The sequence below is a fragment of the Achromobacter sp. 413638 genome (assembly GCF_043119405.1).
Classification (GTDB): Bacteria; Pseudomonadota; Gammaproteobacteria; order Burkholderiales; family Burkholderiaceae_B; genus Achromobacter.
Map to the genome: position 1 here is coordinate 1 of NZ_JBICCO010000029.1, position 57,671 is coordinate 57,671.

The 57,671-nt window shown below is 67.5% G+C and carries 48 protein-coding genes (1 of these 48 running past the window's edge); 23 read left to right on the top strand and 25 right to left on the bottom strand.

The annotated features are described in order from the left end of the window. Nucleotides 1-68: 68 nt before the first annotated feature. Nucleotides 69-2,936 carry a 2-oxoglutarate dehydrogenase E1 component gene (locus ACEU5R_RS13855; RefSeq protein ID WP_103273228.1) on the bottom strand — a complete coding sequence of 956 codons (2,868 nt, stop codon included), beginning with the start codon at nt 2,934-2,936 and terminating at the stop codon, nt 69-71. Nucleotides 2,937-3,282: 346 nt separating this feature from the next. Continuing rightward, entirely contained in the window at nt 3,283-3,753 is a 471-nt protein-coding gene (locus ACEU5R_RS13860) for an Lrp/AsnC family transcriptional regulator (protein WP_103273227.1), read from the bottom strand. A gap of 195 nt (nt 3,754-3,948) precedes the next feature. Here ACEU5R_RS13860 and ACEU5R_RS13865 point away from each other — a divergent pair, with 195 nt between their 5' ends. Continuing rightward, a complete protein-coding gene (locus tag ACEU5R_RS13865; RefSeq protein WP_103273226.1) occupies nt 3,949-4,965 on the top strand; it encodes a 1-aminocyclopropane-1-carboxylate deaminase in 1,017 nt (338 codons plus the stop codon). Between the two features lie 154 nt (nt 4,966-5,119). Continuing rightward, nucleotides 5,120-6,835 (top strand): hydantoinase/carbamoylase family amidase, encoded by a 1,716-nt coding sequence (locus tag ACEU5R_RS13870; protein ID WP_392410574.1) that lies wholly within the window; start codon nt 5,120-5,122, stop codon nt 6,833-6,835. Nucleotides 6,836-6,922: 87 nt separating this feature from the next. Here the strand turns inward: ACEU5R_RS13870 and ACEU5R_RS13875 are convergent, their stop codons facing one another. Further along, on the bottom strand, nt 6,923-8,977 hold the full coding sequence (locus ACEU5R_RS13875; RefSeq protein ID WP_392410575.1) for an OPT family oligopeptide transporter: 2,055 nt from the start codon (nt 8,975-8,977) through the stop codon (nt 6,923-6,925). A gap of 308 nt (nt 8,978-9,285) precedes the next feature. Here ACEU5R_RS13875 and mdeB point away from each other — a divergent pair, with 308 nt between their 5' ends. The 3 genes from mdeB (at nt 9,286) to ACEU5R_RS13890 (ending at nt 15,317) form a co-directional block, all read left to right on the top strand. Beyond that, nucleotides 9,286-11,985 (top strand): alpha-ketoglutarate dehydrogenase, encoded by a 2,700-nt coding sequence (mdeB, locus tag ACEU5R_RS13880; protein ID WP_103273223.1) that lies wholly within the window; start codon nt 9,286-9,288, stop codon nt 11,983-11,985. A 374-nt stretch (nt 11,986-12,359) separates the two neighbouring features. Then, on the top strand, nt 12,360-14,654 hold the full coding sequence (locus ACEU5R_RS13885; protein WP_103273222.1) for an NADP-dependent malic enzyme: 2,295 nt from the start codon (nt 12,360-12,362) through the stop codon (nt 14,652-14,654). A gap of 210 nt (nt 14,655-14,864) precedes the next feature. Beyond that, nucleotides 14,865-15,317, top strand: coding sequence for a DUF2214 family protein (locus ACEU5R_RS13890; protein WP_103273221.1), 453 nt, complete (start codon nt 14,865-14,867; stop codon nt 15,315-15,317). A gap of 13 nt (nt 15,318-15,330) precedes the next feature. Here the strand turns inward: ACEU5R_RS13890 and ACEU5R_RS13895 are convergent, their stop codons facing one another. Both ACEU5R_RS13895 and ACEU5R_RS13900 read right to left on the bottom strand, forming a co-directional pair. Beyond that, the gene (locus ACEU5R_RS13895) at nt 15,331-16,215 is read right to left on the bottom strand and encodes a LysR substrate-binding domain-containing protein (RefSeq protein ID WP_233772758.1); all 885 of its coding nucleotides are present in this window, start codon (nt 16,213-16,215) and stop codon (nt 15,331-15,333) included. 9 nt (nt 16,216-16,224) lie between these two features. Beyond that, nucleotides 16,225-16,992 carry a MipA/OmpV family protein gene (locus tag ACEU5R_RS13900; RefSeq protein ID WP_392410576.1) on the bottom strand — a complete coding sequence of 256 codons (768 nt, stop codon included), beginning with the start codon at nt 16,990-16,992 and terminating at the stop codon, nt 16,225-16,227. Between the two features lie 165 nt (nt 16,993-17,157). Between ACEU5R_RS13900 and ACEU5R_RS13905 the strand changes: the two genes are divergently transcribed. Both ACEU5R_RS13905 and ACEU5R_RS13910 read left to right on the top strand, forming a co-directional pair. Beyond that, the gene (locus tag ACEU5R_RS13905) at nt 17,158-17,826 is read left to right on the top strand and encodes a response regulator (protein WP_392410577.1); all 669 of its coding nucleotides are present in this window, start codon (nt 17,158-17,160) and stop codon (nt 17,824-17,826) included. Beyond that, nucleotides 17,823-19,172, top strand: a complete 1,350-nt coding sequence (locus ACEU5R_RS13910; protein WP_392410578.1) for a sensor histidine kinase — start codon at nt 17,823-17,825, stop codon at nt 19,170-19,172. The genes ACEU5R_RS13905 and ACEU5R_RS13910 overlap by 4 nt, the downstream gene beginning before the upstream one ends. Before the next feature lie 18 nt (nt 19,173-19,190). On the opposite strand, the gene ACEU5R_RS13915 is transcribed toward ACEU5R_RS13910, so the two are convergent. The 15 genes from ACEU5R_RS13915 to ACEU5R_RS13985 form a co-directional block, all read right to left on the bottom strand. After that, entirely contained in the window at nt 19,191-20,306 is a 1,116-nt protein-coding gene (locus tag ACEU5R_RS13915; protein WP_392410579.1) for a hypothetical protein, read from the bottom strand. Nucleotides 20,307-20,398: 92 nt separating this feature from the next. Then, nucleotides 20,399-21,094 carry an ABC transporter ATP-binding protein gene (locus ACEU5R_RS13920; protein ID WP_392410580.1) on the bottom strand — a complete coding sequence of 232 codons (696 nt, stop codon included), beginning with the start codon at nt 21,092-21,094 and terminating at the stop codon, nt 20,399-20,401. Further along, nucleotides 21,091-21,819 carry an ATP-binding cassette domain-containing protein gene (locus tag ACEU5R_RS13925; RefSeq protein WP_392410581.1) on the bottom strand — a complete coding sequence of 243 codons (729 nt, stop codon included), beginning with the start codon at nt 21,817-21,819 and terminating at the stop codon, nt 21,091-21,093. Before ACEU5R_RS13925 ends, ACEU5R_RS13920 begins: the two co-directional genes overlap by 4 nt. Then, on the bottom strand, nt 21,819-22,862 hold the full coding sequence (locus tag ACEU5R_RS13930; protein ID WP_103273215.1) for a branched-chain amino acid ABC transporter permease: 1,044 nt from the start codon (nt 22,860-22,862) through the stop codon (nt 21,819-21,821). The genes ACEU5R_RS13925 and ACEU5R_RS13930 overlap by 1 nt, the downstream gene beginning before the upstream one ends. Before the next feature lies 1 nt (nt 22,863). Beyond that, a complete protein-coding gene (locus ACEU5R_RS13935; RefSeq protein WP_392410582.1) occupies nt 22,864-23,724 on the bottom strand; it encodes a branched-chain amino acid ABC transporter permease in 861 nt (286 codons plus the stop codon). 70 nt (nt 23,725-23,794) lie between these two features. Next, nucleotides 23,795-25,033: an ABC transporter substrate-binding protein gene (locus tag ACEU5R_RS13940; protein ID WP_392410583.1), complete on the bottom strand. Its 1,239-nt coding sequence runs from the start codon at nt 25,031-25,033 to the stop codon at nt 23,795-23,797. A gap of 40 nt (nt 25,034-25,073) precedes the next feature. Next, nucleotides 25,074-26,489, bottom strand: a complete 1,416-nt coding sequence (locus tag ACEU5R_RS13945; RefSeq protein WP_392410584.1) for an amidase — start codon at nt 26,487-26,489, stop codon at nt 25,074-25,076. 305 nt (nt 26,490-26,794) lie between these two features. Next, nucleotides 26,795-27,742: a helix-turn-helix domain-containing protein gene (locus ACEU5R_RS13950; protein WP_392410585.1), complete on the bottom strand. Its 948-nt coding sequence runs from the start codon at nt 27,740-27,742 to the stop codon at nt 26,795-26,797. Nucleotides 27,743-28,081: 339 nt separating this feature from the next. After that, nucleotides 28,082-29,392 (bottom strand): citrate synthase, encoded by a 1,311-nt coding sequence (locus ACEU5R_RS13955; RefSeq protein ID WP_103273211.1) that lies wholly within the window; start codon nt 29,390-29,392, stop codon nt 28,082-28,084. A gap of 19 nt (nt 29,393-29,411) precedes the next feature. Then, the gene (locus tag ACEU5R_RS13960) at nt 29,412-29,672 is read right to left on the bottom strand and encodes a succinate dehydrogenase assembly factor 2 (RefSeq protein ID WP_103273210.1); all 261 of its coding nucleotides are present in this window, start codon (nt 29,670-29,672) and stop codon (nt 29,412-29,414) included. Nucleotides 29,673-29,836: 164 nt separating this feature from the next. Next, entirely contained in the window at nt 29,837-30,553 is a 717-nt protein-coding gene (locus tag ACEU5R_RS13965) for a succinate dehydrogenase iron-sulfur subunit (RefSeq protein WP_024068140.1), read from the bottom strand. Nucleotides 30,554-30,571: 18 nt separating this feature from the next. Then, entirely contained in the window at nt 30,572-32,338 is a 1,767-nt protein-coding gene (gene sdhA, locus ACEU5R_RS13970) for a succinate dehydrogenase flavoprotein subunit (protein WP_249205179.1), read from the bottom strand. A 15-nt stretch (nt 32,339-32,353) separates the two neighbouring features. Continuing rightward, complete coding sequence (sdhD, locus tag ACEU5R_RS13975) at nt 32,354-32,737, bottom strand: succinate dehydrogenase, hydrophobic membrane anchor protein (protein ID WP_103273208.1); 384 nt, start codon at nt 32,735-32,737, stop codon at nt 32,354-32,356. Continuing rightward, nucleotides 32,737-33,153, bottom strand: a complete 417-nt coding sequence (sdhC, locus tag ACEU5R_RS13980) for a succinate dehydrogenase, cytochrome b556 subunit (protein WP_103273207.1) — start codon at nt 33,151-33,153, stop codon at nt 32,737-32,739. Before sdhC ends, sdhD begins: the two co-directional genes overlap by 1 nt. A 135-nt stretch (nt 33,154-33,288) precedes the next feature. Then, nucleotides 33,289-34,074, bottom strand: coding sequence for a GntR family transcriptional regulator (locus ACEU5R_RS13985; RefSeq protein WP_392410586.1), 786 nt, complete (start codon nt 34,072-34,074; stop codon nt 33,289-33,291). 341 nt (nt 34,075-34,415) lie between these two features. On the opposite strand from ACEU5R_RS13985, the gene ACEU5R_RS13990 reads away from it, so the two are divergent. From ACEU5R_RS13990 to ACEU5R_RS14060, 15 genes are all read left to right on the top strand, one after another. After that, nucleotides 34,416-35,405 (top strand): malate dehydrogenase, encoded by a 990-nt coding sequence (locus tag ACEU5R_RS13990; protein ID WP_103273205.1) that lies wholly within the window; start codon nt 34,416-34,418, stop codon nt 35,403-35,405. Between the two features lie 316 nt (nt 35,406-35,721). Then, complete coding sequence (gene prpB, locus ACEU5R_RS13995) at nt 35,722-36,612, top strand: methylisocitrate lyase (RefSeq protein ID WP_103273204.1); 891 nt, start codon at nt 35,722-35,724, stop codon at nt 36,610-36,612. A gap of 95 nt (nt 36,613-36,707) precedes the next feature. Then, nucleotides 36,708-37,913 (top strand): 2-methylcitrate synthase, encoded by a 1,206-nt coding sequence (prpC, locus tag ACEU5R_RS14000; RefSeq protein ID WP_212318179.1) that lies wholly within the window; start codon nt 36,708-36,710, stop codon nt 37,911-37,913. 89 nt (nt 37,914-38,002) lie between these two features. Further along, nucleotides 38,003-39,454, top strand: a complete 1,452-nt coding sequence (locus ACEU5R_RS14005) for a bifunctional 2-methylcitrate dehydratase/aconitate hydratase (RefSeq protein ID WP_103273202.1) — start codon at nt 38,003-38,005, stop codon at nt 39,452-39,454. 141 nt (nt 39,455-39,595) lie between these two features. Continuing rightward, nucleotides 39,596-40,024 (top strand): CopD family protein, encoded by a 429-nt coding sequence (locus tag ACEU5R_RS14010; RefSeq protein WP_392410587.1) that lies wholly within the window; start codon nt 39,596-39,598, stop codon nt 40,022-40,024. Nucleotides 40,025-40,060: 36 nt separating this feature from the next. Further along, the gene (locus ACEU5R_RS14015; protein WP_103273201.1) at nt 40,061-41,734 is read left to right on the top strand and encodes a THUMP domain-containing protein; all 1,674 of its coding nucleotides are present in this window, start codon (nt 40,061-40,063) and stop codon (nt 41,732-41,734) included. 219 nt (nt 41,735-41,953) lie between these two features. Beyond that, complete coding sequence (locus tag ACEU5R_RS14020) at nt 41,954-42,166, top strand: hypothetical protein (protein ID WP_392410588.1); 213 nt, start codon at nt 41,954-41,956, stop codon at nt 42,164-42,166. A 235-nt stretch (nt 42,167-42,401) separates the two neighbouring features. Further along, nucleotides 42,402-42,953 carry an RDD family protein gene (locus tag ACEU5R_RS14025; RefSeq protein WP_103273200.1) on the top strand — a complete coding sequence of 184 codons (552 nt, stop codon included), beginning with the start codon at nt 42,402-42,404 and terminating at the stop codon, nt 42,951-42,953. 109 nt (nt 42,954-43,062) lie between these two features. Continuing rightward, entirely contained in the window at nt 43,063-43,974 is a 912-nt protein-coding gene (locus ACEU5R_RS14030) for a DUF2167 domain-containing protein (RefSeq protein WP_103273199.1), read from the top strand. Nucleotides 43,975-43,984: 10 nt separating this feature from the next. Next, a complete protein-coding gene (locus ACEU5R_RS14035; RefSeq protein WP_212320361.1) occupies nt 43,985-44,707 on the top strand; it encodes a site-2 protease family protein in 723 nt (240 codons plus the stop codon). Between the two features lie 266 nt (nt 44,708-44,973). Beyond that, complete coding sequence (locus ACEU5R_RS14040) at nt 44,974-45,858, top strand: UDP-2,3-diacylglucosamine diphosphatase (RefSeq protein ID WP_103273197.1); 885 nt, start codon at nt 44,974-44,976, stop codon at nt 45,856-45,858. Between the two features lie 124 nt (nt 45,859-45,982). Then, the gene (locus ACEU5R_RS14045; protein ID WP_392410589.1) at nt 45,983-47,656 is read left to right on the top strand and encodes an acyl-CoA synthetase; all 1,674 of its coding nucleotides are present in this window, start codon (nt 45,983-45,985) and stop codon (nt 47,654-47,656) included. A gap of 50 nt (nt 47,657-47,706) precedes the next feature. Continuing rightward, on the top strand, nt 47,707-48,228 hold the full coding sequence (locus ACEU5R_RS14050) for a gamma carbonic anhydrase family protein (RefSeq protein WP_103273195.1): 522 nt from the start codon (nt 47,707-47,709) through the stop codon (nt 48,226-48,228). Between the two features lie 124 nt (nt 48,229-48,352). Then, a complete protein-coding gene (gene hslO, locus ACEU5R_RS14055) occupies nt 48,353-49,282 on the top strand; it encodes an Hsp33 family molecular chaperone HslO (RefSeq protein WP_392410590.1) in 930 nt (309 codons plus the stop codon). Between the two features lie 286 nt (nt 49,283-49,568). Next, nucleotides 49,569-50,267 (top strand): pilus assembly protein, encoded by a 699-nt coding sequence (locus ACEU5R_RS14060; RefSeq protein WP_392410591.1) that lies wholly within the window; start codon nt 49,569-49,571, stop codon nt 50,265-50,267. A 53-nt stretch (nt 50,268-50,320) separates the two neighbouring features. Here the strand turns inward: ACEU5R_RS14060 and ftsB are convergent, their stop codons facing one another. The 5 genes from ftsB to ACEU5R_RS14085 all read right to left on the bottom strand — a co-directional run bounded on the left by ftsB (nt 50,321) and on the right by ACEU5R_RS14085 (nt 56,648). Next, nucleotides 50,321-50,761: a cell division protein FtsB gene (gene ftsB / locus ACEU5R_RS14065; protein WP_103273193.1), complete on the bottom strand. Its 441-nt coding sequence runs from the start codon at nt 50,759-50,761 to the stop codon at nt 50,321-50,323. 69 nt (nt 50,762-50,830) lie between these two features. Next, nucleotides 50,831-52,117, bottom strand: coding sequence for a phosphopyruvate hydratase (gene eno / locus ACEU5R_RS14070; RefSeq protein WP_006393534.1), 1,287 nt, complete (start codon nt 52,115-52,117; stop codon nt 50,831-50,833). A gap of 4 nt (nt 52,118-52,121) precedes the next feature. After that, on the bottom strand, nt 52,122-52,406 hold the full coding sequence (locus tag ACEU5R_RS14075; RefSeq protein ID WP_212320373.1) for a DUF1330 domain-containing protein: 285 nt from the start codon (nt 52,404-52,406) through the stop codon (nt 52,122-52,124). Between the two features lie 97 nt (nt 52,407-52,503). Further along, nucleotides 52,504-54,159 (bottom strand): CTP synthase, encoded by a 1,656-nt coding sequence (locus ACEU5R_RS14080; protein WP_392410592.1) that lies wholly within the window; start codon nt 54,157-54,159, stop codon nt 52,504-52,506. A gap of 182 nt (nt 54,160-54,341) precedes the next feature. Continuing rightward, entirely contained in the window at nt 54,342-56,648 is a 2,307-nt protein-coding gene (locus tag ACEU5R_RS14085; RefSeq protein WP_392410593.1) for a molybdopterin-dependent oxidoreductase, read from the bottom strand. Between the two features lie 232 nt (nt 56,649-56,880). On the opposite strand from ACEU5R_RS14085, the gene ACEU5R_RS14090 reads away from it, so the two are divergent. Next, nucleotides 56,881-57,671, top strand: the 5' portion of a protein-coding gene (locus tag ACEU5R_RS14090; protein ID WP_392410594.1) for a 4-hydroxy-tetrahydrodipicolinate synthase family protein. It continues 145 nt past the right edge of the window; the window shows 791 of its 936 coding nt (coding positions 1-791); its start codon is at nt 56,881-56,883; its stop codon lies beyond the right edge, outside the window.

Sequence of the window (57,671 nt, forward strand, 5' to 3'; positions counted from 1 at the left end):
TTTTTTGTGTGGGGGCGGCGGGGCGGGCGCGGTTTCTGATACCGGCGCCCCCCCGCGCGCTTTGGTGCTTACTTCGTCAGCATGACCTTGAACTTGGGCGCGAAGGCGGTCTCGATCAGGGCCTTCTGCTGTTCCTGGTGCTTGGCCAGGTAGCCGACGGCCGGCGAAGCCGACGCGGCACGACCGGCGTAGCCCAGCTTCTGGCCTTCGGTCATGTTCTCGTACACGTGATGCTGGATGTAGAACCACGGGCCCTGGTTCTGCGGCTCGTCCTGCACCCAGATCACTTCCGTGGCCTTGGGGTACTTGCGCAGTTCGGCTTCGAAGGCCTTGTGAGCGAACGGATACAGCTGCTCGACACGGACGATGGCGACGTTGTCGGCGCCACGCTCGCGGCGGGCGTTGACCAGGTCATAGTAGACCTTGCCCGAGCAGGCCAGCACGCGCTTGACCTTGGCGGCGTCGATCGTGTCGTCCACTTCGCCGATCACGGGGCGGAAGCTGCCGCCGGCCAGATCGGTCAGCGGCGAGCCGGCGTCCTTGTTGCGCAGCAGCGACTTGGGCGTGAACAGCACCAGCGGCTTGCGGAACGGGCGGATCATCTGGCGACGCAGAACGTGGAAGATCTGCGAGGCCGAGGTCGGCTGAACCACTTGCATGTTGTTGTCGGCGCACAGCTGCAGGAAGCGCTCGATGCGGCCCGACGAGTGCTCGGGACCCTGGCCTTCGTAGCCGTGCGGCAGCATCAGGGTCAGGCCCGACTGGCGGCCCCACTTGGCTTCGCCGGAGCTGATGAACTGGTCGATCACGACCTGGGCGCCGTTGACGAAGTCGCCGAACTGGCCTTCCCAGATGGTCAGCGTGTTGGGCTCGGCGCTGGAGTAGCCGTATTCAAAGCCCAGCACCGCCTCTTCGGACAGCACGGAGTCGATCACGGTGAAAGGCGCCTGGCCTTCCGAGACGTTCTGCAGCGGGATGTAGGTGCCGTCGTTCCAGCGCTCGCGGTTCTGGTCGTGCAGCACGGCGTGGCGGTGCGTGAACGTGCCACGGCCCGAGTCCTGGCCGGTGATGCGGATGGCGTAGCCCGAGGACACCAGGGTCGCGAAGGCGAGGTGCTCGCCCATGCCCCAGTCCAGGTTCATCTCGCCCTTGGCCATGGTGCGACGGTCGTTCAGCAGCTTGGCGACCAGCGGGTGCACGGTGAAGCCTTCCGGCACCGTGGTGATGCGCTCGCCGATGCGCTTCAGTTCAGCCAGCGGCACGGCGGTGTCGGCCTGGTCGGTCCACTTGGCGCCCAGGAAGGGCGACCAGTCGATGGCGTACTTGCTCTTGTAGTCGGTCAGCACCGGCTCGATGGTGCGCTGGCCGTCTTCCATCAGCTGGCGGTAGTCCTTGACCAGCTGGTCGGCTTCGCCTTCGGCCAGCACGCCCTGCGTGGTCAGCTTGTCGGCGTACAGCTTGCGCGTGCCGGGGTGATGGCCGATGCGCTTGTACATCAGCGGCTGCGTCAGCGAGGGGGTGTCCTGCTCGTTGTGGCCCAGCTTGCGGAAGCAGACGATGTCGACCACGACGTCGTGGCGGAACTGCAGGCGGTAGTCCAGCGCCAGCTTGGTGACGAACACCACGGCTTCGGGATCGTCGCCGTTGACGTGGAACACCGGGGCTTCGATCATCTTGACCACGTCGGTGCAATACAGCGTCGAACGCGAGTCGCGCGGGTCGGACGTGGTGAAGCCGATCTGGTTGTTGATGACGATGTGCAGCGTGCCGCCCGTGCCGTAGCCGCGGGTCTGGGCCAGGTTCAGGGTTTCCATGACCACGCCCTGGCCGGCGAAGGCCGCGTCGCCGTGCACCAGCACCGGCAGCACCTGCTTGCCTTCGGCGTCGCCGCGGCGTTCCTGGCGAGCGCGCGCGCTGCCTTCGACCACGGGGTTGACGATTTCCAGGTGGGACGGGTTGAACGCCAGCGACAGGTGCACCGGACCGCCACGGGTGGACAGGTCGCTCGAGAAGCCGTTGTGGTACTTCACGTCGCCGTCGGTCAGGCCTTCGGCGTGCTTGCCTTCGAACTCGGCGAACAGGTCGCCGGGCATCTTGCCCATGATGTTCACGAGCAGGTTCAGGCGGCCGCGGTGGGCCATGCCGACCACGATTTCCTGCACGCCGTTCTCACCGGCGTGGTTCACCACTTCGTCCATCGAGGCGATGAAGCTCTCGCCGCCTTCCAGCGAGAAGCGCTTCTGGCCGACGTACTTGGTGTGCAGGAAGCGCTCGAGGCCTTCGGACTCGGTCAGCTGCTGCAGGATGTGGCGCTTTTCCTCGACCGTGTAGGTCGGCGCGCCTAGCGTGGTTTCCAGGCGTTCCTGGATCCAGCGCTTGGCGGCGGGGTCGGAGATATGCGTGAATTCGGCACCGATGCTGCGGCAGTACGTGTCGCGCAGCGCCTTCAGGATGTCGCGCAGCGTCATGGTGCTGGCGGTCGTGAAGTAGGTGTTGGTGGCCGAGTAGGTCTGGTCCAGGTCGGCTTCGGTCAGGCCGTAGAAGGCGGGATCGAGCTCGGGGATCGGCGGACGTTCCTGGCGCTTGAGCGGATCGAGGTCGGCCCAGCGCGAACCCAGCGAACGGTAGGCGGCGATCAGGGACTGCACCGAGACTTGCTTGCTGGCGACGCTCAGGTCGGGTTCGGCGGCGCGTTGCACGAAGGCATTGGCCTTGGCGCGCTGAGCGAACGATTCGACGATGGGAGCGTGGGCCTGGTCGCGGGTGGATTCCTGGCCGTCGGTGGCGGGAGCGTGCTGCAGCTGGTCGAAGTATTCGCGCCAGTTGTCCGGCACCGAACCGGGGTTGTCGAGGTAGGCTTCGTAAAGCTCCTCAACGTAGGGGGCGTTCCCCCCAAACAGATAAGACGTGGATAGGGATTCTATTTCCGAAGACATAATCGCTTCACCTTTACGAGTGCTTCACTCGACACGATGCAGGAAAAAACCTTCCGCGACACGGGCTTCCCGGTTAGCGGATAGCAGGGGCAGAAGGCGCGTACAAGCCCTTAAAAGCCGTATGGATTAAGAGTATAACCCTTTGAGTTTATGGGCGTCTTGCTGCGATTGCGTGACGCAAAACGGCCGTCCATCGCCGTTTCCCGGCCTGCGGGAATGTCCTGGCAACCCCTTCTATCGAGCCGTCTACGCGCATTCAAAATGCCGTCTGCGAAAAATGCGGCGGCGCATCATGAAAGACCTCGCAGCAGCGCAGTGTTGCGCTTTTGCGTCGGATCAGGCGCGCTCAGAGCGGCAATTCGGTGGTCGACATGATCTCCTTCAATACGAAGAAGGTGCGGATCTGCCGTACCCCGGGCAGCTTGATGATCTCGCCCGCGTGCAGCTTGTTGAAGCGCTCCAGGTCGCGGATGCGCAGCATCAGGAAGTAGTCGAACTCCCCCGCCACCAGATGACACTCCAGGCAGCCGCTGATGCCGCGCGCGGCCTCCTCGAAGTCGGTGAAAGCCTCCGGCGTGGAACGGTCCAGCACCACGCCCACGATCACCAGCGTGGCCATGTCCGCCGCGGCCGGCTCCAGCAGCGCCACCGTCTTGCGGATCACGCCCTCGGTGCGCAGCTTTTCCACCCGCCGCAGGCAGGCCGCCGGGCTGAGATTCACCCGCGCGCTCAAATCCAGGTTGGTGATCTGCGCGTCCTTTTGCAGCACCCGCAGGATCTGGCGGTCGATCCGGTCCAGGCTGGAGAGGGTGGCCATCTTATCTGTCCCTGTAAATTTAATTTTGATGAGTCATCGTTTTTATAAATTCAAAGGACTATCAAGTCCATCAACCTAAATGAAACATCAATAAATCACAAAAATACGCAATTGACCACATAACCCCATGATTCCTATGATTTTTTTCAGCCACGGCCGCTTCCGGCCCGGCTCGAAAACGCCAAAGGAGCTTCCATGGACCTGCAACGCTTCCCCCGCCACCGCCTGACCTTCGGCGACACGCCCATCGAACGGCTGGACCGGCTGTCGGCCCACCTGGGCGGCAAGGTCGAGCTCTACGCCAAGCGCGAGGACTGCAATAGCGGCCTGGCCTTCGGCGGCAACAAGCTGCGCAAGCTGGAATACCTGATCCCGCAAGCGCTGGAACAAGGCTGCGACACACTCGTCACCATCGGCGGCATCCAGTCCAACCACACGCGCATGGTCGCGGCGGTGGCGGCCAAGCTGGGCCTGAAGTGCGTGCTGGTGCAGGAAAACTGGGTGGACTATTCGGACGCCGTCTACGACCGGGTCGGCAACATCATGATGAGCCGGCTGATGGGCGCCGACGTGCGGCTGGTGGACCAGGGCTTCGACATCGGCTTCCGACGCAGCTGGGAAGAGGCGCTGGAGGACGTGCGCCGCCGTGGCGGCAAGCCCTACGCCATTCCGGCCGGCGCGTCGGACCATGAACTGGGCGGACTGGGCTATGTGGGCTTCGCCGAGGAAGTGCGGCGCCAGGAAGCCGGACTGGGCTTCAAGTTCGACTACATCGTGGTCTGCGCCGTCACCGGCAGCACGCAGGCCGGCATGGTGGTGGGCTTCGCCGACGACGGTCGCGCCGACCGCGTGATCGGCATCGACGCCTCGGCCACGCCGGACCAGACGCGGGCGCAGATCCTGCGCATCGCGCGCCGCACCGCCGACATGGTCGGGCTGGGCCGCGCCATCGAGGACGCCGACGTGACCCTGGACACGCGCTACGCCTATCCGGCCTACGGCCTGCCCTCGGCCGAGACCAACGAGGCCATCCGCCTGTGCGCGCGGCTGGAGGGCATGATGACGGACCCGGTCTACGAGGGCAAATCCATGCAGGGCATGGTGGACAAGGTCCGGCGCGGCGAATTTCCCGCCGGCTCGCGGGTGCTGTACGCACATCTCGGGGGGGTGCCGGCGATCAACGCCTACAGCTTTCTCTACCGCAACGGCTGAGCCCGGCGGCTACGGCGCGCTGGGCTGGCCTTGCGGCGACCTGCGCTGAGCAGGCTCGGCGGTGCAATCCATGCATTCATGTATATGACCGCGACGGGATTCGGGCTATGGTGTCTGGCCCTCTCCCGCCCCTGCCCTCTCACGGATCCGCGCCATGCCCCATACGCTAGCCCGACTCAACGCCGCGACCGCCGACGACGCCGCCAGCATGCTGGCCGGACTGTACCCGGGCGCGCCCGGGATCGCGGCCCGGGCGCTGGACGAACGCCCCTTCGCCACGCTGGCCCAGCTCAAGCAGGCCCTGCGCCGCGCTGTCGACGGCGCGGGCGGCGAGGTGCTGGCGGCGCTGATCGACGCCGGCGCCAGCACGCTCCCCAAGGGCGACACGTCCGCCGAACGAGACGAGCTGGCCAGACTGGCCGGCGCCTATCGCGAGCGCCATGGCCACGATCCCGTGCTGGCGACGCACGACGCACGGGGCCGCGAACTGGACGCGGGCCAGGCCATCGCCAGCCTCGCGCGCCGCCTGGACCATCCGGCCGACATCGAACGGCAAGAGACGCTGATCGCGCTCCATCGCAACGCCGAACTGCGACTGCGCGACGCCTTCGGCGACCGCCCCGCGCTGGGCGAGGACATCTGGGACTGGCATGAGCAACTGAGCGCGCACAGCGACCCCGGCTACGCCGAGCGCGGCCTGCTCACCGTCACCTACCTGACCGATGCCCACCGGGCCTGCGCCCGCCAGATCGAAACCTGGATGCGCGACGGCGGCTTCGACGAGGTCGGCATCGACGCGGTCGGCAACGTGGTCGGCCGCTATCGCGCCGCCACGGCGGACGCCCCCATCCTGTTGACCGGCAGCCACTACGACACGGTGCGCAACGCCGGCAAGTACGACGGCCGCCTGGGCATCTTCGTGCCCATGGCCTGCGTGCGCGAGCTGAGCCGCCAGGGCCGGCGGCTGCCGTTCCAGATCGAGGTGGTCGCCTTCGCGGAAGAAGAAGGTCAGCGTTATCCCGCCACCTTTCTGGGATCCGGCGCGCTGACGGGCGACTTCCAACCCGCCTGGCTGGACCAGGTGGACGCCGACGGCATCAGCATGCGCGAGGCGCTGCGCCGCGCCGGCCTGCGGGCCGAGGACATTCCCCGGCTGCGCCGCGATCCGGCGCGCTACCTGGGCTTCATCGAGGTGCATATCGAGCAGGGCCCGGTGCTGTACGAGCTGGGCCTGCCGCTGGCCGCCGTGACCTCGATCAATGGCTGCGTGCGCTACCGCGTGCGCATCCAGGGCATGGCCAGCCACGCCGGCACCACGCCCATGGGCAGCCGACGCGACGCGGCCACGGCCGCGGCGGAACTGTTGCTGTACGTGGAGCGGCGCGCCGCCGCCGACGCGGGCTCGGTCGGCACGGTGGGCATGCTGGAGGTGCCGAACGGCTCGATCAATGTGGTGCCCGGGGAATGCCGGTTCAGCCTGGACCTGCGCGCGCCCAGCGATGCGCAGCGCGACGCGCTGGCCCGCGACGTGCTGGCCGAGCTGGCCGCCATCTGCGCGCGCCGTGGCCTGCGCCAGACGACGGAGCAAACCATGCGCGCCTCGGCCGCGCCCAGCCATCCGCGATGGCAACAGCGCTGGGAGCGCGCCATCGCCGCGCAGGGCCTGCCGCCGCATTGCATGGCCAGCGGCGCCGGCCACGACGCCATGAAGCTGCATGAAATCATGCCGCAGGCCATGCTGTTCGTGCGCGGTCAGAACCACGGCATCAGCCACAATCCGCTGGAAACCACCACCAGCGACGACATCCAGCTGGCCGTGCAGGCCTATGGCAGCCTGCTGGACGAGCTGGCCCGCGAATCGGGGAATTGAACAAGAAAATCGGCCCGCGATCGCGGGCCGGCATCAGGATGGCCGCCCGCCGCCGGTCTGCCGACGGCGGGCCGATCCGGGAATCGCTCAGGCCAGGCGCATCACCCGGCGCCAGAACAACACGGCCACGAACGCGAACACGGCCAGCCCCAGGTACGAGGCGGTGACGCCGAAGTCCGCGCCGACCAGGGCCAGCGGCGCTTCGCTGCCCGAGGCGCCGATGATGGCGGCCATCAGCACACCCACCAAGCTCTCGCCCACGATCAGGCCGGAGGCGATCAGCACGCCGCGCCGGTTGGCGGCGTCGGCGTAGTCGTCATAGCGCTGGCCGGCGGCCGCGGCGCGGCGGCGCAGCGCGCGCTCCAGCGCCCAGGCCAGCAAGGCGCCCGCCACCAGCGGCGCGGCGACGGTGGGCGGCAGATAGATGCCGATGCCCACGGCCAGCACCGGCATGCGCGCCACGCGGCAGGTGCGCTGCATGATGGCGTCGACCGCGATCAGGCCCACGCCCACCGCCATGCCGATCAGGATCATGGTCCAGTTCAGCTGGTGCGAGAAGATGCCGCGCGCGATCGCCAGCATCAGCGTCGCCTGCGGCGCGGACAGGGCCTGGCCCGGATCCATGCCTTCGCGCGGCATGGCGTCGGCGAAGCCGTAGGCGTTATACAGCAGTTCCAGCACCGGCGAGATCACGGCGGCGCCGAGCACGCAGCCGATCAGCAGCGCCACCTGCTGGCGCCAGGGTGTCGCGCCCACCAGCCAGCCGGTCTTCAGGTCCTGCAGGTTGTCGTTGGCGATCGAGGCCACCGCCACCACCGCCGAGGTGCTGAAGATCGCCAGCGCGATGGTCATCTGCACGCCGTTCTTCGCTTCCAGCAGCTCGCCGCCCAGGACCAGCATCAGCAGCGAGACCAGCACGATGGCGACGATGCCCACGCCCGAGATCGGGCTGGACGACGTGCCCACCAGGCCGGCCATGTACCCGCAGGCCGCCGCCACCAGGAAGCCGAAGACGAAGGCGAACAGCACGGCGTAGGCGACCAGCTTCCAGACGGCAGCCGCCGACAGCGGCGCGTCGGCCAGGAAGACCTGGAACGTGACGACCAGGATGGCCACCAGCACCAGCGTGACGATGGAGATCCAGCCCGCCGACAGGTCGCGCTCGGTGCGCGGCGCCTGGCCGGCGCGGGCCTTGCCCGCCTTGCTCAGGGCCGAGAACGAGGCCTTGACGCCGCGCGCCATCGGCATGAACAGCGTGGCCAGGGTCCAGATCGCGCCCACGCCGATCACGCCGGCGCCGATGAAGCGCACCTGCGAAGACCAGATGCCGGTGGCGTACTGCGCCAGCGTCTTGCCGGTCGGCAGGTCGCCCATGGAGGTCAACACCGGCACGGCGATGCCCCAGGCGATCACCAGACCGGTCAGCATGGCCAGGCCGGCCACGATGCCGATCAGGTAGCCGGCGCCCAGCAGCGCCAGCGAAAAGCCCATGGGCAGGCGGAACACCGCCCCGCCCAGCGCGAACCAGCCGCTCACGCTCTCGCCCAGCACCCGCAGGCCGCTGGCGGCGAAGCTCACCGCCGCGGCGACCACGCCGCCGGCCGCGATATCGGCCATGCCGGTGGCGGCGGGCTTGGCCGCCTTGCCCGGCGCGGCGTCGGCCTGCGCTTCCTGAGCGCGCTCGGCGCTGCCCACCCGGAGAATCTCGGCCGCGGCCACGCCCTCGGGATAGGGCAGCTCGCTCTGCACCACCATGACGTGGCGCAGCGGAATCGAGAACATCACGCCCAGCATGCCGCCGGCGGCGCAGATGCCCAGGGTCTGCCAGAACGGAAAGCCCTGCCAGTAGCCCATCATGACCAGGGCGGGCAGGATGAAGATGATGGACGACAGCGTGCCCGCCGCCGAAGCCTGCGTCTGCACCATGTTGTTTTCAAGGATGTTGGCGTCCTTGAACAGGCGCAGCACGGACATGGAGATCACGGCCGCCGGGATGGCGGACGAGAAGGTCAGGCCGACCTTCAGCCCGAGGAACACGTTCGAAGCCGTGAAGATGACGGTGATCAGTGCGCCCAGCAGGACGCCGCGGAACGTCAGTTCCGGCAGCGTCACGTCTGCCGGGACGCTGATGGGTTGAGCCATTGAAGTCTCCTTTTCACTGGCCGGGCGGCTGCGTGTCGGACTTCTGGTCCGCGCCGCGGCGCCCGGCCTTAGGGGCATGTCGCCCTGTAGGTTTGCCGGTTGGTTTTTTTGCCAAACCGCGAATTCTAGCCTGCCCGCGTCCGCCCAGTGGTCGCGCGACATCAAACGCATTGCACGGCAGAAACTGCCGCCAGCGAAAAAGATCGCGGAAGATTATGCTGAATCCCTACGATACCGCACGGGAATTTGGACACTCATACCGGAGGCCAGGGTCTAGCATGAGCGCTATAACAGGAGACGATTTCACCATGTGCGACGCCAGCCATCCGAACGCCGGGCAAGACCTCCGGCAAGCCGCCACCGAGGACGCCGATCCCGCCGAAACCGCCGAATGGCGCGAGGCCCTGCAGGCGCTGGCGCAGAGCGCCGGCCCTGGCCGCGCCGGTTACGTGCTGGAGAATCTGCTGGCCCACGCCGCGTCGCTGGGGCTGCGCGCCAACGGCCAGACCCGCAGCGCCTATCTGAATACCATCCCGGCCGACCAGGAGCCGCCCTTCCCCGGCAACCTGGCGGTGGAAGAGCGCATCGCCCGCATCAATCGCTGGAACGCGCTGGCCATGGTGGTGCGGGCCAACCAGGCGCACGGCGAGCTGGGCGGCCACATCGCCAGCTATGCCTCGGCCGCCGACCTGTTCGAGGTGGGCTTCAATCATTTCTTTCGCGCGCAGGGTCCGGACGGTCCCGGCGACCTGGTCTACATGCAACCGCACTCCGCGCCGGGCGTCTATGCGCGCGCCTACCTGGAAGGCTTCCTGAACGACGAGGACCTGGCGCATTTCCGCCAGGAGATCACGGCGCGGGCGCGCGGCCTGCGCGGCCTGTCGTCCTATCCGCACCCGTGGCTGATGCCGGACTTCTGGCAGTTTCCCACCGGCTCGATGGGAATCGGCCCGATCAACGCCATCTATCAGGCCCGCTTCATGCGCTACCTGGAACACCGCTCGCTGGCCCCTGCCAGCGAGCGCAAGGTCTGGGGCATCTTCGGCGACGGCGAGATGGACGAGCCCGAATCGATCGCCGCGCTGACGCTGGCCGCGCGCGAGAAGCTCGACAACCTGGTGTTCGTGGTCAACTGCAACCTGCAACGGCTGGACGGCCCGGTGCGCGGCAACGGCCGCATCATCGATGAGCTGGAAACGCTGTACGCCGGCGCCGGCTGGAACGTCATCAAGCTGGTCTGGGGCAGCGACTGGGACGCGCTCCTGCGGCGCGACGCCACCGGCGCGCTGGCGCGCGCCTTCGCCAACACGGTGGACGGCCAGTTCCAGACCTTCGCCGCCAATGACGGCGCCTTCAACCGCGCGCATTTCTTCAACCAGAATCCCGAGCTGGCGGCGCTGGTGGCCGACTGGACCGACGACGCCATCGACCGCCTGCACCGCGGCGGCCACGACATGGTGAAGATCCACGCCGCCTACCATCGCGCGGCGCGCCACCGGGGCCAGCCCACCGTCATCCTGGCGCAGACCAAGAAGGGCTTCGGCATGGGCACGGCCGGCCAGGGCAAGATGACCACGCACCAGCAGAAGAAGCTGGACGACGAGGCACTGCTGGCCTTCCGCGACCGCTTCGCGCTGCCGATCTCGGACGCCGACTGCCTGGCGCTGAAGTTCTACCGCCCGGCGCCCGACAGCGCCGAGATCCGCCACCTGCAGGCGCGCCGCGCGGCGCTGGGCGGCCACATTCCCCGCCGCAACACGCAGTCGCCGCGCCTGCCCGCGCCCGAGGTCGCGCAGTGGGGCCGCTTCGCGCTGGAGGCCGACGGCAAGGAAATGTCGTCGACCATGGCCATCGTGCGCATGCTGACCGCCCTGCTCAAGGACGCGACCGTGGGCCCGCGCATCGTGCCCATCGTGGCCGACGAGGCGCGCACCTTCGGCATGGCCAACCTGTTCCGCCAGATCGGCATCTATTCGGCGCAGGGCCAGCTGTACGAGCCGGAGGACATCGGCTCGGTGCTCTATTACCGCGAGGCGCGCGACGGCCAGATCCTCGAGGAAGGCATCACCGAGGCCGGCGCGATCTCGTCCTGGACCGCCGCCGGCACCAGCTATTCGGTGAACGGCCTGCCCATGCTGCCGTTCTATATCTATTACTCGATGTTTGGCTTCCAGCGCATCGGCGACCTGATCTGGGCCGCCGCCGACCAGCGCACGCGCGGCTTCCTGGTGGGCGCCACCTCGGGCCGCACCACTCTGGGCGGCGAGGGCCTGCAGCACCAGGACGGCTCCAGCCACCTGACGGCGGCCACCGTGCCCAATTGCCGCGCCTACGATCCGGCTTACGCCTACGAGGTCGCCGTGATCGTGGAATACGGCATGCGCCGCATGCTGGACGAGCAACACGACGAGTTCTTCTACCTGACCGTCACCAACGAGAACCTGGCCCAGCCCGACATGCCGGCGGACCCGGCGGCGCGCGCGGGCATCCTGCGCGGCCTGTACCGGCTGCGCCCGGCGCGCGGCCAGGCCCAGGTGCGCCTGCTGGGCTCGGGCCCCATGCTGCGCGAGGCCGAACTGGCGGCCGATCGCCTGCGCGACGAATACGGCGTGGACGCCGAAGTCTGGAGCGTGACCAGCTATTCCGAACTGGCGCGCGACGGCCGCGAAGCCGAGCGCGCCCGCCTGCTGGGCCTGCCGGCGGCCCCGGATGCCGACTGGGTTCGGGCCTGCCTGGGCGACAGCCAGGCCCCCGTGATCGCCGCCAGCGACTACGTGCGCGCCGTGCCCGAACAGATCCGCGCCTGGGTGCCCGCGCCCTACCGCACGCTGGGCACCGACGGTTTCGGCCGCAGCGACACGCGGGCTCAGCTGCGCGACTTCTTCGAGGTCGGCCGCGACTGGATCGTGCTGCAAGCGCTGGACAGCCTGGGACGCGCGGCCGACGTCCAGGCGCTGCGCGAGCGGCTGGGCGCGGCAACGCGCCATACGCCGCCCTGGGCGCAGTGAAACACGGGGAGGCGGCCGCGCCATTGCGGCATGGCCGCCTCCCCGCCGCCCATTCCCCACCGACCTGTTCCCGGATCCAGGTCCGCCGTCGGACGTGTCCCAGGCCGGCATTCCCGCCTCTCGTCGTCCCCCATTCCTTTCGCGGCCTGCCCGCAGCCCGAACCGCGCGGATTTCCCGCCGCGATCACGCGCCGGCTTGATCAAAGTCCACCCTGAATCCGCTGCTCGTTGCGGCGCAGCAAGCGCTCGCGCCCGCTTTCTGGTGAAATACGGACGTTCCCAGGCATTTCCCCAAAGAATACGCGGGCCCCAGGCCCGCATTTTTGTTTCCCGTTTCCGTTTCACCGTTGATGGCCCTCGCAGGCCTTATCCCCATGGACGACACTCTCGCTAAATTGGCGTTGGACTACCACGCCTACCCGACCCCGGGCAAAATCTCCGTCACCCCGACCAAGACGCTGGCCAACCAGGACGACCTGTCGCTGGCCTACTCGCCGGGCGTGGCCGCCGCGTGCATGGCCATCTTCGACCAGGGCGACGACGCCGCGTCCAAGTACACCTCGCGCGGCAACCTGGTGGGCGTGATCACCAACGGCACCGCCGTGCTGGGCCTGGGCAACATCGGCCCGCTGGCCGCCAAGCCCGTGATGGAAGGCAAGGGCTGCCTGTTCAAGAAGTTCGCCGGCATCGACGTGTTCGACATCGAACTGGCCGAGAACGACCCCGACAAGCTGGTCGACATCATCGCGGCGCTGGAACCCACGCTGGGCGGCGTCAACCTCGAGGACATCAAGGCGCCCGAGTGCTTCTACATCGAGAAGAAGCTGCGCGAGCGCATGAAGATCCCGGTCTTCCATGACGACCAGCACGGCACCGCCATCATCTCGTCGGCCGCCATCCTGAACGGCCTGAAGGTCGTGAACAAGGACATCGGCTCGGTCAAGCTGGCCTGCTCGGGCGCCGGCGCCGCCGCCATCGCCTGCCTGGACCTGCTGGTGCACCTGGGCGTCAAGCGCGAGCACATCTACGTGGTGGACTCGCGCGGCGTGATCTGGGACGGCCGCGACGAAAACATGGAGGCCAACAAGAAGCGCTACGCGCAGAAGACCGACGCGCGCACGCTGGCCGACGTGGTCAACGGCGCCGACGTGTTCCTGGGCTGCTCGACCGCCGGCGTGCTGACCGCCGACATGGTCAAGACCATGGCCGACCGTCCGCTGATCCTGGCCCTGGCCAACCCCGAGCCGGAAATCCGCCCGGAAGTCGCCAAGGCCGCGCGTCCCGACTGCATCATCGCCACCGGCCGTTCGGACTACCCGAACCAGGTCAACAACGTGCTGTGCTTCCCCTTCATCTTCCGCGGCGCCATGGACGCCGGCGCCTCGCGCATCACGGAAGAAATGAAGCTGGCTTGCGTGAAGGCCATCGCCGACCTGGCCCAGGCCGAGCAGAACGACGAAGTGGCCCGCGCCTACGCCGGCCAGGAACTGTCGTTCGGCCCCGACTACATCATCCCCAAGCCCTTCGATCCGCGCCTGATCGTGCAGATCGCCCCGGCCGTGGCCCAGGCCGCCGCCGAGTCCGGCGTGGCCGCCCGTCCCATCGAGGACATCGAGGCCTACCGCCAGAAGCTGATGGGCTTCGTGTACCACTCGGGCCAGCTGATGCGCCCGCTGTTCGCCCAGGCCAAGAAGGCGCCCAAGCGCGTCATCTACGCCGATGGCGAAGACGAGCGCGTGCTGCGCGCCGTGCAGACCGTCATCGACGAGAAGCTGGCCCAGCCCATCCTGATCGGCCGCCCCTCCGTCATCGAGATGCGTATCAAGAAGTTCGGCCTGCGCATGACGCCGGGCGTGAACCTGGAGATCGTCGATCCCGAGGACGACGGCCGCTTCAACGAAACCTGGAACGCCTACTACCAGCTCAAGGGCCGCGAGGGCGTGACGCCGGCCATCGCCAAGGCGATGATCCGCAAGCACAACACGCTGATCGGCGCGATGCTGCTGCGTCGTGGCGATGCCGACGCGCTGCTGTGCGGCGTGGCCAGCAAGTACGACAACCAGCTCAAGTACATCGACGAGATCATCGGCAGGAAGGAAGGCCAGACCTACGCCGCGCTGAACGTGCTGATGCTGCCCGACCAGACGCTGTTCGTCACCGACACGCACGTCAACGAGAACCCCTCGGCCGAGGAAGTCGCCAGCATCACCATCCAGGCCGCCGACGAGATGCTGCGCTTTGGCGTGGTGCCGAAGATCGCGCTGCTGTCGCACTCGAACTTCGGCAGCCGCCAGACCGAGTCGTCGCGCAAGATGGCCGCCGCGCGCCAGCGCGTGCAGGAACGCGCGCCCGACCTGGAAGTGGACGGTGAAATGCACGCCGACGCCGCGCTGTCGGAGAAGATCCGCGTGCTGGCCTATCCGGACAGCACCCTGAAGGGTCGCGCCAACCTGCTGGTCATGCCCAACCTGGACACCGGCAACATCACCTACAACATGCTGAAGATGACCGGCAGCAATGGCGTGGCGATGGGTCCGATCCTGCTGGGCGCGGCCCGCCCCGTGCACATCCTGACCACCAGCGCCACCGTGCGCCGCATCGTCAACATGACGGCGCTGGCCGTGGTGGACGCGCAGCAGGAAGCCGCCGAGGCCGCCCGCCGCCGCTAGGCCGGCACGCGGTACCGCAGGCAGGGCGCCCCAAAGGGGGCGCCCTTTTTTTTCGCGCGCACGGTCTGGCCGGGAACGCCGGCGCGCCGTCCTCCTCGCGCCACGCGAAGAATGCCCACTGACGGCCGCTGTCATGCCGGCGCGCTGGTGCCGTCCCGCGCCTCGGTGTTAAAAACTGGGCATCCCAACTCCCCGCTTCTGGACACCGTCATGCTGCAAGACGCCCTGCTCGCCTGGATCCACTATCTCGCCATCTTCGTGCTGGTGGTCGTCATGACCGCCGAGGCCGTGCTGCTGCGCCCCGGCCTGGCGCCGGACACGGTGCGCCGGCTCGCCCTCTATGACCGCGTCTACATGTTCTCGGCGCTGGCCGTGCTGGCCACGGGCCTGCTGCGCCTGACGCTGGGCGCCAAGGGCGCCGCCTTCTATATGTCCAATCCCTGGTTCCACGCCAAGATCACGCTCTTCATCGTGATCGGGCTCTGTTCGATCCCGCCCACGCTCAGCTTCCTGCGCTGGCAGAAGCAGGCGCGCCAGCAGCCGGGCTTCGTGCCCTCCGAGCCCGAGATCCGCCGCGCCCGGCGCTGGGTCATGATCGAATCGCACCTGTTCATCCTGCTGCCGCTGTGCGCGGTGCTGATGGCGCGCGGCATCGGCATGTAGCGCCGCGCCAGGCTCAGTCCAGGCGCCGCGCCAGATGCCCGGCCAGCGCCCGCACCCGCGCGGGCAGCAGACGGGTCTCGGTCAGCGCATGGACGGGCAGCGGCGCCACGCGCCATTGCGGCAGGATCCTGCGCAACATGCCCGCGCGCACATAGGGTTCCTGGTCGCCGCCCAGCGCGGCCACGCCGGCGCCCAGCGCCGCGAGCCGCCGCGCCATGCCGGCTTCATTGACCGAGAAACGGCTCGCGGGCCGCACCTCGACGCGCTCGTCGCCGCAGGCCAGCGGCCAGCGCGCCGCCAAGCCATCGGCGCGCAGCCTGAAGCCGATGCAATCTTGCTCGCGCAGGTCCGACGGATGCGCCGGTTCGCCCCTGGCCGCCAGATAGGCCTCGGCGGCATACAGCCCGCCGGACACGAAACCCAGATGATGCGCGACGCGCGACGATACCGGCGGCTCGCCCACGCACAGGGTCAGGTCCGCCGCGTCGAACACACGGCCCGCGTGCTCCGGATTGGCCAGGTTCAGCTGCAGCCGCATGCCGGGATGGTGGCGCGTGAAGTCCACGAAGGCCCCCGCCAGCGCCTCGGTGGCGAAGCCCGCCGGCAGATTGACGCGCAGCAGGCCCTCGAAGGGCGCGTTGCCGTCCTGCAGTTCCTCATGGACGAGCCGGGCCTCGGCCAGGATGCGCCGGCAGCGCTTCAGGTATAGCTGGCCGGCCTCGGTCAGCGCCAGCTTGCGCGTGCTGCGGCTGAGCAGGCTCAGGCCGACCGAGCGCTCAAGCCCCGCCAGCCTGCGCGACAGCGTGGACCGTGGCAGCCCCAGCGCGGCGGCCGCCAGGCTGAAGCTGCCACGCGCCGCGACCTCGGCGAACATTTCCATGTCCTGCAAGCGCTTCATCGGACCCGCTCAGAACGCGTAGACCATGCCCACGCTGCCGAACACATTGCTGTCGCGCTCGACCAACGGGCTGTCGCGGGCGTCGCCCAGCACGGTCGATACGCCCAGCGTGGCGACCGTGCTCCAGCGCGCGGACAGCTGATGCGACCAGGCGGCATACAGCGACGCCGACTGTAAGCCCGAAGACGGGGAATAGGCGTGCAGACCGGCGCGGCTGCGGGCGGCCTGGCCCGGCGTGACGCCGTACCAGGTCTGCATGGCGTCGCCGTTGGCCCATTCGGCGTTGACGCCCACGCGCAGCGCATTGCTGTCGTCGCGCCAGGCCAGGTAGCTGGCGCGCAGCTCCATGACGCCGCCATAACCTTTATGGGCGGCCTGGCGGTAGGCCAGGCCCAGCGCGTAGGGGCCGGGGCGCCATTCCACGAAGGCGCCATAGGTTGCGTGGTAGTCGATATCGTCCAGTCCTTTCAGGCGATCGGCATCGCTGGAATCGCGGTTCAGGCCCATGCCGACGAATACGCCGGCCTCCCAATCCTGCGCCAGCCGCGTCTTCAATCCCATGGCCGGCAGGCCGGCGCGCGGGGTCACGAAGAAGCTGCCCGACTCATAGTTCAGCATGGGCACCGGCAGTGTGCGGTACTCGCTGGAGCCCTGGTAGACCGGCACTACGCCCACCCCCAGCCCCACGACATTCCGGCCGTCGCCCTCGGCCTGGACGGCGGCCGCCGCCAGCATCGATGCCGCGGTTGCCAGGAAACGGCTTGTTAATATGCCCATACTTGTTTTCATCAAGGTTCATGCTCCAGGCGGTTGATCACGGCCGGGAACGTCGCCGGCCAGGGGCCTGTAACCCCAGCGCCGCATTCTGGCGGGGACCTTTTAAGAATTCTTTAAGCCCCGGGGACCGCGCCTCGCGCCCTGTCCCGGCGGCCCGGAGGCCCCTTGCGGATCTTGCTCGTTGAAGACGACGCCATGCTCGGCGACGCGGTGTGCGCCGGCCTGACGCAGGACGGCGCGCGGGTGGACTGGGTCCGCAGCCTGTCCGACGCCCGCCTCGCCCTGGTCGAGCACGACTACAAGGCGGTGCTGCTGGACCTGGGGCTGCCCGAGGGCAGCGGCCTGAAGGTACTGGCCTCGATGCGCGCGCGCTACGACGCCACGCCCGTGCTCATCATCACCGCGCGCGACCGCCTGAGCGAACGCGTCGCCGGCCTGGACGCCGGCGCCGACGACTACATCGTCAAGCCGTTCCAGCTCGACGAACTGCAGGCCCGGCTGCGCGCCGTCCTGCGCCGCAGCAGCAACACCGTGGTCTCGGCCATGCGCCGGGGCGATGTGGCGATCGAACCGGCCCGCCAGATCGTCACGCGCGCCGGCAGGGAAGTCAGCCTCAGCGCCCACGAATACCGCACGCTGCTGGCCCTGATGGAGCGCATGGGCCAGACCGTCAGCCGCGAACAGCTGGAGGTGGCGGTATATGGCGGCAGCGGCACCATCGAGAGCAATACCGTGGCGGTCTATGTCCACCAGTTGCGGCGCAAGCTCGGCGAAGGCCTGATCGTCACCGCGCACGGCGTGGGCTACCGCATCGAAACGGGCGATACGCCATGAAATCCCTGCGCAAGCGCCTGGCGGCCGCCTTGCTGCTGACGATGACGCTCGCCTGGTTCGCGGCCTTCGCGCTCCAGCACCGCATGGTGACCGACGAGCAGACCGGCCAATGGGACCAGTCCCTGCGCGATGCGGCGGTGCAGGCCATGACGCTGGCGCCGGACAGTCTGCTCGAACGCGCGCCCGGCGCGGGCCTGGCGGTCGCCACCACGCCCGAGGAGGACGCCGATCAGACCCGCGTGCAGGTCTGGTCGCTGGCTGATCGCCGGCTGCTGCAGCGCACGCCGGATACGCCGGACGCGCCCTTCGTCGCCGACTTCAAACCCGGCTATGCCACTTCTGATTCTGGCGGACAGACCTGGCGCGCCTATGCCCTCAACGACGCCAGCGGCCGCGTCCAGGTCCAGGCCGCCAAATCCACCCAGGCGTTGCGGGAAAACTATGTCCACCGCCTGACGCGCGGCCTGATCTTCGCCACGCTGATGTTCCTGCTGCTCGTGGCCGCGGCCCTGGGCGTGATGCGACGGGCCTTCAAGCCGGTGGACCGCGCGGGCGACATGATCCTGCGACGCCAGCCGCAGGATCAGACATTGGTGCCGCTGGCGGGCATGCCGGCCGAGCTGCGGCCGTTCATCGATTCGATCAACCAGCTGCTCGAACGCCAGCGCGCGACGGTCGAGCGCGAGCGTGAATTCCTCGCCAACGCCGCCCATGAGCTGCGCACGCCGCTGGCCGCGCTCAGCGCCCAGGCCGAACTGGTGGCGCGCAGCCCCGACACGCCGCAACGCGCCGAAGCCGTGGACAAGCTGCGCGCCGTGGCCATACGCACCGGCCGCCTGACCGAACAGCTGCTGGACCAGGCCCGCACCGATACCCTGTGCGACAGCGTGCCGGAAACGCTGCGCCTGGACCAGCTGGCGAACATGATCGCGCGCGACTACGAGGCCGCCGCCCAGCGCAAGCAACAGCGCATCGTCCTGGACACGCAGCCCTGCGCCGTCATGGGCAACCTGGATGCGCTGGGCGTGCTGCTGCGCAATCTGCTGGACAATGCGCTGCGCTACACGCCCGCGGGCGGCCAGGTGATGGTGTCGTGCCGCGACAGGCAAGACGGCGGCGCGGTGCTGAAGGTAGCGGACAACGGCCCCGGCATTGCGCCGCAGGAACGGCAGCGCGTCTTCGACCGCTTCCACCGCGTGGCGGGCAGCGGCGAGCGCGGCAGCGGCATCGGTCTGGCGCTGGTCGCGCAGATCGCCCGGCGCCACGGCGCGGACATCACGCTGGGGGCCGGCCTGCAGGACCGAGGCATCGCGCTGACCGTCACGTTCCCGTCGTCCGCGCCCTGACGTCGCGGCGCCCGCGCATCAGGGGCAGCGCACCGGCGGTTCCTGCGGATCCGTCTCGTTGACGATGATCCGCGCGAAGCGCAGCACGCCGGCCTCTTCGTTGGACAGCACGCCCAGCACGGCGCCGTCCGGCGCCTGCACCACCGACGTGCCATCGTTCACCGGCTGCGACTGACCCGCGCGCGTCGCCTGGCCGGGCGCCACCGGGCTGAACACCCAGGACTGCGACGGAAAGCGCTGGCGCAGCGGATAGCCCGCCGTCTTCACCTGCGTGCCCGCCGGATAGCGCATCTCGCCCAGCGTCAAGGGGCAGGCCAGCTCGGCATCCGACACCGCCAGCAGCTGGCGGTTTTCATCCAGCTGAACCGTGGGCCGGCCCAGCGTCAGGCCCGCCAGCGGCAGTCCCAGCGGATCGCGCACGCGAACCATCCAGTTCACCGGCTCGCGGTGCCCATCCGTGTAGACGACGCCTCCCCCCATACGCAGCAACTCGGTTCCGGCCGGCCAGCGCCCCACGCCCCCTTCGATGGCATTGCCCCCGGCCAGCACGCATTCGGCGAATTCTGGCCGCGTCCCTTCGTCCTCCACGCGCAGGCGCAGTTTCTGGCTCGTATCGCACAACCAGCCCTCGACCTGCTGCGGCCCCTCGCCCCACAGGTGGATGGTGTGCGGATAGCGGCGCAGCTCCTCGTACGTCTTGGAATCGTAGTCGGTGTGCAGGTAGCGTTCGATGCGGGAGACACGCAGGCCAAAGGCCGGCGCCGGCGGGTCGAACAGCGCCTCGGTGAAGGTTTCCAGCTCACCTTCCTTCGCCAGCGTCAGCCGCGCGCCGGCCGGCATCAGCACGCCGCCCAGCGTCTGCGCCTGGGCCAGCGTCACGCGTCGGGCGGCATCGCGGCGCGCGAATTCGCGGTCGATCTGCCACACCTGGTATTGGAATGACAGGTAGAAGCTGGCGGCCAGCGCCAGGACCAGCATCAGCACGACGCCCAGCACCGGCCTGGCGGCGAAGCGGGAACGCGCCCGCCGGCTCAACAGCAGCCGCAACAGCCATATCAGCAGACACACTCCCGCGCCCATCGAGGCGAACAGCAGGAGCAGGGATTCGATCGAAGGTAGCGCGACGGGAATCATGGCTGAGCATGATACGCGAGTCGATACACGTATTCGCTCCTGTGTATCCCAGCGTTTCAATCCGCTGCGCGAGCGGCTCGCCCTCCTTCCTGCTAGGTGAAATGATCCAGCGCCGACTCGTCTGTCAGCTCATCGGGCTGCAAAGCCCGCGTGATGACGCCCTTGTGGATCAGCAGCACACGATCCGACAGCTGGCGGATGAAGTCGATGTTCTGCTCCACCAGCACGATGGTCAGCCCCAGGCGCGCGCGCAACTCCTTCAGCTTGTCCACGATCTCGTCGATGATGGAAGGCTGGATGCCTTCGGTGGGTTCGTCCAGCAACAGCAGCCGGGGCCGAGCCACTAGGGCCCGCGCCAGCGCCAGCAGTTGCTGTTCGCCGCCGCTCAGGGCGCCGCCGGGGCGGCTAGCCAGGGGCTTCAAGCGCGGATACTCGGCCAGGATCTCTTCCACGTCCATGCTGCGGCCGGGATTGGCCTTGGCGGAAAAGCGCAGGTTGTCCAGCACGGACAGGCCGGGAAAGATGCCGCGCCCCTGCGGCACATACCCCATGCCCAGGCGGGCGCGGGCATGCGACGGCAGACGGGTGATGTCCGCATCCTGCAAGCAGACTTCGCCCGCGCTGGCGGGCAGCACGCCCATCAGCGTCTTGAGCAGCGTGGACTTGCCCATGCCGTTGTGGCCGAGCACGCCCAGGAATTCCGATTCGCCGACATGGAAGCGAACGCCGTCCAGGACCGGGATGCGGCCATAGCCGGACGACAGATAATTGACCGTCAGCAGGTTCATGCGCCGCGCCCCCGTCCCAGATAAACGTCGCGCACCCTCGGGTCGGCGATGATCTGCGCGAACGAGCCTTCCTTCAGGATGCCGCCTTGATGAAACACCGTGACGATGCGCGCGATCCTGCCGATGAAGGCCATGTCGTGCTCGACCACCACCACCGCCGCCCGCGCATTCAGTTCCAGGATCAGCTCCGCCATGCGCACGGTTTCCTCGTCGCTCATGCCAGCCGCCGGCTCGTCGAGCAGAATCACCTTGGGTTCGCGCGCCACCACCATGCCGATCTCCACCCATTGGCGCTGGCCGTGGGCCAGCTCGCCCACCAGCCTGCGGGCGACGGCGCGCAGCCCCAGCCGCGCCTTCAGTTGCTCCGCCCGGTCCCGGGCCGCACGGGAACCGCAGGCGCTCCTGGCCGCCAGCCACAGGTTCTCGTCCACCGTCAGGCCGTCCAGCACGGTGGGCACCTGGTTCTTGATGCCCATGCCCCGCTGCGCGATGGCATGCGGCTGCGCGCGACGGATGCTGCGACCATCGAACAGGACGTCACCTTCCGACGGCGCCATCTGACCGCTGAGCAGCTTGAAGAAGGTGCTCTTGCCCGCGCCGTTCGGCCCGATCAGGCAGCGCAGTTCGCCTCGCCGCAGGGTGAAGTCGATATTGCCCAACGCCCTGACGCCGCCGAAGCGCTTGCCCACGCCACGCGCTTCGAGAATGATGTCTGGCTGCGTCATCAGTCGCTCCCTTCGCGCCGCCGCGGCTGCAGCCGGCCCAGCAGGCTCCTGCATGCCGGCACCAGCCCCTGCGGAAACAGCAGCACGCAGAGAATCAATATGAAACCCAGGGTCAGCGTGACCTGCCCCACGCCCACCGTGCCCAGCCAGGTGGTGAGATACTGGATCAGCAAGGTGCCGATGATGGCGCCCAGCAGCAGCGAGCGCCCGCCCACGATCACCCAGATGACCACCATCGCGGCCTGATTCAGGCTGAACATTTCCGGGCCGACGAAGTTGCCCCACAGCGCGTACAGGCCGCCGGACAGGCCTGCGAGGCCGCCGGCGATGACGAAGGCCATCAGCTTGTACCGCCGGCTGTCGTACCCCAGCAGTTCCATGCGGCGCTCGTTTTCGCGCAGGCCCACCATCACGCGCCCTGGCGCGCTGGCCAGGAACAGGCGGATGCCGATGTACGCCAGCGCCAGCAAGCCCAGTGCCAGATAGAAAATGCCCTCGATGGACTGCAGGTCGAGCGGACCGATCCGCAGCGGCAGGCCCGGCAATCCCGGTATCCCGTTCTGGCCGTTCAGCCGCACGCTGCCGATCACGTACTCGGGCCCCGAGGTGGCGCGCACGCCCTTCTCGAAGATCAGCGTGACGACCAGCGTGATGACGCTCAGGTAGATGTCGCTGATGCGGCCGTACATCATGAAGTAGCCCAGCAGCAGCGCGAACAGCATGGGCACAACGGCGGCCAGCGCGAACGCCGCCAGCGGCAGGTCCGTGTTGAGGCTGCACAGCGCGTAGGCATAGCCGCCCAGTCCGAAGAAGATGGTCTGGCCGAAGCTGAGGATCCCGACGTAGCCCCACAGGAAGCCCATGCTCAGCGCCAGCAGGGACAGGATCATCACCAGCGACAAGTCGAGCTGCATCGCGGTGTCGCCGTACTGCGGCACGGCCAGCATCAGCGCCGTGCAGGCAAGCACCGAGAACCACCAGGGACGCCGCGGCGAACGGCCCGCATGCGCGTCGAAATCCATGGAAAACGTGGAACCGCTCATGCTAGATACCTCGCTTCATGCGGCCGGTGATGCCCAGCGGCAGCATGCGCAGCAGCAGGACCGCGGCGATCAGCATCGAGACCTCGCCCAGCACGGAGCTGTAGGCGTAGGACACCGCGCCATCGATCGCGCCGAACAGCGTGGACGCCGCGCTGGCGCCGACCAGGGGCAGATGGCCGCCGACGATGACGGTGATGAAGGCCTTGGCCACGAAGAAGCCGCCCATGGCCGGGCTGACGCCGGTCAGGGGCGCCAGCGCCGCGCCGGCAAGCCCGGCCAGGCAGGACCCGAGCCCGAAGGTGGCCATGTAAACCCGGTTCCTGTCCACGCCCAGGCAGCTGGCCATTTCCGGCGCCTGCATGGTGCCCCGCACGATCAGGCCGGCCTTGGTCCGCACCGCCAGCCACCAGCACAGCGCCACCAGGACCAGGGAGAATGCGCAGATCGCCAGGTTGTAGGAAGACACGTTCATGCCGCCGATGGCGACGTTGGCGAAGTCCGTCGACAGGCCGATGCTGGAGGCGCCGAACACCGTGGTGGCCGCGCCCACGAACAGCAACGACAGTCCCCAGGTGGCCAGCAGCGTGTCCATCATCCTGCCGTAGAGGTGGCGGATCACCAGCCGCTCGACCACGATGCCGGCCAGGCCCGTGACGACGCCGCCGGCCAGCACGCCCAGCCATAGCGGCGCGCCGGCGTTGACGGACAGCACGCAGGCGTATCCGCCCACCATCATGAATTCGCCGTGGGCCAGGTTGATGACCTTCATCATGCCGAAGATCACCGCCAGTCCCAGGCTGATCAGCAGCATCAACGAGATCGAGAAGACGATGAGGTAGAGGTTGGTGTAGATCGATGCCAAGGCGTTCTCCGCAGCGTAAGGCAGGGGCGCGTCCGCGCGGCCGGAATGGGCGGCGCGGGCGCATCCGGATCTAGAGCTTGGGTTCGTACTGACGGGTGTCGTCGGGGTTGCGGCGCAGGTCGCATACTGCCTGCGTGTCGCTGGGCTGACGCTGGGGGAACGACTTGACGACGTCGAAGCCCTTGTCCTTGTTGCCGATGGCGATATGAATGTCCATGACGGTGTGGTTGGCCTGTTCGTCGATGGAATACAGCCCGCCGGGACCGTCGTAGCGCGTGCCCGGCAGCGCCGCGATCACCTTGTCGGGTTCCACGCTGCCGGCGCGCCGCACGGCCTCGGCCCAGAGCATCATGCCCCGATAGCCGTACTCGCCATACTCGCCGATGTAGTCGGATTCTCCGGTGAACCGCGCGAAGCGCTGGACGAAGCCTCTTGCCGCTTCCGTGGGAAGCGTGTCGATGAAGGACGCGGCGATGATGGTGCCGTCGTTCTCCTGCGCGCTCAGCATGGCGTTTTCACGGGCCGCGCCGTACACGGTGCCGACCAGCGTCATGTTCTTCTTGCCGATGGTCGATTCGAACTGGCGGTAGAAGCTCATGTGGGCATCGCCGACCAGGGCGGACCACACGGCGTCCGGCCTGGCCGCCTGGATGCGGCTGAGCGCGGGCGCGAAGTTGGTCACGTCCAGTGGAAAGAACTCGACCGCGACGTCCCTGGCGCCCTTTTCGCGGATGAATTTCTGCAGCCACTTGCTGGTGATCTGGCCATAGTTGTAGTCAGCGGCCAGGATGTAGTGGGTCTTGGCGTTGCGCTCCTTGATCACGTAGTCGACCAGCGGATCCAGCTCCTGTCCCGGCACCATGCCGGGGCAGACATGACGCCGGTCGCAGACGCCGCCTTCGTACAGTGCATTGTAGAAATACAGGCCCTTGAAGCGCTGCACGATGGGTCGGACGACCTCGCGCGCTGAACTGGCGACCGCCCCATGAATCACATCGACCTTGTCGCGCACGAAGGCCTGGGTCGCGTATTGCGAGTAGAGCCGATTGCTGGATTGCGTGTCATAGAAGATGATTTCCACCTTGCGGCCGAGCAGGCCGCCGGCGGCGTTGATCTCGTCGGCCGCCATGGCCACCGCCTTGATCTGCTTGAGGCAGTAGTTGTTCAGCACGCCGGTCTTGTCCAGCAGGTTGGCGACCTTGATGGACTTGGACGAATCGATCTTCGCCTGCGCCAGCAGGTCGAAGCTGCTGGCGTAGGCCAGCGCGCCGGCGGCCGTCTTGATGAAACCGCGTCGATTGAGAGACATGGAGGCTCCTCCCATTGAGAGAGTCCGTGACCAGGACGTATCAGACCCAGGCCAGGTCGGGGCGACGGCGATGCCAGTCGGTGGCCTGCTGATAGGCGTGCGCGGCGCGCACGATCAGGTCTTCGCGGAAATCGGCGCCGACGAACTGAAAGCCGATGGGCGTGCCCGCATCCGCCAGGAAGCCGCCCGGCAGCGTGATGGTGGGCACGCCGGCCATGTCCAGCGGCGCCGTGTAGCGCATCATGGCGAACCAGATGTCCACGTATTCCTGGCCGGAGACGTGCATCTGCGCCACCGTCGGCGAGGCGATCGGCGTGGTCGGCACCAGCAGCGCGTCCACCTGCCGCATCAGCGCGCGCATCCGGCCCGTGTACGCGGCCCGCTGCAGCAGGATCTTCTGATAGTCGGTGCCACGCAGCGCCCGACCCGTTTCGATGAGGTTGGCCAAGGCCGGGCCGTACTCGTCCTTGCGCGAGGGATAGGTCTTTTCGTGGACCACGGCGGCCTCGATGCCGCACAGGTTGAACCAGTTGCGCTGCACGTCGACCGCGTCCGGCGCGCGGACCTCGACGATCTCGGCCCCCAGCTCCGTCATTACCCGCACAACCTCGTCCATCATGCCGCGCGTGGGCGCGTCGACATCATCGTGGTTCCAGCGTGTGTCGACGCCGATGCGCAGCCCCCGGACGCCGCGCTCCATTTCGCGCAGATAGTCAGGCACCGGCAACTGGCTGGCCGTGGGATCGTTGTCGTCGGCGCCCGCGATGACGCCCAGCATCGCCGCCGAATCTTCCGCGCTGCGGGTCATGGGGCCCAGGTGATCGAGCGAGGCCGCCAGCTCGAACGCGCCATGGCGGCTCACGCGTCCCCAGGTGGGCTTGATGCCGGTCACGCCGCAGGCCGCCGAGGGAAAGCGGATGGAGCCGCCGGTGTCGGTGCCGATGGCGCCGTAGCACAGGCCCGCCGCCGGCGCGACGCCGGAGCCGCTGGAGGACACGCCGGTCCAGTGCGCGGGATTCCAGGGGTTCACGGGCGGATCGATATCAGGATGATGATCCGTCAGCGCGCCCTCTGTCAGCTGCACCTTGCCCAGGATGACGGCGCCCGCCTCGCGCAGGCGTTTCACCACCGTGCCGTCCTCGTGGGTCTGGAATCCACGGTAGATCGTGGTGCCGAAGGCCGTCGGCGCGTCGGCGGTCCAGCACAGGTCCTTGACGGCCACGGGCACGCCATGCAGCGGACCGCGCAGCTGGCCCTGCGCGATTTCCCTGTCGGCCTGGCGCGCGGCCGCCAGCGCGCCGTCCTTCATGAGCAATGCGTAGCTCTTGAGCCGGCCGTCAAGCTGGGCGATGCGTTCGAATTGGCGTTCGGTGACGGCTTCCGAGGAAAGCTCGCCAGCCTGGATGGCCAGGCCGATTTCGCGCATGCCCATGTAGTGCAGATCATCGTGATTCATCCCGTTCTCCCTGTCCGTGCAGTTGGCGCGCCCGCGCCGTGAACACACTGAAATGCCCAGATGCTTGCCTGCATGCAGACTAAGGCGCTCGGAACAAGATTTCTTGCTCGTGACGGCCACGGCGCTTGACTGTGGCCGCCACGGACAAATCATGCAGACATGTGCGGCACACCACGCGCGCTTGCTACCCCCCCGAGAGGGGAGCGCTTTTCATCTTGGGGTGGCCCGAGGCAATGAAAAAGGCCGGCGCGCGGCCCTGTCCAGGGCTCACGGCCGGCCTTGCGGTCGGTGTCGTTCGACGCCGTTCAGCGCCTGGGGCGGCTCAGCAGATCCTTCGGCGAATGGCCGTAGCTGAGCTTGAAGAGGCGGCTGAAGTGCGCGACGTCGTTGAAGCCGTTGCGAAACGCCGCGACGGTCACCTGCCGCGCCCGGCCCTCCTTCAACGCGCAGTAGGCGGCCTCGAGACGCCGTTGCCAGACCCAGCGCATGGGCGTGCTGCCGCTGTGCGCGAACAGGCGGGTCAGCGTGCGCTCGGACATGTTCAGGGCGCTGGCGATGCGGTCCACGGTCAGCAGCGGATCATCCAGCTGCGATTCGATGTACTGCTTGACCCGCTGCAACCGCCGCTCGCGTTCGTCGGCCTCGGGATCGCAGCCGGCCATCTGCACCTGGATGGTCGCGGCCAGCAGATCGAGCAATGACGCGGCAAACTGCTTTTGCACGCCGGCGGGCAGGTCTTCGGTGAAATTTGCGCTGGCGGCTTCGCGCAGCATGCTGGCCAGCAGGCCGGTGATGGGCTTGTCCGGCGTGAAGCGCACCGCCGTGTAGCGCTCGGCCAGGGGCGCGCGATACAGCAGCTGTTTGCGCGGGATACGTAACAATAGGACAGACTCAGGCGTCACGTCATAGGTGAACCGGCGCTCCGCATCGTACAGCGCGATGTCGCCATTGTTGACCTGCGTGGAACGGCCGGACTGCGACAGATGGCCGATCCCGGATTCCATCAGCGTCAGCAGGAAGGCCTCGTTCGAGTCCTTGCGCATATGGGTGGCCTCGCGCTCCCAGACATGGCGCGGCGAGGACATCCGGGAGATCTCGATGTCGTCGATCGACTTGGCGGCGTACTTGCCGATGAACTTGCGCGGGCTTTCGATGGTGCTGTCTGCCAGGACGCAATGCTTGCAGACAACTTCGTTCCAGTATTCCGGCCGCTGACGCTCGGTCAGCGCCTCGGTTGAATAGTTCAGCTTCAATTTTCCCCCCGGCAGGGCTGACGCCGGCGAGCGGCGCTGTCTTTACGGGACTGCGGCTGGCCCCGCCCGCTGCCGCGGCCCGACGCCAGTTGCTGCCTGATGCTTGATGCTGCTGCCTGCGTGCTGCCGCAAGGGGCTTTCCGCCCTCGCTGTTTTCGGTGGATTCTGCCAAAAGGCATATGCCTTTGAATTGGTGTTTACCCGTTCCCTGTCAGATCTGACAGCGCCGGCCATGCCAGGGCCGCCTGGCTCGACGCCACGCGCAAGCGCCTGATCCCGGGCGCCCAAAAAAACAAACCCGCCACAGCGGGCGGGTTTGTCTGCGCAAGCGCGGAAGGATCAGCGCTTGTCCATCGGGGGCACGTCGCGCGTGACCGAGCCGGTGAACAGCTGGCGGGGACGGCCGATCTTGTAGTCGGGGTCCGACAGCATTTCGTTCCACTGGGCGATCCAGCCCACCGTGCGGGCCAGCGCGAAGATGGCCGTGAACAGCGAGGTCGGGATGCCGATGGCGCGCTGCACGATACCCGAGTAGAAGTCCACGTTCGGGTACAGCTTGCGCTGCACGAAGTACGGATCCGACAGGGCGATGCGTTCCAGTTCCATGGCCAGCTTGAACAGCGGGTCGTTTTCCAGGCCCAGGGCCGAGAGCACTTCCTTGCAGGTTTCCTGCATCAGCTTGGCGCGCGGGTCGTAGTTCTTGTAGACGCGGTGGCCAAAGCCCATCAGGCGCACGCCCGAGTTCTTGTCCTTGACCTTCTCCATGAACTCGCCGACCTTGGCGATGCCGCCGTTGGCTTGCAGTTCTTCGAGCATCTGCAGGCAGGCTTCGTTGGCGCCGCCGTGAGCCGGGCCCCACAGGCAAGCCACGCCGGCCGAGATGGCGGCGAAGGGGTTGGTGCCCGACGAGCCGCACAGGCGCACGGTCGAGGTCGAGGCGTTCTGCTCGTGGTCGGCGTGCAGGATGAAGATGCGGTCGAGCGCGCGCTCGACGACTTCGTTGACCTTGTACTCTTCGCACGGCGTGGCGAACATCATGCGCAGGAAGTTGCCCGTGTAGGACAGGTCGTTCTGCGGATAGATGAAGGGCTGGCCTTGCGAGTACTTGTACGCCATCGCGACCAGCGTCGGCATCTTGGCGATCAGGCGGATGGCCGAGATGTGGCGGTGCTGGGGATTGGTGATGTCGGTGGAGTCGTGGTAGAACGCCGACAGCGCGCCGACCAGGCCGGTCAGCACGGCCATCGGGTGCGCGTCGCGGCGGAAGCCGCGCAGGAAGAAGTGCAGCTGCTCGTTCACCATCGTGTGATGGGTCACTTGCGAGTCGAAATCGGCCTTCTGAGTCGCGTTCGGCAGTTCGCCGTTCAGGATCAGGTAGCAGATGTCCATGAAGTCGCAGTTCACGGCCAGCTGTTCGATGGGGAAGCCGCGGTACAGCAGCTCGCCCTTGTCGCCGTCGATGTACGTGATGCCCGATTCGCAGGCGGCGGTGGACATGAAGCCGGGGTCGAACGTGAACATGCCCGTCTGGCCGTACAGCTTGCGGATGTCGATCACATCCGGACCGACCGTGCCCTTGTAGACGGGAAACTCGATGGGGGCGCTGCCGTCCGAGAAGGATAGCGTGGCTTTTTTGTCAGACAGGTTCATGTTTTTTCCTCTCAATTAATCAGAGCGACCGCATCTGGCCGATGATGTTGCGGAGCCGGGGCGTGTCCAGCGCGCCCTCGAGTTCCTTGCGGGCCAGCAGCAGGTCGAGAAGATCGTTGTCTCCCAACTCGAAGAGCTGCGTCAATGCGGCTACGTCATCGTCGGTGAGCTCGGCCTCATGGGCGTCGAGGTACCGGGTGATGATCAAGTCGTTTTCGAGCAAGCCGCGGCGCGCCCGCCAACGCAGTCGCGCCCGCTCCAGTTCAGTAAGCCTGCTCATCGTTACACCTAAATGAAGGCCCTACGCGCGCCGCGCCCGCGGGGGCGTTGCCGCCTGGGAGCGGCCCGGCGGCACAATGCCTGCAACCCGCGCCGCCCTTCGGCGTGCCGCGCTCCGGGAGGACCCGATCCCGGAGCGCGCGGCGATAAAAAAGCTGCTTGAAACTAGACCGTCCGGCGGACCATCAGTTCCTTGATCTTGCCGATCGCCTTGGTCGGATTCAGGCCCTTCGGACAGACGTCGACGCAGTTCATGATGGTGTGGCAACGGAACAGGCGGTACGGGTCTTCCAGGTTGTCCAGGCGGCTGCCGGTGGCTTCGTCGCGGCTGTCCGCGATGAAGCGGTAGGCCTGCAGCAGGCCGGCCGGGCCGACGAACTTGTCCGGATTCCACCAGAACGACGGGCAGGAAGTGGAACAGCACGCGCACAGGATGCACTCGTACAGACCGTCCAGCTCTTCGCGGGCCTCGGGCGACTGCAGGCGTTCCTTTTCGGGCGGCGGCGTGTCGTTGATGAGGTACGGGCGGATCGAGTGGTACTGGTTGAAGAAGTGCGTCATGTCCACGATCAGGTCGCGGATCACCGGCAGGCCGGGCAGCGGACGCAGCACGATCGGTTCCTTCAGCTCGCGCAGGTTCGTCGTGCAGGCCAGGCCGTTCTTGCCGTTGATGTTCATGGCGTCCGAACCGCACACGCCTTCACGGCACGAGCGGCGCAGCGCCAGGCTGTCGTCGACGTCGTTCTTGATGCGCACCAGCGCATCGAGCAGCATCTTGTCGGTCGGCTGAAGCTCGACTTCCAGCTTCTGCATGTAGGGACGCTCGTCCTTGTCCGGATCGTAGCGGTAGATTTCGAACTTGACGATTCTCTTGGTGCTCATAGTAGGCTCTATCCGGACTTAGAAGGTACGCGCCTTGGGCGGGAAGGACTCGACCGTCAGCGGCTTCATCTGCACGGGCTTGTAGTCCAGGCGGCTGCCTTCGGAGTACCACAGCGTGTGCTTCAGCCAGTTCTCGTCGTCGCGGGTCGGGTGGTCGTCCAGCGCATGCGCGCCGCGGCTTTCGGTGCGGTTGGCGGCCGACTTGATCGTGGCGCGGGCCACTTCGGTCATGTTGGCCAGTTCCAGCGCCTCGACGCGCGCGGTGTTGAACACCTTGGACTTGTCCTTGAAGTAGATGTTGTCGGCTTGCTTGGCCAGGTCTTCGATCTGGGTCACGCCTTCGTTCAGCAGCTCCAGCGTGCGGAACACGCCGCAGTGACGCTGCATCGAGAAGCGGATGGCGTTGCCGATGTCCTGGGTCTTTTCGCCCGAGGTGCGCGATTCCAGCTTGTTGACGCGGTCCAGCGAGAATTCCACGGCCTGCTGCGGCACGGGCTGGTGCGAGTGCTGGCGTTCCGGGTGCGAATTGACGATGTGGTTGCCGGTGGCGCGACCGAAGACGATCAGGTCCAGCAGCGAGTTCGTGCCCAGGCGGTTGGCGCCGTGCACCGACACCGCGGCGCATTCGCCGATGGCGTACAGGCCGTTGACGATCTTGTTCTCGCCGTTTTCGCGCGTCAGCACCTGGCCGTGATAGTTGGCCGGGATGCCGCCCATCTGGTAGTGGATGGTCGGGACGACGGGGATCGGTTCCTTGATCGGGTCGACGTTGCCGAACTTGATGGCGATTTCGCGGATCGAGGGCAGGCGCTTGTTGATCACGTCGGCGCCCAGGTGGTCGAGCTTGAGCACCACGTAGCTGCCGTCAGGACCGCAGCCGCGGCCTTCCTTGATTTCCTGGTCCATCGAGCGGGACACGAAGTCGCGCGGGGCCAGGTCCTTCAGCGTGGGCGCATAGCGCTCCATGAAGCGTTCGCCATCCTTGTTCAGCAGGATGCCGCCTTCGCCGCGCACGCCTTCCGTGATCAGCACGCCGGCGCCGGCCACGCCGGTCGGGTGGAACTGCCAGAATTCCATGTCCTGCAGCGGGATGCCCGCGCGGGCGGCCATGCCCAGGCCGTCACCGGTGTTGATGAAGGCATTGGTGGAAGCGGCCCAGATGCGGCCGGCGCCGCCGGTGGCCAGCACCGTGGTCTTGGCTTCCAGGATGTAGATCTCGCCCGTTTCCATTTCCAGGGCGGTCACGCCCACGACGTCGCCCGCTTCGTTGCGCAGCAGGTCCAGCGCCATCCATTCGACGAAGAACTGGGTGCGCGCGGCGACGTTGCGCTGGTAGAGGGTGTGCAGCAGCGCGTGGCCGGTGCGGTCGGCGGCGGCACAGGCGCGCTGGACCGGCTTCTCGCCGAAGTTGGCGGTGTGGCCGCCGAACGGGCGCTGGTAGATGGTGCCGTCGGGGTTGCGGTCGAACGGCATGCCGAAGTGCTCGAGCTCGTACACGGCGTTCGGCGCTTCGCGGCACATGAATTCGATGGCGTCCTGGTCGCCCAGCCAGTCCGAGCCCTTGACGGTGTCGTACATGTGCCAGTACCAGTTGTCCTCGCTCATGTTGCCCAGCGAGGCGCTCACGCCGCCCTGCGCCGCCACGGTGTGCGAACGGGTCGGGAACACCTTGGACAGCACGGCGACCGACAGGCCGGCCTGGGACAGTTGCAGGGAACAACGCATGCCGGCTCCACCGGCGCCGACGACCACCACATCAAACTGGCGGCGCGGCAAGGATTTCATGACAGAGACCACGGCTTAGATGCTCCAGAGGATTTGCGCGAAATAAACGACCGAACCGACCAGCCAGAGGATCGTCAGCACTTGCAGCAGCAGGCGCAGGCCCACCGACTTGACGTAGTCCATCCAGAGGTCGCGCACGCCAATCCAGGCATGCCAGGCCAGCGCAATGAATGCGAGGGTGGCCAGGAGCTGGCCGACCGGAAGTACGCCCACGTAGAACGTGAACAGCGCGGTCCAGTTCTCGTACGTGAAGGCGGGCATCACCAGGATGCCGATGAGCAGCACCAGCGTGTAGACGGCCATGATGACCGCGGTGACGCGCTGAATGATGAAATCGATGGTGCCGTAGTGCGCGCCTACGACCAGGCGCTTGGCGCCGTAGTTCTTTGCTTCGGCCATTACAGCACTCCGAACAGTTTGAGGGCGAACACGACGGTCAGCGCCAGGCTGATGCCGAAGACCACGCCGGCGCTCTTCTTGGCCGACTGCTTGTCCAGGCCGATGTGCAGGTCCAGCAGCAGGTAGCGGATGCCGGCGCAGAAGTGGTGCAGATAGCCCCAGATCAGGACCAGCAGGACGAGCTTGACGATCGGATTACCCGCGTAGGCAGCCACGGCCGCGAACGTCTGCGGGGCGGCCACGCTGGCCGCGAACAGCGGCAGGATGACCAAGGGCAGACAGAGGAACAGCAGCACACCGCTCACGCGGTGAAGGATGGACAGCTTGCCGGCCAGGGGCAGGCGATAGGAGAACGCAACTTGGGCTAGACCAATATTGCGAAACTGCGGGCGTGGCTTGGCAGCGGTGTCGGACATGACGGCCTCGGTGTTTCTGAACTAGGGAATCGTTACGGCGTAAAAAACTGGCGGAACTCTGCGTGGCCCTCGCGGGCAAACACAGTATTTTCGCCCAGAGAACGGGTTGGTATCAAATCGTAGGGAAAAAGCTCATCAATTCAAACTATTGCGGTAGTGGTAGCGATCGGTCAAGTACAAACCCCGCCGGATTTCCATGGGGCGGTCACCATAGGTATAGGACACTCGGTCCACCTGCAGCAACGGCGCGCCGGGGGAAACATTAAGCAAGGGGGCGATTTCGGCCGGCGCCGCCACGGCGCGCAGCTTCTCGTCGGCGCGCACCATGCTGACGCCGAACTCGGATTCGAACAGGCCGTACATCGGGGCCTTGTTGGCGGTGAGCAGCTCCAGCGTCAGCCCGCGGAAACTCGCGCCGGGCAGCCAGATGTCGTCCACCACGGTGGGGGTCGTGTCCATGCAGAGCAGGCGGCGGATCATGATGACCGTCTCGCCGGCGCGCAGCTCCAGGCCGCGCGCGATCTCGGCCGGCGCGCGCAGGCGCCGGCATTCCAGGATGCGGCTTTCGGCGCGGCCGGACCCGGCCTGGGCCTCGTCGTCGGCGGCCAGGCGCAGGAAGCGGTAGCGCACGCGCGCTTCGTGGTGGGTGGCGACGAAGGTGCCCTTGCCCTGGCGGCGCAGCAGCAGGTGCTCGGCGGCGAGTTCATCGACCGCCTTGCGCACCGTGCCCTGGCTCACCTGGAAACGGGCGGCGAGGTCGATTTCGCTGGGGATCAGTTCGCCGGGCTTCCATTCGCCGCGGTCCAGGCTCTGCACCAGCAGTTCCTTGATCTGGCGGTACAGCGGACTGAAAGCGGCCCCCTCGCCCGCCGGACGGGCGGCGCGTGTGCGTAGGGCGGTTTCGGGCCGTGGGTCTGCCATGGATCGTCTTGAAAGTGTCATGTCCATCCGGATGAATGAGTATGCGGCGCACGGGATCCATGCTCATCCACGATGCGCCGCCGCCGGTGATCTGGCCTAGGAACAGGCGCGCAGCCGGCTGTGCCGCGACGCATTCGAACAAACGCTCCATTGTGGCACATCGCCGGCGGCGTTGTCCAACGTCTTATGTCTTATATAAGATATAAGAGAAATTGACGCTCACGTAAATTCGATCTAGGATTTCGGGCTGTCAGAGGCTCATGCCCGCGCTGAGTTTCCGCGCCCAACGATTACACTGATTGTCGAGATTTCTTCTCGCCAAACACTTACGGAGAACGTCCATGTCCAAGCCCGCCTTGCGTGTCGCCGTCACCGGCGCCGCCGGCCAAATCGGCTACGCCCTGCTGTTCCGCATCGCCTCCGGCGAAATGCTCGGCAAAGACCAGCCTGTCATCCTGCAACTGCTGGAAATCCCCGACGAGAAAGCGCAAAAGGCCCTGAAGGGCGTCATCATGGAACTGGATGACTGCGCCTTCCCGCTGCTGCAGGAAGTCACCGCCCACAGCGACCCGCGCACCGCCTTCAAGGACGCCGACGTGGCCCTGCTGGTCGGCGCCCGTCCGCGCGGCCCCGGCATGGAACGCAAGGACCTGCTGTCCGTCAACGCCCAGATCTTCACGGCCCAGGGCAAGGCCCTGAACGACGTCGCCAGCCGCAACGTCAAGGTGCTGGTGGTCGGCAACCCGGCCAACACCAACGCCTACATCGCCATGAAGTCGGCGCCGGACCTGCCCGCCAAGAACTTCACCGCCATGCTGCGCCTGGACCACAACCGCGCCCTGTCGCAACTGGCCGCCAAGTCCGGCAAGGCCGTGGCCGACATCGAAAAGCTGGTCGTGTGGGGCAACCACTCGCCCACGATGTACCCCGACTTCCGCTTCGCCACGGTCGGCGGCCAGAGCCTGGCCAAGCTGATCAACGACGACGCCTGGAACCGCGACACCTTCATCCCCACCGTGGGCAAGCGCGGCGCCGCCATCATCGAGGCGCGCGGCCTGTCCTCGGCCGCCTCGGCCGCCAACGCCGCCATCGACCACGTGCGTGACTGGGTCCTGGGCAGCAACGGCAAGTGGGTGACGATGGGCGTGCCGTCCGACGGTTCCTACGGCATCCCCGAAGGCATCATCTACGGCGTGCCGGTCATCACCGAAAACGGCGAATACAAGCGCGTCGAAGGCCTGGAAATCGACGCCTTCTCGCGCGAGCGCCTGGACTTCACGCTGAAAGAGCTGCTCGAAGAGCGCGACGGCGTGAAGGACCTGCTGAAGTAATCAGGTCGAGCATGAAAATTGGGCCCGTTCGCGGGCCCAATTCACAGGCCGGCGATGCGCGGGCGCCATCCGCGCCATGCGATCGCAGGCCGCCCGCCAGGCGTCTTCGGACGCCTGCGCCCCGGCAAATACACCTGTCCGCTTGCGCCGCCGCCAATGCGTCGCAAACGATTGTCGCGCAGGGGACAGATTTATTTTCCGGACCCGAGGTAAGGTCGGACGCCAGCCACGAGCCGGCGCCGGGCCCGCCTCGGACCGGCACACCCACTGCCCGGGGACGTCCAGAACACCCGGTCCACATACACGGAGACCACCCATGTCCAGACCCGAATCGCCCGGCGCCCTGTTCCGTCGCGCGCTGGCCGAAGAAAGCCCGCTGCAGATCATCGGTGCCATCAACGCCAACCATGCGCTGCTGGCCAAGCGCGCCGGCTACCGCGCCATCTACCTGTCGGGCGGCGGCGTCGCCGCCGGCTCGCTGGGCCTGCCGGACCTGGGCATCAACACCATGGACGACGTGCTGACCGACGTGCGCCGCATCACCGACGTGTGCGACGTGCCGCTGCTGGTCGACATCGACACCGGCTTCGGTCCGTCGGCCTTCAACATCGCCCGCACGGTCAAGAGCCTGATCAAGTTCGGCGCGGCCGCCTGCCACATCGAGGACCAGGTCGGCGCCAAGCGCTGCGGCCACCGTCCCGGCAAGGAAATCGTCAGCACCGAGGAAATGGCCGACCGCGTGAAGGCCGCCGCCGATGCCCGCACCGACAGCGACTTCTACCTGATCGCCCGCACCGACGCCATCGCCTCGCACGGCGTGGACGCCGCCATCGAGCGCGCGCTGGCCTGCGTCGAAGCCGGCGCCGACGCCATCTTCGCCGAAGCCGCCTACGATTTGCCCACCTACGACCGCTTCGTCAAGGCGGTGAAAGTGCCGGTGCTGGCCAACATCACCGAATTCGGCAAGACCCCGCTGTTCTCGGTCGAGGAACTCAAGAGCGTGGGCGTGGGCATGGTGCTCTACCCGCTGTCGGCGTTCCGCGCCATGAACAAGGCCGCCGAGGCCGTCTACACCGCCATCCGCCGCGATGGCCACCAGAAGAACGTGGTCGACCTGATGCAGACGCGCGAAGAGCTGTACGACCGCATCGGCTATCACGAATTCGAATCGAAGCTGGACGCCCTGTTCCAGAAGAACAAGGGCTAGTCCCGCACCGTCTACGGCGGCCGGCGCGGCGGCGATCCGCCGCGCCCGCCCGTCCCACTGCATTGACCATCCCGCAAGGCAAGGAGAGTAGAGACATGAGCACGGCCCCCAAGAAGCAAGCCCCCAAGGCGGACGCGAAGACGCAGGCCCAGCCCGAGGAAAAGGCGGCATTCAAGCCCAAGAAATCCGTGGCGCTGTCCGGCGTCGTCGCCGGCAATACCGCGCTGTGCACCGTCGGCCGCAGCGGCAACGACCTGCACTACCGCGGCTACGACATCCTGGACGTCGCCGACACCTGCGAGTTCGAGGAAATCGCCCACCTGCTGGTCCACGGCAAGCTGCCGACCAAGGCCGAACTGAAGGCCTACAAGGAAAAGCTGCGCAGCCTGCGCGGCCTGCCGGTGCAGCTGCAACTGGCGCTGGAAGCGCTGCCCGCCGCCAGCCACCCGATGGACGTGATGCGCACGGCCGTGTCGGTGCTGGGCTGCGTGCTGCCCGAGAAGGACGACCACAACCTGCCCGGCGCGCGCGACATCGCCGACCGCCTGATGGCCAACCTGGGCTCGGCCCTGCTGTACTGGTACCACTACAGCCACAACGGCCGCACCATCGACGTGCAGACCGACGACGACAGCATCGGCGGCCACTTCCTGCACCTGCTGCACGGCGAGAAGCCCAGCGAAGAGTGGGTGCGCGCCATGCACATCTCGCTGAACCTGTACGCCGAGCATGAATTCAACGCCTCGACCTTCACCGGCCGCGTGATCGCCGGCACGGGCTCGGACATCTATTCCGCCATCACCGGCGCCATCGGCGCGCTGCGCGGCCCCAAGCACGGCGGCGCCAACGAAGTCGCGTTCGAAGTGCAGAAGCGCTACGAGACCCCCGACGAGGCCGAGGCCGACATCCGCCGCCGCGTCGAGGCCAAGGAAGTCGTGATCGGCTTCGGCCACCCGGTCTACACCGTGTCCGACCCGCGCAACAAGGTCATCAAGGAAGTCGCCCGCAAGCTCTCGAAGAAGGCCGGCAGCACCAAGATGTTCGACATCGCCGAACGCCTGGAAACCGTCATGTGGGACATCAAGAAGATGTTCCCCAACCTGGACTGGTTCTCGGCCGTCAGCTACCACATGATGGGCGTGCCCACCGCCATGTTCACCCCGCTGTTCGTCATCGCGCGCACGGCGGGCTGGTCGGCCCACATCATCGAGCAGCGCGTCGACAACAAGATCATCCGTCCCACCGCCAACTACGTGGGCCCGGAAGACCAGAAGTTCGTGCCGATCGAGAAGCGGAAGTAACGTGACCGCCCCGGGCCCGTCGTCGTCCCATCCGGCGCCGCGCGGGCCCGCCGCGGCCTCCTGTATCCATTTCCAGGAGAGGTATCCGCATGTCCGCCCCCATCTCCAACGTGCGTCCCGATCCCGACCAGGTGCTGGCCGATATCGCGGACTACGTCCTCAACCATGACATCCAGAGCGATCTCGCCTACGAGACCGCGCGCAACTGCCTGATCGACACGCTGGGCTGCGGCCTGGAAGCGCTGGAGTACCCGGCGTGCCGCAAGCTGCTGGGCCCGATCGTGCCCGGCACGGTGGTGCCGCAGGGCGCCAAGGTCCCCGGCACCCAGTTCCAGCTGGATCCGGTGCAGGCCGCCTTCAGCATCGGCGCGATGATCCGCTGGCTGGATTTCAACGACACCTGGCTGGCCGCCGAATGGGGCCATCCGTCCGACAACCTGGGCGGCATCCTGGCCGTCGCCGACTGGCTGTCGCGCACCGCCGTGGCCGCCGGCAAGCCGCCCCTGAGCATGCGCGCCGTGCTCACCGGCATGATCAAGGCGCACGAGATCCAGGGCTGCATCGCGCTGGAGAACTCCTTCAACAAGGTCGGCCTGGATCACGTGGTGCTGGTCAAGGTGGCGTCCACCGCCGTGGTGGCGCAGATGCTGGGCCTGGACCGCGATGAAGTCATCAACGCCGTGTCGCTGGCCTGGGTCGACGGCCAGAGCCTGCGCACCTATCGTCACGCGCCCAACACCGGCAGCCGCAAGAGCTGGGCCGCCGGCGACGCCACCAGCCGCGCCGTGCGCCTGGCGCTGATCGCCCGCAGCGGCGAGATGGGCTATCCGTCGGTGCTCAGCGCCAAGACCTGGGGCTTCTACGACGTGCTGTTCAAGGGCCAGCCGTTCAAGTTCCAGCGGCCCTACGGCAGCTACGTGATGGAGAACGTGCTGTTCAAGATCTCGTATCCGGCCGAGTTCCACGCCCAGACCGCCGTGGAATGCGCGATGCAGCTGCACGAACGGCTACGCCTGCTGGGCCGCAAGGCCGAGGACATCAGCCGCATCGTCATCCGCACGCACGAGGCCTGCATCCGCATCATCGACAAGCAGGGTCCGCTGAACAACCCGGCCGACCGCGACCACTGCATCCAGTACATGGTGGCCGTGCCGCTGCTGTACGGCCGCCTGACCGCCGCCGACTACGAGGACGGCGTGGCGCGCGATCCGCGCATCGACGCCCTGCGCGCCAAGATCGTTTGCGTCGAGGATCCCGCCTATACCCGCGACTATCACGATCCGGCCAAGCGCTCCATCGCCAATGCGCTGACCGTGGAGTTCGAGGATGGCGACAGGCTGGACGAGGTGGTCTGCGAATACCCGATCGGCCACCTGCGCCGCCGCGCCGAGGGCATCCCGCTGCTGGAAGCCAAGTTCCGCACCAACCTCGCCCGCGTGTTCCCGGACCGGCAGCAGCGCCGCATCCTCGATGCCTCGCTGGACCAGGCGCGGCTGGAGGCGATGCCGGTGAACGAATACGTCGACCTCTATGTGATCTAGGCGGCATGGGCATCCCGGAAGCGCCCGTGGCGCTTCCCTCCCATGCGCTTGACCTGGCGCAGCGCCCGCGCCCGCCAGACCGTCCTGGCGCGAGAAAGCCGCGGCTTACAATGCGGCTTTCCACGCAAACGGGACCGCGCCATGGCCATGCTCTGGGTCAAGACCTTCCATATCGTCTTCATCGTTTCCTGGTTCGCCGGGCTGTTCTACCTGCCGCGCATCTTCGTCAACCTGGCCCAGCAATCCGACGCTTCGGTCCAGGCCACCCTGCTGGGCATGGCGCGCCGGCTGTACCGCTTCACCACCCTGCTGGCCGTGGTCGCCGTGGCCTTCGGCATGTGGCTGTATCTGGGCTACCGCATCGGCGTGGGTCCGGGCAACGGCTGGATGCACGCCAAGCTCTTTTTCGTGCTGCTCGTGATCGGCTACCATCACGCCTGTGGCGTCATGCTGCGCAAATTCGAACAGGGCAAGAACACCCGTTCGCACAAGTTCTATCGCTGGTTCAACGAAGTTCCCGTCTTGCTGCTTTTGGCGGTGGTGGCGCTGGTCGTCGTCAAACCCTTCTGATTTCCCCTCTGCCTTTGCCCATAAGCCAGGATCCGCATGTCCTCTGATGAACAGGACCGTCCGCGCAAGACGCTGACAATCAAGAAAACCGCGCGCGACGCCCGCGCCGAAAGCGAGGCCGCGCCGGCCAAGCGCAGCCGCAGCGGCGCCCGCGCCCGCCTGGTCGCCCAGATCGAGCGCGACAAGGAAAAAATCGAACGCCTGAAGACGCCGGACGCGCCCGCGCGCGACGCCGGTGACGGCGAACGCGCCCCGCGCAAGCCCGTGGCGGCCCGAGGCGCCGCCAGCCGGACCGATGCCGGCCGTGGCCGGCGCGATGACGGCGGCGCGCCGCGCCGCGCCGCTGGCGCCAGGCCCGCTCGCGCCCCGCGCGACCGCGACAACCAGTACGTCGCGCCCGCCACGCCCGCGGGCCGCTTCTACGATCCGTTCGAGGACGACGGCCCGGCGCCGGAATTCGCCCCCGAGCCGGACCGCGACGACGAGATCGAATACGCCACCGAAGCCCGCGACGAGCCCGACTTTCACGCCCGTGGCCGCCGTCCGCGCGAGCCCCGCCAGGCCGAGGTGTTCCAGGTCTTCGCGCCCTGCCCCCAGGGTCTGGAAGAAGCGCTGACCGCGGAAATGCAGGCGCTGGGCTATGAAGACGCCCGCGCCGGCCGCGCCGGCTGTTCCTTCAGCGCCGACTGGGCCGGCGTGCAGCGCGCCAACCTCTATTCGCGGCTGGCAACGCGCATCCTGGTCCAGGTCGCGCACGCCGAGATCTCCCACGAGGACGACATCCTCGACCTGGCCCGCGCCACGCCCTGGGAGCGCTGGTTCGGCGCCGAGCAAACGCTGCGCGTGGACACCTCGGCGATCAAGAGCCCGGTGCAGAGCCTGCAATACTGCAACCTGCGCGCCAAGGACGGCATCTGCGACCGCCTGCGCGAGCGCGAAGGCGAGCGTCCCGACATCGACACCGTGCGCCCCGATGCGCGCGTGCACCTGTTCCTGACCGGCCATACCGCCACGCTGTACCTGGACACCTCCGGGGAATCGCTGTTCAAGCGCGGCTGGCGCCTGGACAAGGGCGAGGCCCCGCTGCGCGAGAACCTGGCGGCCGGCATGCTGGCCCTGGCCGGCTGGGATCCGGCGGCTCCGCTGCTGGATCCGTTCTGCGGCTCGGGCACCATCCTGATCGAAGCCGCCTGGATCGCGCTGGGCGTGCCTCCCGGCATCTCCCGTCCCTTCGGCTTCGAGCGGCTGCGCGGCCATGACCCGCGCCGCTGGCGCGACCTCAAGGAAGACGCCCGCGCCCGCATCCTGCCCCAGCTGGACGCGCCGCTGGTCGGCTATGACCTGGATCCGCAGGCGATCGAGTTCGCCCGCAACAACGCCGAGCGCGCCTGGCTGACCTCGGACTCGATCCGTTTCGAAGTGGGTGATGCCCGCCAGGTCCAGGCGCCGGCCGACCATGGCTGGATCGTCACCAACCCGCCTTACGGCGAACGGATGCCGACCGAGCAGGACGCGCAGCTCTGGTCCGAATGGGCGACCTGCCTGAAGCGCAACTTCGCCGGCTGGCAGTTGCACATCATCACCAGCGACCTGGAGCTGCCCCAGCGCATGCGCCTGAAACCCAAGCGCCGCGTCCCGCTGCACAACGGCGCGCTGGACTGCCGCCTGTTCGGCTTCGAGCTGGTGGCGGCGGGCTACCGGGACGCCTGACGCCTGATCCCCGGCGCCCCGCAACGGGGCGCCGGCGTCCGCCACAGCGGATGCCTCGTTGTAAAAGCGCCGCAACATGGTGCGGCTATCTTTGCTTATGGTGCCCCGCCGCAACGTTTTGGGGCATCATCAGCTACACGGTGTTGCCGATTCGCACCAGCCTCTTGCACACGACCAGGGTAAACCCTATAATTCGGGTTATCCCTAGTAGCTAAACAAATGTGCAAGCCCGTGGAGGCTAACGTGACGAACCTGAACAACACCATCCGCCTGACCGACGAACTCGAGCGCCAACTGATGCTCCAGGCGATCGAAGAGCAATTCCGCCCGCACCCGATGCGCGCCCTGGCCGCCGGACTGCGCAAGCTGGCCCACGGCATCCGCGCCCTGATTGGCAAGGCGAGCGCGAAGGACGCGCACTCGGCCGCCTGAGCGCCGATGGGCCCCTGGCGGGCCCGGACAGATTTCCCCTTGGGGGCTGCATAGCCCCTTTTATAGACCCGCCCTCACCGGCGGGTTTTTTTTCGCCTCCGCCTCGCACTGATCGCCGGCCGGACGCTCCCGCGTCGGCGGCGAATGGTCTTGCCCCAACCCGTTTGCACCGACGCAAGCGCGCCGCCCGCCGGGCCCGGCGCAAACCCGCGGCCCTTTGCTAAGATAGCCGCCCATGACGCCCGACGCCTCCCCAGACCAGACTCCCAACCGGCTGCGCCGGTTCGCGTGCATGATGTACGAAGCCGTGCTGCTGTTCGGCGTGGTGTTCCTGGCGGGCTATCTGATGGATACGCTGACCCAGAGTCGCAATGCGCTGGAACTGCGCCCGCTACGCCAAGCCTGGCTGTTCGTGGCGATCGGCGCCTACTTCGTGCTGTGCTGGCGCCGCCGGGGCCAGACGCTGCCCATGAAGACCTGGAACATCCAGCTGGTCGGCCGCGACGGCCAACCGCCCTCCGTGCCGCTGCTGATGCTGCGCTACATCCTCGCCTGGCCCCTGGTGCTGGCGGGCGCCGCCCTGGTCTGGCTGGCGGCGCGCTACACGGGCTGGCCGTCCATGGACATGTTCATCGTCGCAGCCCCCTTCATGATTTTCATCTGGACCTGGATCGACCGCGACGGCCAGTTCCTGCATGACCGGATCCTGGGCACGCGCCTGCGCAACGCGCCCCCGCGCGCCAAGCCCGGGCGTCCGGAAAATAGCGCCGCCAGGGCCGTCAAGTAATACCAAGTTTCAATCAGAAAACTTACGCGCCGATTCTCACCGGCGCGTTCAGAAAGCTGAAAGCTGCGCGCCAAGACAATAAGGCCCTATTAAAAACCGGACCTTATCCATGCGCGCCCTACTCTCCCGCCTGACGCTGGCCGCCAGCGCCCTGTTCTTCCTGCCGTGGGCCCACGCCCAGAACGCCGACGCCCGCAAGGAAATCGAAGCCGCCTCGCAGGCCGCGCTTTCCGCCGCCCAGCAAGGCCCCGCCGAAGTGAAGCTCGGCGGCCAGGCCGTGCTCAAGCTGCCCGACAACATGATGTTCGTGCCGCGCCTGCAGGCCGACCGCCTGATGGCGGCCTATGGCAACGGCAAGGATCCCAGCCTGCTGGGCGTGGTGCTGCCCAAGGGGGACGAGGACGACTGGCTGATCACCGTCAACTTCGAGAAGACCGGCTACATCAAGGACGACGACGCCCGCAACTGGAACGTCGGCGAGCTGCTGGACAGCCTGCGCGAAGGCACCAAGCAATCCAACGTCGAGCGCGTCAAGCGCGGCTTCCCCGAGCTGCTGATCGACGGCTGGGTCGAGGCGCCCAAGTACGACAGCAAAACGCAGCGGCTGGTGTGGTCCGTGGCCGCCAAGCACAAGGACGACGGCGCGCAGAGCGACCCGACGGTCAACTACAACACCTACGCCCTGGGCCGCGAAGGCTACATCACGCTGGACCTGATCACGCAGCAAAGCCAGGTGCCGAAGGACAAGGGCGCCGTGCTGGCCCTGCTGAACAACATCGATTACGTCGAAGGCAAGCGCTACGCCGACTTCAACTCCTCGACCGACAAGGTCGCCGAGTACGGCCTGGCCGCGCTGGTCGCCGGCGTGGCGGCGAAGAAGCTGGGCCTGTTCGCGGTCATCGGCGCCTTCCTGCTGAAGTTCGCCAAGGTCGGCCTCATCGCCGTGGCTGCGCTGGGCGGCGGCATCTGGTCGCGCCTGCGCCGCAAGAAGGCGGATCCCGCCGGCCCAGGCCAGCAGTGATCGCAAGCCGGTGAAAGTCCTGCTGTTGCTGCTGTCGGGCTTCAAGTACCTGAAGTTCGGCAAGCTGCTGGCCACCGGCGGCTCCATGCTGCTGTCGGTGGCGGCCTATGCCTGGGTGTTCGGCTGGCGCTACGCCGCCGGCTTCGTGCTGCTCCTCCTGGTGCACGAGCTGGGCCACTACGTGGCGGCGCGCCAGCGCGGCCTGGACGTGGGCGCGCCCGTGTTCATTCCTTTCGTGGGCGCCTGGATCCAGCTGAAGGACCAGCCGCTGAACGCCGACACCGAGGCCTATGTGGGGCTGGGCGGGCCCTTCGCCGGCACGCTGGCCTCGCTGGCCTGCTACTTCGCCGCGCGCGACACGGGCAGCGACCTGCTGCTGGCGCTGTCCTACGCCGGCTTCTTCATCAATCTCTTCAACCTGATCCCGCTGTCGCCGTTCGACGGCGGCCGCATCACGGCCGTGCTGTCGCCCCGAGTGTGGCTGGCGGGCGTGCCGGTGCTGGTGGCGCTGTTCTTCTGGCGGCCCAGCCCCATGCTGATCCTGGTCGCCGTGCTCGCCTTCCCGAACGTGGTGCGCGCCTTCAAGTACGACCCGACCCTGCCGGAAAACCAGGCCTATTACGGCACCACGCTGGAAAACAAGCTCGCCTATGGCAGCGCCTACCTGGCGCTGGTGGGGCTGCTGGCGGTCATGGCGCACGACGTGCACGAAATGCTCGCGGGACTGCGCTAGTGTGCTGTCCCGTAGGTACGTCCGCATGACGAAATTCATCCATAGACGTCAGGGCTAGGCGCAAACCGCAGTGATACCCGTAGGTATCACGAGGATTTGCAACGACGCCATGGCGGCTAGGGGTGGATTTCGTGCGGGCGTATCTGCGGGACAGCACACTAGGCCCGCTCCCGCGACAAGTGTTGCGGCGCCCGCGTTGCAATCGTCACAACACCGTCACGGATTTTTCATGGCGCCGTCATCGCCCGATGGTTTCATCCTGAGGCATGACGACAGCCCCCATGGAAGCAACCGTGAACGAAATCCGCCCCGCCCACTGGCGCGCTCTCTGGATTTCCGATATTCACCTGGGCACTGCCGGGTGCAAAGCGGAATTCCTGCTCGATTTCCTGGAGCACAACGATTCCGACACCCTTTACCTGGTGGGGGACATCGTCGACGGCTGGCAGCTGCGCAAGCATTGGCACTGGCCGCGCGCGCACAACGACGTGATCCAGCGCATCCTGCGCAAGGCCCGCAACGGCACCCGCGTGGTCTTCATCCCCGGCAACCATGACGAATTCGCCCGCGAGTTCTGCGGCTTTGCCTTCGGCGACATCGAGATCCTGGACGAAGACGTGCACGTGACGGCCAAGGGCCTGCGCCTGCTGGTGCTGCATGGCGACCAGTTCGACGGGGTGATCCAGCACAGCCGCTGGCTGGCGCACCTGGGCGACGGGCTGTATCAGCTGGCGCTGTGGCTCAACCATCACTTCAACCGGCTGCGCCACCGCATGGGGCTGCACTACTGGTCGCTGTCCCAGTACCTGAAGCACAAGGTCAAGAACGCCGTGTCCTTCATCACCGACTTCGAGGAAGCGCTGGCCGGCGAGGCGCGCCGGCGCGGCCTGGACGGCGTGGTCTGCGGACACATCCACAAGGCCGAACTGCGCGACGTGGGCGGCATCCTGTACTGCAACGATGGCGACTGGGTGGAAAGCCTGTCGGCGCTGGCGGAAACCCACGACGGCCAGCTGCAGCTGCTGGACTGGGCCGCCATCCAGGCCGAGCATCAGGCCGGGCGCCAGGCCGATCCGTCCAGCCGCAAGCCGCGCTCGCTATCGCTGCCGGCGCTGCCGTCGGCGCTGCGCCGCCAGGGCAAACACCCGTGATAACCCTTATACGTCCCCGTTACGCAACGGGGATGTTGCAGTTCACGCCCCTCTAGGTCATGCTTGCAGTTGGGCAACGGGCGAGCGGCCCGTTCACGCTGCAACATGCTCACAACATAGGGCCATGAACGACCAATATCAGGCGCTCTACCAAACTTTCCGCTGGCTGGTGCCTACCCAGTTCAACATCGCGGAAGCGTGCTGCCACCGCTGGGCATCCAGCAGTCCGGATGCGCGGCGCATCGCCATCTACTACGAAGATGAAGCGGGCAATCGCGAGGTCTGGACCTATGCCCGACTGGCCGAAGCCGCCAATCAGCTGGCCAATGGCCTGATCAAGATGGGCGTGAATCGCGGCGACCGGGTCGGTGTTGTATTGGGGCAACGGCCCGAAACCGTCGTGGCCCACATGGCGATCTACAGCGTCGGCGCGGTGGTGCTGCCCCTGTCGGCGCTGTTCGGCCCCGAGGCCCTGGAGACCCGGCTGCGCGACTCCGAGACCCGTGTCGCCATCGTCGACCACGCCTCCAGCGCCAACCTGCTGGCCGTCAGCGACCACTGTCCCGCCCTGCAACAGATCATCGGCATCGGCTTCGCCGACGAGCGGGTGCTGCCGTGGCGCAGCCTGCTGGCCCGCCAGCCTTCCGAATTCAAGCCCGTTCCGACCCGCTCGTCGGACCCGGCCATCCTGCTCTATACCTCCGGCACCACCGGCGCGCCCAAGGGCGCCCTGCTGCCGCACAGCGCGCTGATCGGCAACCTGCCCGGCTTCGTCGCCTCGCAGGACTGGTTCCCCAAGCCCGCCGACGTCTTCTGGTCGCCGGCGGACTGGGCCTGGACCGGCGGCATGATGGACGCGCTGCTGCCCACCCTCTATTTCGGCCATCCCATCGTCGGCACCCGCGGCCGCTTCTCGGCCGAGCGCGCCTTCGAGCTGATGGAGCGCTACCAGGTCACCAACACCTTCCTGTTCCCGACCGCCCTGAAGATGATGATGAAGGCGGTGCCTGACCCGCGCAGCCACTATCAGCTGGCGCTGCGCGCCATCATGAGCGCCGGCGAAAGCGTGGGCGAGACGGTGTTCGGCTGGTGCGAGAAGGCGCTGGGCATCACGCCCAACGAGATGTTCGGCCAGACCGAGATGAACTACCTGGTGGGCAACAGCAACAAGCGTTGGCCCGCCAAGGCCGGCAGCATGGGCCGGCCCTACCCCGGCCACCGCGTGGCTGTGCTGGACGAGCACGGCGAGCCCGCTCCCACCGGCGAAGTCGGCGAGGTCGCGCTCAACCGGCTGGACATCCACGGCTATCCCGATCCGGTGCTGTTCCTGGGCTACTGGCGCAACGAGGCCGCCACGCAGGCCAAGTTCAAGGACGACTGGTGCCTGACCGGCGACCTGGCCAGCATCGACGCCGACGGCTACCTCTGGTATGCCGGCCGCGCGGACGACGTGTTCAAGTCGGCCGGCTACCGCATCGGCCCGGGCGAGATCGAAAGCTGCCTGCTCGGCCATCCGGCCGTGGCCAATGCGGCTGTCGTGCCCAAGCCCGATCCCGAACGCGGCGCCGTGGTGAAGGCCTATGTGGTGCTGACCCCCGAATTCGCCCAGCGCGACCGCCAGGACATCATCGAGAACCTGCAGGAACATGTGCGCGAGCGCCTGGCGCCATACGAATACCCCAAGGAAATCGAGTTCGTCGACGAACTACCCATGACCACCACCGGCAAGATCCTGCGCCGCCTGCTGCGCCAGCGCGAGGCGGACCGAGCCCTGGCGGCCAGCAAGGGCGCGGCCTAGCGCGCCGCCCCGATTACCTCCCCCCGCGCCGTCTCCGGAGACTTCCTGGCATGCCGCTGTACCAGCTCGACGACCTGATCCCCCGCATCGACCCCTCGGCCTACGTGGCCGACAGCGCCGACATCATCGGCAACGTGACGCTGGAGGCCGGCGTCAGCATCTGGTCGCACGTCTCCATCCGGGGCGACAACGACGCCATCCTGATCCGCCGGGGCACCAACATCCAGGAGGGCAGCGTGCTGCACGTGGATGAAGGCTGTCCCATGGAGATCGGCCCGAACGTCACCGTGGGCCACCAGGCCATGCTGCATGGCTGCACCATCCACGAAGGCGCCCTGGTCGGCATGCAGGCCATCGTGCTGAACAACGCCGTGATCGGTCGCAACTGCCTGATCGGCGCTGGCGCCATCATCCCCGAGGACCGGGTCATTCCCGACAATTCGCTGGTCATCGGCATCGGCAAGATCGTCCGCGAACTGTCCCCCGAGGAAATCGCCGGACTGCACAAGAACACCGCGCACTACGTGGCGCGCGGCCAACACTACCGGACCGCGCTCAAGCGGATCGGCTGAGTCCCTGAGCCCCTGGCCCGTCTCCGGCGCCCCCCCGCGCACGCCGGAATCCGCCCCCTTGGAACCCACCCCGCCCCTGCCGCCGGCAGGGCCTTTCGGCTGCCCGATCGGCTAACATTCCAGCATGACCGATCAGCTCAAAAAATATCTCTTCGAAGACCGCAGCGTGCGCGTCCAGGCCGTGCGCCTGACCGACACCTGGAAGGCCGTCCGCGCCAATCACGAATATCCGCCCGCCATCACCCACCTGTTGGGCGAACTGGTGGCCGCGTCCACGCTGCTGGCCGCCAACATCAAGTTCGACGGCTCGCTGGTGCTGCAGATCCAGGGCGACGGCCCGATCGCGCTGCTGGTGGTGGAGTGCCGCTCCGACCTGAGCCTGCGCGCCACCGTCAAGATGCGCGAAGGCCATGACGTGCCGGTCGACGGCAACATGCAGAGCCTGCTCAACCCCGGCGGCAACGGCCGCTTCATCGTGGTGCTGGATCCGCAGCGCAAGGCGCCCGGCCAGCAGGCCTACCAGGGCATCGTGCCGCTGGAAGGCGACACCGTGGCCGAGGCGCTGCAACACTACATGAAGGCGTCCGAGCAGCTGGACACCCAGCTCTGGCTGGCCGCCGACGACGAGCACGCCGCCGGCCTGCTGATCCAGCGCCTGCCGGTGCACGGCGGCGAACAGGCGCCGCTGCTCAGCGAGCAGGCCGCCGCCGAGACCTGGGAACGCGCCGGCACGCTGGCCGCCACGCTCAAGCGCGACGAACTGCTGCAGGTCGAGATCGACACGCTGATCCATCGCCTGTACTGGGAAGAAACGCTGGTGGCGTTCGATCCCCTGCCGGTCAGCTGGCACTGTCCCTGCACCCGCGAGCGCGTGGCCAACATGCTGCGCTCGCTGGGCGAAGCCGAGGTGCAGGACATCGTGGCCGAGCACGGCCAGGTCGACGTGACCTGCGATTTCTGCGGCAAGCCGTATCGCTTCGATGCCGTGGACTGCGCCGCGCTGTTCACGCCGGCCACGCCCGCCGCCGACAGCGAGTCGCCCACCGTCCACTGAACGCCCGCGCCGGCCCGTCGCGGCCGGCCTTTCCCGGCGTGATCAATGCGTCACGCCGGCTTGTCCCAATCGACAGGCGGTCATGCCCGCGCCAGACTGCGCAGCCATGACCGCCTTTTCTTTTTCCGCCATTCGGCCGGCTCCGCCCGCGACACCAGACGCGCCCGCCAGGCCTGCCAAGCCGGCCCGGCACGCTTGCCCGGCCTCGCCAAGCCTGCGCGCGCCGCCACGCCCAGGCCGCCCGCAACACGGCACCGCGCTCCTGGAATTCACCCTGGCGGCAGCCGTGCTGCTGCCCGCCGCCCTGCTGGCGGCCGAAGCCGCAACGTGGCAGACGGTGCGCCAGACCGTCCAGCTGGCGCTGATGGAAGCGGCCCGCGCGGGCGCGGTGTCGCATGCCGCACCGGCGACGATGAAAGCGGTTTTCGTCCAGGCGCTGCGACCGCTACATGGCGGCGACGCGTCGCGTCAGGCGCGCGCCCTGCGCGAGGCGGCGCTGTTGGCGGACGCGCATCCGTGGCGCATCGAGGTGCTGCGCCCCGACGCCCGCGACTTCCGCCTGCACGCCAGGCCGGGGCTTCGAATCGCCCCGGCGCCGGGCCTGCCAGCCATCGACAACGACTACCAGGATCTGCAACACGCGCGCCGCGCGCCGGGCCAGGCAACGGACATCTTCCAGGCCAATACGCTGTCCTTGCGGCTGACCTATCTGCACAAGCCGCTGTCCGCGCCGCTGCGGGCGCTGCTGGTCGCGCTGGCGCGTGGCGCGCAGACGCCGCCAGCACGCCAGGGCGCGGCTTTCACTCCTGGCCTGGCGGCCGACGACGCGCGTGGGTACGCCGGCCAGGCGCTGGCGCGCGGCCTGCTGCCGATCGTGGTGGAACTGGACATGGAGATGCACTCGCATCCGGCCGATTGGTCGCGCTTGCGACCATGGCCCGAGGGCATGGTGTCGGGAGCCTGCCGCAGGCTGCGCTGCGGATGACGCCACGGCCCGTCCGGGACGTCAGCCCAGGGGCGGCGATGGTGCGAGAGCGATCAGTGACGCGCGCCCGAACCGGATTGGCTGGCGGCGGGCCTGCCCTGCGACGCTGCCGCGCCGGCAGCCGGCCTGGCTGGCGCGCCCGAACCGGCGCGGGCCGGCGTGGCGGCGGGTTTGGCGACCGCCTCGGTGGCCAGCGATGCGCCGCCCGCCGGCGGCGTGGCGTTCTGCGGCAGGATATGCACGAAGACCTCGCCCTCCCGCATCATGCCCAGCTCGCCGCGCGCACGTTCCTCGACAGCGCCGGTGCCCCCATCCAGGTCGCGCACTTCGGCTTCCAGCGCCGCATTGCGCGCGCGCAGGCCTTCGTTAGTCTCTTTCTGCGCCGCCACCTGGCGTTGCAGATCCCAGACCTTGAACCAGCCGCCCTTACCCATCCACAACGGGTATTGGATCAGGCCTAGCAGCACGAACAGCACCAGGAACAGCAGGCGCATACGCGGGAACCCTCAGCAGTCGTGTCATACGGCGGCGGCCGGGCGTTGCGCCAGGCCGCCGCGCCTACCTTAGCGCAGGTTGTAGAAAGCTTCCAGGCCAGGGTAGGAGGCCACTTCAGCCAGCTCTTCCTCGATGCGCAGCAGCTGGTTGTACTTGGCCATGCGGTCGGAACGCGACAGCGAACCGGTCTTGATCTGCATGGCGTTGGTGGCCACCGCGATGTCGGCGATGGTCGAGTCCTCGGTTTCGCCCGAACGGTGCGACACGACGGCGGTGTAGCCGGCGCGCTTGGCCATTTCGATGGCGGCGAAGGTCTCGGTCAGCGTGCCGATCTGGTTGATCTTGATGAGGATCGAGTTGGCCACGCCCTTCTGGATGCCTTCGCGCAGGATCTTGGTGTTGGTGACGAACAGGTCGTCGCCCACCAGCTGCACCTTCTTGCCGAGCTGGTCGGTCAGGAGCTTCCAGCCGTCCCAGTCGTTTTCGGCCATGCCGTCCTCGATCGAGATGATCGGGTACTTGTCGCACCAGGTCGCCAGCAGGTTGGTGAATTCCTGCGAGGACAGCGAGATGCCGCCTTCGCCGGCCAGCGTGTACTTGCCGTCGCGGTAGAACTCGGAGCTGGCGCAGTCCAGGCCCAGGGCGATCTGTGTGCCCGGCTCGTAGCCGGCTTCGGTGATGGCCTTCAGGATCAGCTGGATCGCGGCTTCGTGGCTGGCCACGTTGGGGGCGAAACCGCCCTCGTCGCCCACGGCGGTGGACATGCCCTGGCCGTGGATCAGCTTCTTGAGCATGTGGAAGACTTCGGCGCCCCAGCGCAGGGCTTCACGGAAGCTGCCCGCGCCCACCGGCAGGATCATCAGTTCCTGCAGGTCCAGCGTGTTGTTGGCGTGCGCGCCGCCGTTGATGACGTTCATCATCGGCACGGGCATGCTCATGGGGCCGCTGCCGCCGAAGTAGCGGTACAGCGACAGGCCGGACTCGTCGGCGGCGGCGCGGGCCACGGCCATCGAGGCGGCCAGCAAGGCGTTGGCGCCCAGGCGTTCCTTGGACTCGGTGCCGTCCAGCTCGATCAGGGTGCGATCGACGAAGGTCTGCTCCTGCGCGTCCAGGCCCATCAGCGCTTCGGAGATCTCGGTGTTGAGGTTCTCGACGGCGCGCAGCACGCCCTTGCCCAGGTAGCGGCTCTTGTCGCCGTCGCGCAGCTCGATGGCCTCGCGGGCGCCGGTGGACGCGCCCGACGGCACGGCCGCGCGGCCCATGGCGCCGGATTCCAGCAGCACATCGCATTCCACGGTGGGGTTGCCGCGCGAATCGAGGATTTCGCGGCCGATGATGTCGACGATTGCACTCATGACTTTACATTCCCTGAACGATAAACATATTCATGACGGCCGCGCCTTCGCGGGCATTGCGGGCCCGGCGGTACTGCCAGGAGTCGTAGAAGGCCTGCGCGGCGCCCATGGAGGGGAACTCCATGACGACCGTGCGGCCGGGCTCACGCCCCTCGAGCACCTTGGAGTCGCCGCCGCGCACCAGGATCTTGGCGTCGTAGGCCCGCATCGCGAGCGTGGACAGACGCTTGTAATCCTCGTATTGCGCAGGCTTGGTCACTGAGACATCGGCGATCAGATAGGCACTCATGGGGCTCCTTGTGAGCGGTTGCGTGGGTGAAGGACGCCAGCGAAGTCGACCGCGGCCCTGGCCGTGCGCAAGCGCGAGGCCGGGCCGCGGAACCGCATCAGGCGTCCTGCCCGCCGCGGCGAGCCTTGTGCTCGATGGCGGCGCGGATATAGCTGGAGAACAGCGGGTGGCCGTCGCGCGGCGTGGACGTGAACTCCGGGTGGAACTGCACGCCGACGAACCAGGGGTGGTCGGGCAGTTCCATGATTTCCGGCAGGTTCTCGCTCGGGGTGCGCGCGCTGATCACCATGCCGGCCTCTTCCAGGCGCGGCACGTAGACGTTGTTCACCTCGTAGCGGTGACGATGGCGCTCGTTGACCTCGTCGCCGTAGATGCTCTGGGCGCGGGTGCCCGGCTTGATGGGCACGCGCTGCGCGCCCTTGCGCATCGTGCCGCCCAGGTCGGACGAGTTGTCGCGCTTCTCGACCTTGCCTTCGCGGTCCATCCACTCGGTGATCAGGGCCACCACGGGATGCGGCGCGGACGGATCGAACTCGGTGCTGTTGGCGCCGCCCAGGCCGGCCACGTGGCGAGCGAACTCGATCACGGCCAGCTGCATGCCCAGGCAGATGCCCAGGTAGGGCACGCCGTTCTCGCGGGCGTAGCGGATGGCGGCGATCTTGCCCTCGGTGCCGCGCTTGCCGAAGCCGCCCGGCACCAGGATGGCGTCCAGGTGCTTGAGCTGGTCGGTGCCGCGGGTCTCGATGTCTTCCGAGTCGATGTACTCGATGTTGATCTTCGAGCGCGTGTGGATGCCGGCGTGAACCAGCGCTTCGGTCAGCGACTTGTACGACTCGGTCAGGTCGACGTACTTGCCGACCATGCCGATGGTGAGCTGGTGCTGCGGATGCTCCAGCGCCTCGACCAGGTTGTCCCACATGGACAGGTCGGCCGGCGGCGGGTTCAGGCCCAGCGCTTCGCAGACGATGTTGTCCACGCCCTGCTTGTGCAGCATGGCGGGGATCTTGTAGATGGAATCGGCGTCCCAGACGGAGATCACCGCATCCAGCGGCACGTTCGAGAACATCGAGATCTTGGCGCGCTCGTCGTCCGGAATCGGGCGGTCGGCGCGGCACAGCAGCGCATTCGGGTAGATGCCGATTTCGCGCAGCTTCTGCACCGAGTGCTGGGTCGGCTTGGTCTTGAGTTCGCCGGCGGACGCGATGAACGGCACCAGCGTCAGGTGCACGAAGGCGGCGTTGTTGCGGCCCATGCGCAGGCTCATCTGGCGGGCGGCTTCCAGGAACGGCAGCGACTCGATGTCGCCCACGGTGCCGCCGATCTCGACGATGGCCACATCGGTGTTGCCATTCCAGGCGGCATCGGCGCCACGGGCGATGAAGTCCTGGATTTCATTGGTGATGTGCGGAATCACCTGGACGGTCTTGCCCAGGTAGTCGCCACGACGCTCCTTGCGCAGCACCGATTCGTAGATCTGCCCGGTGGTGAAGTTGTTCACCTTGTGCATGCGGGCGGAAACGAAGCGCTCGTAGTGCCCCAGGTCCAGGTCGGTCTCGGCGCCGTCTTCGGTGACGAACACTTCGCCGTGCTGGAACGGGCTCATGGTGCCCGGATCGACGTTGATGTAGGGGTCGAGCTTGAGCATGGTGACCTGCAGGCCACGCGACTCGAGGATGGCTGCAAGCGACGCGGCGGCGATGCCCTTGCCCAGGGAAGACACCACTCCGCCGGTGACAAATACGTATTTGGTCATCGTAATGAGCGCCCGGGACGAGCGGGCGCGTGCGGGAAATTTGGATTATAGCCGGGCGGCGCGGCGAGTTTGGGTTTCCCCTTAGCCGCCAGGCGTAACATTTGGCAGCGTCCAGGCGGGACGCGGCTTGCGGGCCGATCCGCCCCCCTTCGCCCGCCAGGCCGGGCGGCCGCGCGCCGGGTTCAGCCCGCCAGTCGCGCCAGCGCCGGCGGCTCGAACACCCGCACCGGCTCCGGCCCGCCGGCCCATTTTTCCGCCTGAACCAGGGCCGACAGCGCGCTGCAGCCCTGCGCCAGCCTTGAGGTGCCCTCGTCCCGGGTCAGCACGTTCGGATTGCCGTGGCGCTCCAGCGCCGCGTCGCGCGGGTCGAACCAGGCGCCCGTGGCCATGACCACCACGCCGCGCGCCACGCCCTCGTCCAGGTCGGCGCCGCCCAGGCAGGCGCCGCGTTCGTTGTACAGGCGCACCACGTCCCCCTGGCCGATGCCGCGCGCGGCCGCGTCGGCCGGATGCATGCGGACCGGCTCGCGGCCGGCGATCTCGGCCTCGCGCGCGGCGTTCGACTGGTCCAGCTGCGAATGCAGCCGGCCCGCCGGCTGGCAGGTCACCAGGTGCAGGGGCCACTCGCGGGCGGCCTCGGCGCCCAGCCATTCCGCCGGCGGCAGCCAGGCCGGATGCGGCGGGCAATCGGCGTAGCCGAAGCCGGCCAGCGCCTCGCTGTGCAGCTCCAGCCTGCCCGAGGCGGTCTTGAGCGGATGCGCCTGGGGGTCGGCGCGGAACTGCTCGAACAGCACGAAGTCGCGCGGCGGCTCGGGCAACGCCACGTGGCCGCGCTCCCAGAAGGCGTCGAAATCCGGCAGCGTCAGCTGCTGCGCCTCCCAGGCCGGCCGCATCTGTTCGTAGATATGGCGGATCCAGGCCATCTCGTCACGGCCTTCGGTATAGACCTGCTCGAAGCCAGCCATCGCCGCCAGCTCGCGATAGATGTCGAAGTCGTTGCGGCTGTGGCCGACGGGCGCCAGCGCCTGGCGCATCGCCAGGATGTAACGGTCGCGCGACGAGCCGCCCACGTCGTTGCGCTCCAGCGTGGTGGTGGCCGGCAGCACGATGTCGGCGCGGCGCGCGGTCGGCGTCCACCAGGGCTCGTGCACGATGATGGTCTCGGGCCGCGTCCAGGCCCGCGCCAGCCGGTTCAGGTCCTGGTGGTGATGGAAGGGGTTGCCGCCGGCCCAGTACACCAGCCGGATGTCCGGATAGACACCGCCGCGGCCGTTGAATTCATAGGGCTGGCCGGGATGCAGCAGCATGTCGGCCATGCGCGCCACGGGAATCGAGACGCCTGCCGGGTTGCGGCCCGCGCGCATTTCCGGCGCTGGCAGGTCGGGCCGGGGATTGCCGGCTCCGTTCATCGAGCCGTGCCCGAAGGCGAAGCCGCCGCCGGGCAGGCCGATCTGGCCCAGCAGCGCGGCCAGCGCCACGCTGCCCCAGTACGGCTGCTCGCCGCGATGGCTGCGCTGCAGCGACCAGGCGCAGGTCAGCAGCGTGCGGCAGCCGGCCGCCTCGCGCGCCAGCCGGCGGATGGTGGCCGCCGGCACGCCGCAGACGCCTTCCGCCCATTCCGGCGTGCGGGCCTGGCCGCCGGCGCGGCCCAGCACATAGTCGGCGTAGGTCTCGAAGCCGTTGCAGCAGCGCGCCACGAAATCCGCGTCGTGCAGGCCCTCGGACAACAGCGTGTACGCCATGCCCAGCATCAGGGCCGCGTCGGTATTGGGTCGGATGGGCACCCATTCGGCATCCAGCGCCTCGGGCGCATCGCCGCGCGACGGGCTCACGATCACCGTCCGCATGCCGGCCGCGCGCGCCCGCGCCAGCCAGCCGGGCGTGGGATGGTCGCCGGCGCCGCCGGACGTGATCTGCGTGTTGCGCAGCGCGATGCCGCCAAAGGCGATCAGCAGCCGCGTATTGCCCACCACGCTGTTCCAGTCGGTGACGCGGCCCGTCACCGGCGCGTAGGTGCCGATGATGTGCGGCAGCAGGAACTGGGCCGCGCCCCAGCTGTAATTGCCGGCCTGGTCCACGCAGCCGCCGCCGGCGTAGAGGAATCGGTGCGTCAGCGTGCGGGCATGGTGCAACCGGCCGGCCGAGGACCAGCCATAGGAGCCGCCGAAGATCGCGGCCGGGCCATGCTCGGCGCGCACGCGCTGCAATTCCTCGTGCACCAGCCGCAGCGCCATGTCCCATTCGACCTCGACGTAACCCTCGACGCCGCGCAGCTCGGGCGCGCCGCGATGCCTGAGCCAGCTGGCGCGCACGCTGGGCCGCGCCACCCGCAGCGGCGAATGGACCAGATCGGGCATGGCATGAATAAGCGGGGACGGGGCCTGGTCATGGGCGAAGGGCTCGCAGCCCGCGAGCCGGCCGCCCTGCACCACCGCCGTATAGGCGCCCCAGTGCGACAGGGTGGGAAAACGGGAGATCGTGTCGGCCATGGAATCCTCCCGGCGGCTGCAACAAAAGCCGTATTGTTGGGGAAATTCTCATAACTTAGCAGCATCAACTTAGAAAATAATTGTCTTTAGACCGTCTCTGAACTGTGGAAAATAGAAAATTTTTCGGGACCGGTCTTTCTATACTGCGAAAGCAGCAAGGGGAATGGTCAGGCGTCAGCACCGACCACGCGACACCTGACTCACAAGGCAGTCCAATCTGTTGGAGTAGGTCATGAGCAAAAACAAGATCCAGGGGTCCTTCGTCGCCATCGTCACGCCGTTCAACCGTGACGGCAGCGTCGATTTCAGCGCATTTCGCAGCCTGTTGAAGTTCCAGGAAGACCACGGCACCGCCGCCGTGCTGATCATGGGTTCCACCGGCGAGGTCTCGCTGCTGTCGCCCGAAGAGCGCCGCCAGGTCATCGTCGAGACCGCCAAGATGAAGACCGGCAAGATGCAGCTGTTCTACGGCTGCACCGGCAACAACACCGACACCACCATCGAATACCTGAAGTTCGCGCGTGAGAACGGCGCCGACGGCGCCATCCTGGCCGCCCCGGCCTACATCTGCGCGTCGGAAGCCGATACCGAGGCCTACTTCCTCGAAGTGGCCGACGCCACCGACCTGCCGCTGGGCATCTACAACAACCCGCCCCGGGTCAAGAGCGACCTGCACTGGGACCAGCTGCTGCGCATCTTCAAGCACCCGAACTACGTGGTGCACAAGGAATCCACCACCCGCGTCGGGCAGGTGGCGCAGGTGCTGCGCGGCCGTCCCGATGTGTCGGTGATGTGCTGCGATTCGCCCAACCTGGGCCTGGTGGTCCCCACCATGAGCCTGGGCGGCCACGGCACCGCCAACATGACCGGCAACATCGCGCCGGCCGAGATGGCCTCCATCTCGCGCCCCTGGGTCACGCCAGACGTGTCGGTGAGCTTCCGCGAAGGCTATCTGGGCCTGCTGCCGATGCTGCATTACTCGTATTCGGCCATCAACCCGGTCGCGATCAAATCGCTGATGAA

Coding starts and splice junctions, on each gene's coding strand:
- ACEU5R_RS14080 (WP_392410592.1), bottom strand. CDS start 54,159: ATGACCAAATACGTATTTGTCACCGGCGGAGTGGTGTCTTCCCTGGGC.
- ACEU5R_RS13915 (WP_392410579.1), bottom strand. CDS start 20,306: ATGATTCCCGTCGCGCTACCTTCGATCGAATCCCTGCTCCTGCTGTTC.
- ACEU5R_RS13865 (WP_103273226.1), top strand. CDS start 3,949: ATGGACCTGCAACGCTTCCCCCGCCACCGCCTGACCTTCGGCGACACG.
- ACEU5R_RS13920 (WP_392410580.1), bottom strand. CDS start 21,094: ATGAACCTGCTGACGGTCAATTATCTGTCGTCCGGCTATGGCCGCATC.
- sdhA (WP_249205179.1), bottom strand. CDS start 32,338: ATGAAATCCTTGCCGCGCCGCCAGTTTGATGTGGTGGTCGTCGGCGCC.
- prpC (WP_212318179.1), top strand. CDS start 36,708: ATGAGCACGGCCCCCAAGAAGCAAGCCCCCAAGGCGGACGCGAAGACG.
- ACEU5R_RS14045 (WP_392410589.1), top strand. CDS start 45,983: ATGAACGACCAATATCAGGCGCTCTACCAAACTTTCCGCTGGCTGGTG.
- ACEU5R_RS14005 (WP_103273202.1), top strand. CDS start 38,003: ATGTCCGCCCCCATCTCCAACGTGCGTCCCGATCCCGACCAGGTGCTG.
- ftsB (WP_103273193.1), bottom strand. CDS start 50,761: ATGCGCCTGCTGTTCCTGGTGCTGTTCGTGCTGCTAGGCCTGATCCAA.
- ACEU5R_RS14025 (WP_103273200.1), top strand. CDS start 42,402: ATGACGCCCGACGCCTCCCCAGACCAGACTCCCAACCGGCTGCGCCGG.
- ACEU5R_RS13960 (WP_103273210.1), bottom strand. CDS start 29,672: ATGAGCAGGCTTACTGAACTGGAGCGGGCGCGACTGCGTTGGCGGGCG.
- eno (WP_006393534.1), bottom strand. CDS start 52,117: ATGAGTGCAATCGTCGACATCATCGGCCGCGAAATCCTCGATTCGCGC.
- mdeB (WP_103273223.1), top strand. CDS start 9,286: ATGTGCGACGCCAGCCATCCGAACGCCGGGCAAGACCTCCGGCAAGCC.
- ACEU5R_RS13955 (WP_103273211.1), bottom strand. CDS start 29,392: ATGAACCTGTCTGACAAAAAAGCCACGCTATCCTTCTCGGACGGCAGC.
- ACEU5R_RS13930 (WP_103273215.1), bottom strand. CDS start 22,862: ATGAGCGGTTCCACGTTTTCCATGGATTTCGACGCGCATGCGGGCCGT.
- ACEU5R_RS13985 (WP_392410586.1), bottom strand. CDS start 34,074: ATGGCAGACCCACGGCCCGAAACCGCCCTACGCACACGCGCCGCCCGT.
- ACEU5R_RS14040 (WP_103273197.1), top strand. CDS start 44,974: ATGACGACAGCCCCCATGGAAGCAACCGTGAACGAAATCCGCCCCGCC.
- ACEU5R_RS13945 (WP_392410584.1), bottom strand. CDS start 26,489: ATGAATCACGATGATCTGCACTACATGGGCATGCGCGAAATCGGCCTG.
- ACEU5R_RS13855 (WP_103273228.1), bottom strand. CDS start 2,936: ATGTCTTCGGAAATAGAATCCCTATCCACGTCTTATCTGTTTGGGGGG.
- ACEU5R_RS13940 (WP_392410583.1), bottom strand. CDS start 25,033: ATGTCTCTCAATCGACGCGGTTTCATCAAGACGGCCGCCGGCGCGCTG.
- ACEU5R_RS13890 (WP_103273221.1), top strand. CDS start 14,865: ATGCTGCAAGACGCCCTGCTCGCCTGGATCCACTATCTCGCCATCTTC.
- hslO (WP_392410590.1), top strand. CDS start 48,353: ATGACCGATCAGCTCAAAAAATATCTCTTCGAAGACCGCAGCGTGCGC.
- ACEU5R_RS14030 (WP_103273199.1), top strand. CDS start 43,063: ATGCGCGCCCTACTCTCCCGCCTGACGCTGGCCGCCAGCGCCCTGTTC.
- ACEU5R_RS13860 (WP_103273227.1), bottom strand. CDS start 3,753: ATGGCCACCCTCTCCAGCCTGGACCGGATCGACCGCCAGATCCTGCGG.
- ACEU5R_RS13925 (WP_392410581.1), bottom strand. CDS start 21,819: ATGACGCAGCCAGACATCATTCTCGAAGCGCGTGGCGTGGGCAAGCGC.
- ACEU5R_RS13875 (WP_392410575.1), bottom strand. CDS start 8,977: ATGGCTCAACCCATCAGCGTCCCGGCAGACGTGACGCTGCCGGAACTG.
- ACEU5R_RS13900 (WP_392410576.1), bottom strand. CDS start 16,992: ATGGGCATATTAACAAGCCGTTTCCTGGCAACCGCGGCATCGATGCTG.
- sdhD (WP_103273208.1), bottom strand. CDS start 32,737: ATGGCCGAAGCAAAGAACTACGGCGCCAAGCGCCTGGTCGTAGGCGCG.
- ACEU5R_RS14075 (WP_212320373.1), bottom strand. CDS start 52,406: ATGAGTGCCTATCTGATCGCCGATGTCTCAGTGACCAAGCCTGCGCAA.
- ACEU5R_RS14050 (WP_103273195.1), top strand. CDS start 47,707: ATGCCGCTGTACCAGCTCGACGACCTGATCCCCCGCATCGACCCCTCG.
- ACEU5R_RS13965 (WP_024068140.1), bottom strand. CDS start 30,553: ATGAGCACCAAGAGAATCGTCAAGTTCGAAATCTACCGCTACGATCCG.
- ACEU5R_RS13885 (WP_103273222.1), top strand. CDS start 12,360: ATGGACGACACTCTCGCTAAATTGGCGTTGGACTACCACGCCTACCCG.
- sdhC (WP_103273207.1), bottom strand. CDS start 33,153: ATGTCCGACACCGCTGCCAAGCCACGCCCGCAGTTTCGCAATATTGGT.
- prpB (WP_103273204.1), top strand. CDS start 35,722: ATGTCCAGACCCGAATCGCCCGGCGCCCTGTTCCGTCGCGCGCTGGCC.
- ACEU5R_RS14085 (WP_392410593.1), bottom strand. CDS start 56,648: ATGGCCGACACGATCTCCCGTTTTCCCACCCTGTCGCACTGGGGCGCC.
- ACEU5R_RS13895 (WP_233772758.1), bottom strand. CDS start 16,215: ATGAAGCGCTTGCAGGACATGGAAATGTTCGCCGAGGTCGCGGCGCGT.
- ACEU5R_RS13910 (WP_392410578.1), top strand. CDS start 17,823: ATGAAATCCCTGCGCAAGCGCCTGGCGGCCGCCTTGCTGCTGACGATG.
- ACEU5R_RS14015 (WP_103273201.1), top strand. CDS start 40,061: ATGTCCTCTGATGAACAGGACCGTCCGCGCAAGACGCTGACAATCAAG.
- ACEU5R_RS13870 (WP_392410574.1), top strand. CDS start 5,120: ATGCCCCATACGCTAGCCCGACTCAACGCCGCGACCGCCGACGACGCC.
- ACEU5R_RS13990 (WP_103273205.1), top strand. CDS start 34,416: ATGTCCAAGCCCGCCTTGCGTGTCGCCGTCACCGGCGCCGCCGGCCAA.
- ACEU5R_RS14020 (WP_392410588.1), top strand. CDS start 41,954: ATGTGCAAGCCCGTGGAGGCTAACGTGACGAACCTGAACAACACCATC.
- ACEU5R_RS14010 (WP_392410587.1), top strand. CDS start 39,596: ATGGCCATGCTCTGGGTCAAGACCTTCCATATCGTCTTCATCGTTTCC.